Source organism: Ruegeria sp. CDSA089 (assembly GCF_059612205.1).
Genome location: NZ_JBXWQD010000005.1, coordinates 287,804 through 345,474, shown reverse-complemented (window position 1 = coordinate 345,474; position 57,671 = coordinate 287,804). Strand labels below are relative to the sequence as shown.

At 58.2% G+C, this 57,671-nt stretch carries 53 protein-coding genes, 1 pseudogene and 1 riboswitch (2 of these 55 running past the window's edge); of the genes and pseudogenes, 35 read left to right on the top strand and 19 right to left on the bottom strand.

Features of this window, described 5'->3' with window-relative positions:
• Window positions 1-736, top strand: partial view of a LysM peptidoglycan-binding domain-containing protein gene (locus AC2FJ6_RS14315; RefSeq protein ID WP_170773525.1) — the 3' portion only. The gene continues 371 nt to the left of window position 1, outside the view; only the last 736 of its 1,107 coding nucleotides appear in the window; its start codon lies beyond the left edge, outside the window; the stop codon is at window positions 734-736.
• A gap of 177 nt (window positions 737-913) precedes the next feature.
• Here AC2FJ6_RS14315 and AC2FJ6_RS14310 read toward each other — a convergent pair whose 3' ends face one another.
• The 7 genes from AC2FJ6_RS14310 to AC2FJ6_RS14280 form a co-directional block, all read right to left on the bottom strand.
• Complete coding sequence (locus tag AC2FJ6_RS14310) at window positions 914-3,130, bottom strand: NADP-dependent isocitrate dehydrogenase (RefSeq protein WP_170773524.1); 2,217 nt, start codon at window positions 3,128-3,130, stop codon at window positions 914-916.
• Between the two features lie 220 nt (window positions 3,131-3,350).
• Window positions 3,351-4,376: a trans-3-hydroxy-L-proline dehydratase gene (locus AC2FJ6_RS14305; protein WP_170773523.1), complete on the bottom strand. Its 1,026-nt coding sequence runs from the start codon at window positions 4,374-4,376 to the stop codon at window positions 3,351-3,353.
• Window positions 4,377-4,385: 9 nt separating this feature from the next.
• A complete protein-coding gene (locus AC2FJ6_RS14300; RefSeq protein WP_170773522.1) occupies window positions 4,386-5,624 on the bottom strand; it encodes an NAD(P)/FAD-dependent oxidoreductase in 1,239 nt (412 codons plus the stop codon).
• Window positions 5,621-6,553 (bottom strand): 4-hydroxyproline epimerase, encoded by a 933-nt coding sequence (locus tag AC2FJ6_RS14295; protein ID WP_170773521.1) that lies wholly within the window; start codon window positions 6,551-6,553, stop codon window positions 5,621-5,623. The genes AC2FJ6_RS14300 and AC2FJ6_RS14295 overlap by 4 nt, the downstream gene beginning before the upstream one ends.
• Window positions 6,544-7,503 (bottom strand): dihydrodipicolinate synthase family protein, encoded by a 960-nt coding sequence (locus tag AC2FJ6_RS14290; RefSeq protein ID WP_170773520.1) that lies wholly within the window; start codon window positions 7,501-7,503, stop codon window positions 6,544-6,546. The genes AC2FJ6_RS14295 and AC2FJ6_RS14290 overlap by 10 nt, the downstream gene beginning before the upstream one ends.
• Before the next feature lie 155 nt (window positions 7,504-7,658).
• Window positions 7,659-8,717, bottom strand: a complete 1,059-nt coding sequence (locus AC2FJ6_RS14285) for an ABC transporter ATP-binding protein (protein WP_496669379.1) — start codon at window positions 8,715-8,717, stop codon at window positions 7,659-7,661.
• Window positions 8,714-9,520 (bottom strand): IclR family transcriptional regulator, encoded by an 807-nt coding sequence (locus AC2FJ6_RS14280; protein WP_170773516.1) that lies wholly within the window; start codon window positions 9,518-9,520, stop codon window positions 8,714-8,716. Before AC2FJ6_RS14280 ends, AC2FJ6_RS14285 begins: the two co-directional genes overlap by 4 nt.
• A 153-nt stretch (window positions 9,521-9,673) precedes the next feature.
• Between AC2FJ6_RS14280 and AC2FJ6_RS14275 the strand changes: the two genes are divergently transcribed.
• The 9 genes from AC2FJ6_RS14275 (at window position 9,674) to AC2FJ6_RS14235 (ending at window position 19,272) form a co-directional block, all read left to right on the top strand.
• Complete coding sequence (locus tag AC2FJ6_RS14275; RefSeq protein WP_170773513.1) at window positions 9,674-10,933, top strand: ABC transporter substrate-binding protein; 1,260 nt, start codon at window positions 9,674-9,676, stop codon at window positions 10,931-10,933.
• A 95-nt stretch (window positions 10,934-11,028) separates the two neighbouring features.
• The gene (locus tag AC2FJ6_RS14270) at window positions 11,029-11,955 is read left to right on the top strand and encodes a carbohydrate ABC transporter permease (protein ID WP_170773511.1); all 927 of its coding nucleotides are present in this window, start codon (window positions 11,029-11,031) and stop codon (window positions 11,953-11,955) included.
• Between the two features lies 1 nt (window position 11,956).
• Window positions 11,957-12,805, top strand: a complete 849-nt coding sequence (locus AC2FJ6_RS14265) for a carbohydrate ABC transporter permease (RefSeq protein ID WP_170773509.1) — start codon at window positions 11,957-11,959, stop codon at window positions 12,803-12,805.
• 22 nt (window positions 12,806-12,827) lie between these two features.
• Window positions 12,828-14,168, top strand: a complete 1,341-nt coding sequence (locus AC2FJ6_RS14260) for an alpha-glucosidase/alpha-galactosidase (RefSeq protein WP_496669376.1) — start codon at window positions 12,828-12,830, stop codon at window positions 14,166-14,168.
• A 66-nt stretch (window positions 14,169-14,234) separates the two neighbouring features.
• Window positions 14,235-14,999 (top strand): SDR family NAD(P)-dependent oxidoreductase, encoded by a 765-nt coding sequence (locus AC2FJ6_RS14255; RefSeq protein ID WP_170773505.1) that lies wholly within the window; start codon window positions 14,235-14,237, stop codon window positions 14,997-14,999.
• 4 nt (window positions 15,000-15,003) lie between these two features.
• Window positions 15,004-15,897 carry a 2-dehydro-3-deoxygalactonokinase gene (locus tag AC2FJ6_RS14250; protein WP_170773503.1) on the top strand — a complete coding sequence of 298 codons (894 nt, stop codon included), beginning with the start codon at window positions 15,004-15,006 and terminating at the stop codon, window positions 15,895-15,897.
• Complete coding sequence (locus AC2FJ6_RS14245) at window positions 15,894-16,499, top strand: 2-dehydro-3-deoxy-6-phosphogalactonate aldolase (protein ID WP_496669374.1); 606 nt, start codon at window positions 15,894-15,896, stop codon at window positions 16,497-16,499. The genes AC2FJ6_RS14250 and AC2FJ6_RS14245 overlap by 4 nt, the downstream gene beginning before the upstream one ends.
• Window positions 16,496-17,356 (top strand): SMP-30/gluconolactonase/LRE family protein, encoded by an 861-nt coding sequence (locus AC2FJ6_RS14240; protein ID WP_170773500.1) that lies wholly within the window; start codon window positions 16,496-16,498, stop codon window positions 17,354-17,356. The genes AC2FJ6_RS14245 and AC2FJ6_RS14240 overlap by 4 nt, the downstream gene beginning before the upstream one ends.
• Window positions 17,353-19,272 (top strand): beta-galactosidase, encoded by a 1,920-nt coding sequence (locus AC2FJ6_RS14235; protein ID WP_170773499.1) that lies wholly within the window; start codon window positions 17,353-17,355, stop codon window positions 19,270-19,272. Before AC2FJ6_RS14240 ends, AC2FJ6_RS14235 begins: the two co-directional genes overlap by 4 nt.
• A gap of 21 nt (window positions 19,273-19,293) precedes the next feature.
• Here the strand turns inward: AC2FJ6_RS14235 and AC2FJ6_RS14230 are convergent, their stop codons facing one another.
• The 9 genes from AC2FJ6_RS14230 to AC2FJ6_RS14190 form a co-directional block, all read right to left on the bottom strand.
• Complete coding sequence (locus AC2FJ6_RS14230) at window positions 19,294-20,550, bottom strand: ABC transporter permease (RefSeq protein WP_170773498.1); 1,257 nt, start codon at window positions 20,548-20,550, stop codon at window positions 19,294-19,296.
• Window positions 20,547-21,467 carry an ABC transporter permease gene (locus tag AC2FJ6_RS14225; protein ID WP_170773497.1) on the bottom strand — a complete coding sequence of 307 codons (921 nt, stop codon included), beginning with the start codon at window positions 21,465-21,467 and terminating at the stop codon, window positions 20,547-20,549. Before AC2FJ6_RS14225 ends, AC2FJ6_RS14230 begins: the two co-directional genes overlap by 4 nt.
• A gap of 11 nt (window positions 21,468-21,478) precedes the next feature.
• Window positions 21,479-22,591, bottom strand: a complete 1,113-nt coding sequence (locus AC2FJ6_RS14220) for an ABC transporter ATP-binding protein (RefSeq protein ID WP_170773496.1) — start codon at window positions 22,589-22,591, stop codon at window positions 21,479-21,481.
• Window positions 22,592-22,707: 116 nt separating this feature from the next.
• On the bottom strand, window positions 22,708-23,832 hold the full coding sequence (locus AC2FJ6_RS14215) for an extracellular solute-binding protein (RefSeq protein WP_170773495.1): 1,125 nt from the start codon (window positions 23,830-23,832) through the stop codon (window positions 22,708-22,710).
• 317 nt (window positions 23,833-24,149) lie between these two features.
• The gene (locus tag AC2FJ6_RS14210) at window positions 24,150-25,238 is read right to left on the bottom strand and encodes an ABC transporter ATP-binding protein (protein WP_170773494.1); all 1,089 of its coding nucleotides are present in this window, start codon (window positions 25,236-25,238) and stop codon (window positions 24,150-24,152) included.
• 3 nt (window positions 25,239-25,241) lie between these two features.
• Window positions 25,242-26,897 (bottom strand): alpha-amylase family glycosyl hydrolase, encoded by a 1,656-nt coding sequence (locus AC2FJ6_RS14205; RefSeq protein WP_170773492.1) that lies wholly within the window; start codon window positions 26,895-26,897, stop codon window positions 25,242-25,244.
• 9 nt (window positions 26,898-26,906) lie between these two features.
• Entirely contained in the window at window positions 26,907-28,055 is a 1,149-nt protein-coding gene (locus AC2FJ6_RS14200) for a carbohydrate ABC transporter permease (RefSeq protein ID WP_170773490.1), read from the bottom strand.
• A 4-nt stretch (window positions 28,056-28,059) separates the two neighbouring features.
• Complete coding sequence (locus AC2FJ6_RS14195; RefSeq protein WP_170773488.1) at window positions 28,060-29,067, bottom strand: carbohydrate ABC transporter permease; 1,008 nt, start codon at window positions 29,065-29,067, stop codon at window positions 28,060-28,062.
• A 63-nt stretch (window positions 29,068-29,130) separates the two neighbouring features.
• Window positions 29,131-30,399: an ABC transporter substrate-binding protein gene (locus AC2FJ6_RS14190; RefSeq protein ID WP_170773486.1), complete on the bottom strand. Its 1,269-nt coding sequence runs from the start codon at window positions 30,397-30,399 to the stop codon at window positions 29,131-29,133.
• 215 nt (window positions 30,400-30,614) lie between these two features.
• Here AC2FJ6_RS14190 and AC2FJ6_RS14185 point away from each other — a divergent pair, with 215 nt between their 5' ends.
• The 5 genes and pseudogenes from AC2FJ6_RS14185 to AC2FJ6_RS14165 all read left to right on the top strand — a co-directional run bounded on the left by AC2FJ6_RS14185 (window position 30,615) and on the right by AC2FJ6_RS14165 (window position 35,618).
• Window positions 30,615-31,646 (top strand): LacI family DNA-binding transcriptional regulator, encoded by a 1,032-nt coding sequence (locus AC2FJ6_RS14185; RefSeq protein WP_496669372.1) that lies wholly within the window; start codon window positions 30,615-30,617, stop codon window positions 31,644-31,646.
• Between the two features lie 2 nt (window positions 31,647-31,648).
• A pseudogene (locus AC2FJ6_RS14180) lies at window positions 31,649-32,947 on the top strand (GH1 family beta-glucosidase); the annotation flags it as partial.
• A gap of 45 nt (window positions 32,948-32,992) precedes the next feature.
• Window positions 32,993-33,982 (top strand): glucokinase, encoded by a 990-nt coding sequence (locus AC2FJ6_RS14175; protein ID WP_237215877.1) that lies wholly within the window; start codon window positions 32,993-32,995, stop codon window positions 33,980-33,982.
• A 26-nt stretch (window positions 33,983-34,008) separates the two neighbouring features.
• On the top strand, window positions 34,009-34,935 hold the full coding sequence (locus AC2FJ6_RS14170) for a carbohydrate kinase family protein (RefSeq protein ID WP_496669370.1): 927 nt from the start codon (window positions 34,009-34,011) through the stop codon (window positions 34,933-34,935).
• Window positions 34,936-34,952: 17 nt separating this feature from the next.
• Entirely contained in the window at window positions 34,953-35,618 is a 666-nt protein-coding gene (locus AC2FJ6_RS14165) for a D-lyxose/D-mannose family sugar isomerase (RefSeq protein WP_170773477.1), read from the top strand.
• Window positions 35,619-35,623: 5 nt separating this feature from the next.
• Here AC2FJ6_RS14165 and AC2FJ6_RS14160 read toward each other — a convergent pair whose 3' ends face one another.
• The gene (locus AC2FJ6_RS14160) at window positions 35,624-36,637 is read right to left on the bottom strand and encodes a LacI family DNA-binding transcriptional regulator (RefSeq protein ID WP_170773475.1); all 1,014 of its coding nucleotides are present in this window, start codon (window positions 36,635-36,637) and stop codon (window positions 35,624-35,626) included.
• Between the two features lie 219 nt (window positions 36,638-36,856).
• Between AC2FJ6_RS14160 and AC2FJ6_RS14155 the strand changes: the two genes are divergently transcribed.
• The 7 genes from AC2FJ6_RS14155 (at window position 36,857) to AC2FJ6_RS14125 (ending at window position 42,888) form a co-directional block, all read left to right on the top strand.
• Window positions 36,857-38,161: an extracellular solute-binding protein gene (locus AC2FJ6_RS14155; protein ID WP_170773473.1), complete on the top strand. Its 1,305-nt coding sequence runs from the start codon at window positions 36,857-36,859 to the stop codon at window positions 38,159-38,161.
• A gap of 72 nt (window positions 38,162-38,233) precedes the next feature.
• Window positions 38,234-39,115 (top strand): ABC transporter permease subunit, encoded by an 882-nt coding sequence (locus AC2FJ6_RS14150; RefSeq protein WP_170773471.1) that lies wholly within the window; start codon window positions 38,234-38,236, stop codon window positions 39,113-39,115.
• A gap of 11 nt (window positions 39,116-39,126) precedes the next feature.
• Window positions 39,127-40,020 carry an ABC transporter permease subunit gene (locus tag AC2FJ6_RS14145; protein ID WP_170773469.1) on the top strand — a complete coding sequence of 298 codons (894 nt, stop codon included), beginning with the start codon at window positions 39,127-39,129 and terminating at the stop codon, window positions 40,018-40,020.
• Window positions 40,021-40,031: 11 nt separating this feature from the next.
• Window positions 40,032-41,078, top strand: a complete 1,047-nt coding sequence (locus AC2FJ6_RS14140) for an ABC transporter ATP-binding protein (RefSeq protein WP_170773458.1) — start codon at window positions 40,032-40,034, stop codon at window positions 41,076-41,078.
• Window positions 41,075-42,073: an endonuclease/exonuclease/phosphatase family protein gene (locus tag AC2FJ6_RS14135; protein WP_496669368.1), complete on the top strand. Its 999-nt coding sequence runs from the start codon at window positions 41,075-41,077 to the stop codon at window positions 42,071-42,073. The genes AC2FJ6_RS14140 and AC2FJ6_RS14135 overlap by 4 nt, the downstream gene beginning before the upstream one ends.
• A gap of 92 nt (window positions 42,074-42,165) precedes the next feature.
• On the top strand, window positions 42,166-42,408 hold the full coding sequence (locus AC2FJ6_RS14130; RefSeq protein WP_170773454.1) for a hypothetical protein: 243 nt from the start codon (window positions 42,166-42,168) through the stop codon (window positions 42,406-42,408).
• Window positions 42,409-42,417: 9 nt separating this feature from the next.
• Window positions 42,418-42,888: a phage holin family protein gene (locus AC2FJ6_RS14125; protein WP_170773452.1), complete on the top strand. Its 471-nt coding sequence runs from the start codon at window positions 42,418-42,420 to the stop codon at window positions 42,886-42,888.
• Between the two features lies 1 nt (window position 42,889).
• Here AC2FJ6_RS14125 and AC2FJ6_RS14120 read toward each other — a convergent pair whose 3' ends face one another.
• Both AC2FJ6_RS14120 and AC2FJ6_RS14115 read right to left on the bottom strand, forming a co-directional pair.
• Window positions 42,890-44,062 carry an acetate/propionate family kinase gene (locus tag AC2FJ6_RS14120; RefSeq protein ID WP_170773450.1) on the bottom strand — a complete coding sequence of 391 codons (1,173 nt, stop codon included), beginning with the start codon at window positions 44,060-44,062 and terminating at the stop codon, window positions 42,890-42,892.
• A complete protein-coding gene (locus AC2FJ6_RS14115; protein WP_170773448.1) occupies window positions 44,055-45,449 on the bottom strand; it encodes a bifunctional enoyl-CoA hydratase/phosphate acetyltransferase in 1,395 nt (464 codons plus the stop codon). The genes AC2FJ6_RS14120 and AC2FJ6_RS14115 overlap by 8 nt, the downstream gene beginning before the upstream one ends.
• A 237-nt stretch (window positions 45,450-45,686) precedes the next feature.
• Window positions 45,687-45,886: riboswitch (cobalamin riboswitch) on the top strand.
• 102 nt (window positions 45,887-45,988) lie between these two features.
• Between AC2FJ6_RS14115 and AC2FJ6_RS14110 the strand changes: the two genes are divergently transcribed.
• The 13 genes from AC2FJ6_RS14110 to AC2FJ6_RS14050 form a co-directional block, all read left to right on the top strand.
• Window positions 45,989-46,333, top strand: coding sequence for a DUF1636 family protein (locus tag AC2FJ6_RS14110; protein ID WP_170773446.1), 345 nt, complete (start codon window positions 45,989-45,991; stop codon window positions 46,331-46,333).
• Window positions 46,330-47,136, top strand: coding sequence for an ABC transporter ATP-binding protein (locus AC2FJ6_RS14105; protein ID WP_170773444.1), 807 nt, complete (start codon window positions 46,330-46,332; stop codon window positions 47,134-47,136). Before AC2FJ6_RS14110 ends, AC2FJ6_RS14105 begins: the two co-directional genes overlap by 4 nt.
• Complete coding sequence (locus tag AC2FJ6_RS14100) at window positions 47,133-48,080, top strand: ABC transporter substrate-binding protein (RefSeq protein WP_170773442.1); 948 nt, start codon at window positions 47,133-47,135, stop codon at window positions 48,078-48,080. Before AC2FJ6_RS14105 ends, AC2FJ6_RS14100 begins: the two co-directional genes overlap by 4 nt.
• Window position 48,081: 1 nt before the next feature.
• Window positions 48,082-49,095: a FecCD family ABC transporter permease gene (locus tag AC2FJ6_RS14095; protein WP_170773440.1), complete on the top strand. Its 1,014-nt coding sequence runs from the start codon at window positions 48,082-48,084 to the stop codon at window positions 49,093-49,095.
• A gap of 205 nt (window positions 49,096-49,300) precedes the next feature.
• Window positions 49,301-49,816, top strand: coding sequence for a ferredoxin-type protein NapF (locus AC2FJ6_RS14090; protein ID WP_170773438.1), 516 nt, complete (start codon window positions 49,301-49,303; stop codon window positions 49,814-49,816).
• Window positions 49,813-50,106 (top strand): chaperone NapD, encoded by a 294-nt coding sequence (locus AC2FJ6_RS14085; protein ID WP_170773436.1) that lies wholly within the window; start codon window positions 49,813-49,815, stop codon window positions 50,104-50,106. Before AC2FJ6_RS14090 ends, AC2FJ6_RS14085 begins: the two co-directional genes overlap by 4 nt.
• The gene (napA, locus tag AC2FJ6_RS14080) at window positions 50,103-52,595 is read left to right on the top strand and encodes a nitrate reductase catalytic subunit NapA (RefSeq protein WP_170773434.1); all 2,493 of its coding nucleotides are present in this window, start codon (window positions 50,103-50,105) and stop codon (window positions 52,593-52,595) included. Before AC2FJ6_RS14085 ends, napA begins: the two co-directional genes overlap by 4 nt.
• 27 nt (window positions 52,596-52,622) lie before the next feature.
• Window positions 52,623-53,441 (top strand): ferredoxin-type protein NapG, encoded by an 819-nt coding sequence (gene napG / locus AC2FJ6_RS14075; protein WP_170773432.1) that lies wholly within the window; start codon window positions 52,623-52,625, stop codon window positions 53,439-53,441.
• Complete coding sequence (gene napH, locus AC2FJ6_RS14070; protein ID WP_170773430.1) at window positions 53,438-54,355, top strand: quinol dehydrogenase ferredoxin subunit NapH; 918 nt, start codon at window positions 53,438-53,440, stop codon at window positions 54,353-54,355. Before napG ends, napH begins: the two co-directional genes overlap by 4 nt.
• 12 nt (window positions 54,356-54,367) lie before the next feature.
• On the top strand, window positions 54,368-54,805 hold the full coding sequence (locus AC2FJ6_RS14065; RefSeq protein WP_170773428.1) for a nitrate reductase cytochrome c-type subunit: 438 nt from the start codon (window positions 54,368-54,370) through the stop codon (window positions 54,803-54,805).
• 29 nt (window positions 54,806-54,834) lie between these two features.
• Window positions 54,835-55,536 (top strand): NapC/NirT family cytochrome c, encoded by a 702-nt coding sequence (locus tag AC2FJ6_RS14060; protein WP_170773426.1) that lies wholly within the window; start codon window positions 54,835-54,837, stop codon window positions 55,534-55,536.
• A 13-nt stretch (window positions 55,537-55,549) separates the two neighbouring features.
• Entirely contained in the window at window positions 55,550-55,807 is a 258-nt protein-coding gene (locus tag AC2FJ6_RS14055) for a hypothetical protein (protein ID WP_170773424.1), read from the top strand.
• Between the two features lie 501 nt (window positions 55,808-56,308).
• Window positions 56,309-57,671, top strand: the 5' portion of a protein-coding gene (locus AC2FJ6_RS14050; RefSeq protein WP_496669365.1) for a beta strand repeat-containing protein. Its footprint extends 2,660 nt past the window's final position; the window shows 1,363 of its 4,023 coding nt (coding positions 1-1,363); it begins with the start codon at window positions 56,309-56,311; its stop codon lies off the right edge, out of view.

Here is a 57,671-nt window from a genome sequence, read left to right as displayed (position 1 = left end):
GGAACCTTTCACCAGCGAAGGTCTGGGCGGCGGCGGTATCATGACCCGTCTGGCGACCACCAGCCTCCAGCGTGCAGGAAACCAGCGTGAATATTCGGTCAGCTTTGTGGATGATTGGGCATCGCACCTGGATACGCTGCTGCCGCTTGGCGCGTTCGATATCTCGATCGCCTGGACAGTTCCGGATTGCACCAACCGCACCTATGAATGGTCCGAAGAAACCGAAGCACGCTGCTCGCAATTTGTGGCTTCGGTTCCGGTCTATGACGTCGTAGGCGGCTTTTTCACCCTGCCCGAGAGCGAATATGTCGACGCAACCTCCTTCTCGGATTTCGAAGGCGCAACCATCTGCCGGATGGCCGGTTGGAGCATGGTCGTTCTGGAAGAGGTTGGCCTGAACCGCAGCAACACCACCGTGGTTCAACCCAACTCGGCCCGCGAATGCTTGGATGCGGTTCTGACTGGTACCGCCGATGTCGCAGCGTTCGAAGTTGAATTGTTTGCGGCCACGAAGAAAGACATGGGCCTTACGTCGGCTGACATCGTGGAAAACCCCTATGTTTCGACCCTGTCGTCAATGAGTTTCCTGGCGCACCGCACCAACCCGTTCGCACGCGAATACATCGCCATGATGAACAAGGGCCTGAACGAGATGCGCGAAAGTGGCGAATGGTATGCGATCATTTCGGACACGCTGCGCGAGCAGAATGAAAAGCTGAACGCAGCATCGAACTAATAGATTGGGGCTGGTCACACGATCGGCCCCTTTTTTGCGACGCCGCCGCATAGCAGGCGTTGCAGACCAAGAACCTCGATCGGAAAGGCGCAGTTCTTTCCTACTCACTCTAATAAAGGGCCGACTTTGGGGGTCGGCCCTTTTTCTATTTTTGATAATGTGCGCGTTCGCGGTGTTTTATGCGTCTATCAACGCATTCAGCGTGGCGCTGGGGCGCATAATCTTGGCGGTCTTGGCCGGATCGGTGTGGTAATAGCCGCCCAGATCAGCCGCCCCACCCTGCGCCGAGGCCAGCTCGGACAGGATCGCTTCTTCGTTATCGGCCAGCGCTTTGGCCAAAGGCGCGAACTCGGCGGCCAGGTCGGCATCGTCCGATTGCGCCGCCAAAGCCTCGGCCCAGTAGCGCGCAAACCAGTAGTGGCTGTCGCGGTTATCGGGCTGGCCGACCTTGCGGCTGGGCGAGCGGTTGTTGTCCAGAATGCCCTGCGTCGCGGCTTCGGCTGCCGCGCCCAGAACGCCCGCCTTGGCATTACCTTTGCTGTCGGCCAGGAAGTTCAGCGACTCGCCCAACGCGCAGAATTCACCCATCGAATCCCATCGCAGATGGCTTTCCTCGACCAGCTGCTGCACGTGCTTCGGGGCGGAACCACCCGCGCCGGTTTCGAACAGGCCACCGCCATTCATCAGCTTGACGATGGACAGCATCTTGGCCGAGGTGCCCAGTTCGAGGATCGGGAACAGGTCGGTCAGATAATCGCGCAGCACGTTGCCGGTGATTGCAATCGAGTCGTTGCCCGCTGTAATAGTCTCCAGCGACTGGCGGGTCGCTTCGCGCGGTGCCAAGATCATGAACTTGTCAGCCACGCCTGCGGCCTCAAGCGCCGGTTTGACGTATTTGATCAACTCAGCGTCATGTGCGCGGTTTGCGTCCAGCCAGAAGATCGCCTCGGACCCGGTCAGGCGCTGACGGTCCATAGCCAGCTGAATCCAGTTCTCGATCGGGGCTTTCTTGACGGTGCAGGACCGCCAGATGTCACCCTTTTCGACGTCGTGCGAATGTAGCACGTCACCATTGGCCAGAACGATGCGAATGGTGCCGTCGGCGGGTGCCTGGAACGTCGTCGGGTGGCTGCCGTATTCTTCGGCCTTCTGCGCCATCAGGCCCACATTGGCGACCGCGCCGGCGGTGGCCGGGTTCAGCGCGCCATTGTCTTTGAAGAAGTTAATCGCTTCGTCATAGACGGACGCATAGCAACGGTCGGGGATCACGCAGTTGGTGTCACCCTTGGCGCCTGCCTCATCCCAGCCTTTGCCACCCGCGCGGATCACGGCGGGCATCGAGGCGTCGATGATCACGTCCGAGGGCACGTGCAGGTTGGTGATGCCTTTATCGCTGTCGACCATATACATGGACGGGCGGTCGCCCTTTATCGCGTCGATGGCGGCCATGATATCGGCATTGGCCTGGACACGCTCCAACAGGTCGCCAAGGCCCGAGTTCGGGTTCACACCCAGCGCATCCAGTTCCGCGCCGAATTTGTCAAACACCGGGGCCAGCCACGTCTTTACCGCATAGCCAAAAATGATTGGGTCCGAGACCTTCATCATGGTGGCTTTCATGTGCAGCGAGAACATCGTGCCGTCTGCTTTGGTGTCCTCGATGGCCTCGGCCAGAAACGCGGACAGAGCTTTGACCGACATGAATGTCGCGTCGGCCACGGTGCCTTCCGCCAACGGCCAGCCGTCTTTCAAAACGGTGGTGCTGCCATCTTTGCCGACGAATTCAATCCTTGCGTCGCCTGCTTGGTCTGTGGAGATGGTGGCCGATTTCTCATTTGCGTAGAAATCGTTGCCGGGCATGGACGACACTTTGGTTTTGCTGTCCGAGACCCATTCGCCCATCGAATGCGGGTTCTTCTGGGCGTAGTTCTTCACGGCCTTTGCCGCGCGACGGTCGCTGTTGCCTTCGCGCAGAACCGGGTTCACGGCCGAGCCCTTGATGGCGTCATAGCGCGCGCGAATAGCCTTTTCTTCGTCACTCGAGGGTTCTTCGGGATAGTTCGGAATGTTGTAACCCTGCGATTGCAGCTCGTCGACGGCGGCCACCAATTGCGGGACCGAGGCCGAGATGTTGGGCAGCTTGATCACATTCGCTTCGGGTGTCTTCACCAGTTCACCCAGGGCGGCCAGATCATCGGTGATGCGCTGCGCGTCAGTCAGGTTCTCGGGGAAGGTCGCCAGAATACGTCCGGCCAGCGAGATATCCTTGGTCCCAACGCTTACGCCTGCGGCGGATGCGAACTTGCGGATGATGGGCAGGAACGAGGCGCTGGCCAGCTCGGGCGCTTCGTCTACAATGGTATACAATATGTCGAAGTCTGATTTATCTGCCATATTCTTTTACCTTTTTTAAAGCCTTTCGGGGCGTGCGTTCCAAGAGTTGGCCACTTTCGAGTGGCATAGGCGGGGCACGGCTATCCTGGTGCCCCAACGGTGACTCTGATTTGACAGGGCCTCCCTTAAATCACGTTTGGCTTGGGATCAATCACATCTGACCGCGCATTTTGACACGGTTTGCGGAAAATCGCGTCAATCACCCTGTCGCGCTCAATTTTCAGACGCCCCAGGTGTCGCTCAGCTTGTAGCCGCCCGGCCAGGGATCGCTGGGGTCCAGCATGTGTTGATGAGTGCCGGTGATCCAGCCGCGACCGCTGATTTCGGGGATGATGGCGGGGTGCGACCCGACTGTTGCGGTGTCCAGAATTTTGCCGGTAAAGCGCGAGCCGATGATCGAGACGGCCTCGAACGTCTGCCCAACGGCCAGTTCACCCTTGGCGGCCATCAGGGCCATGCGCGCCGATACAGCAGTTCCTGTGGGCGAGCGGTCGATCTTGCCCGGTTGAATAGCGACGGCGGATTTGCCCCGCAGCCCGGTTTCTGTCTTCTCAACCGGGCCACAGAATGCGCAAAACGAGATATGGGTCCAGTCTGGGTTTTCGGGGTGCCGGAAACCGAGTTGTTCATTCGCAGCATTGGTGATTGCAACGCCAACACGCGCCAGCTCACGTGCCTCAGATTCGACGATGTCAAAGCCAAGCTGCGTCGCGTCGACCACGACGAAACTATCGCCGCCATAGGCGGTGTCCACTGTCAGGTGCCCGAGCCCCGGAACCTCCAACGATGCCGCAAGCCGGTCGGCGAAGCTGTGTAGGTTCTGCACATAGATGCGCTCGGCCGTGCCATTGCGACAGTCGGCCCGCACGCGGACCAGCCCGCCGGGGGCCTCGAGCGTCAGATGCGTGACGGGTTCCTCCATGGGGATCATCCCGCTATCCAGCAGCACGGTCGCTACGCAGATGGAATTCGACCCGGACATAGGCGGCGTATCCTCGGGCTCCATGATGATAAACGCTGCATCCGCCTCGGGGTGTTTGGGCGGCACCAGAAGGTTCACATGCCGAAACACGCCGCCGCGCGGCTCATTGAGCACGAAGTTGCGCAGCGTCTGGTCCCGCGCGATGAAGGACCGCTGATCCCAGAGGGTCTCACCGGGCGGAGGCAAAACGCCCCCGACGATGACATCGCCCACCTCGCCTTCTGCGTGGGCGGAGATGATGTGGATGGTTTTCACGCTGCGCATCTGACCTCCCTAAAACCGAGTGGCGGAATAGGGGTTCATCGAGATGGGCGGCTGCGTCCCGTCCAGCAACGCACCAACCAATTCGGCGGTGCCTGCGGATTGCGTCAGCCCCAGATGGCCATGTCCGAACGAATAGATCACATCGGGCGCGTTGGGGGACGGCCCGATGACCGGGATACTATCTGGCAGCGATGGTCGAAAGCCCATCCACTGTGTGCCCCCTTGCGTGTTCAGTCCAGGCATGAACTGCGCGGCCTTGTTCAGCAGAGTCTCGGCGCGTTTGAAATTGGGTGGCAGGGAGAGCCCTCCCAATTCGACCGCACCACCGATGCGCACGCCGCCGTTGATCCGACTGGCTACAAAGCCGTGGCCGGAAAACGTCAGATGCATCCGCAGATCGAAGGCGCCCGGCGGCAGGGTCGTATTGTAGCCGCGCTCGGTCTCAAGGGGGATGTGATCGCCCAGCGTTTGTGCCAGATGGTGCGACCACGCGCCCGCCGCGACGACGACCTTTGCCGCATCCAACGTTCCATCCTCAAGGGTGATGCGTGTCCCATGTTCCAGTGGGGTCAGGGCCCGGACGCCGCGCGTCTCGATCCGCCCTTGCCGGTCGCTGAATGCTTTGGCCAGATGTTGGACCCACGTCTTTGGATCGATTGTATTCATCCAGTTCGGCGTAAACCCTGCATGGGTGAAGCGGGGGCTGAGGCCCGGTTGTTTCTCGGCTATCGCTTCGCGCGTTTCAAGCAGTTCGAATTCAATCCCATGCGCGCGCCGCTGGTCCCAAGCGGGCAAACTGATGCGGAACTCAGCTTCGGATTCGTAAAGTTGCATCTGTCCATCGCGCTGCATCATCGTCTCGCCCTCGACGGCCGGTATCAAACGCTCTAACGCAGAGCTTGAGACCTGCATCAGTCGGGCCTGCGCGTCCAGCAGATCCGCATAGCGCGAAGGCCGACTTGCCCGCCAAAAGCGGTACATCCACGGTGCGATCTTCGGCGCGTATGAGGGCGGGATAGACAAAGGACCCAGCGGGTCCAGCAGCCATTTTGGCGCTTTGCGCATGATACCGGGCGTAGCCAGCGGCTCGACCTCGGGGAAAGCAAATGCCCCTGCATTCCCCGCCGAGGTTTGAGAGGCGACCCCGTCCCTGTCCAGCACCAGAACCGAATGCCCTCGGCGCTGCAGTTCCAGCGCGGTCGTGATGCCAATTACCCCAGCCCCGATGATGACGACCTGCTCGCTCAAACTTGTATCCCTGTTCTGAACGGGTCAGATTCCGGGAAGATCAGCGTGGTTTCCGCCATGACATAAGCCTGCCCGGTGATGGAGGGGATCACGCCGCCATCCAGGCCGGGCTGATAAGACAGGCGATAGGTGCTGCCGATAACGCTCTGCTGCGTGATCTCATCGCCGGGGGCCAGCGCGCCATCGGCGGCCAAACAGGCCAACCGGGCCGAACAGCCGGTGCCGCAGGGCGAGCGGTCATAGTTATCGTCCGGGCATAGCACAAAATTGCGGCTGTGAATGGCTGGATCATCCGACGCGCCCTGAAAGATCACATGGTCTATCGGCTCACCCTGTTCGCCGCCTATCCCCTGCGCAATCGAGGCCTCGCGAATAGCGACCGTCATATCGGTGAGTTTGCGAATATTGGCAGATTCAACGGCAATCGGGCTGGGATCTACGATAAAGAACCAGTTTCCGCCATATGCAACATCGCCGGTCACCTGGCCATGACCCGGCACGTCCAGCGTCACGTCGCGATGCACCCGGCGGCTTTCGATATTCTGGACGGTCACTGTGTTTGCGTCGTGCAAAGTGACTGTCACCACACCAGCGGGGGTTTCGATGCGATGTTCTCCGATGCCGATACGTCCCAGATGCGCCAGCGTCACCGCCAGCCCGATGGTTCCGTGGCCACACATACCCAGCACTGCGTCAACGTCGAAATAGATTACGCCGGTTACGCATGTTGCGTCGACCGGTTCAACCAGCAACGCCCCGACCATGGCGGGTTGACCGCGTGGCTCCAGCATGATCGAGCGGTAGAATTCTTCGTGATCGGTAGCCAGCCTGCGAGCGCGGTCGGCCAGCAACCCAGTACCCAGATCGGGTGCACCATCCAGAATAACCCGCGTGGGCTCGCCTCCGGTATGGCTGTCGATCACATGCATTCAGCGATCACTCCGCCCTGTTTCGTCCAATTGGCGAACCACGCGCCGAACAAGGCATATTGCTGTTCGCAATAGTTACGCTGCGCGTCAGTCAGCTCGTCCGTTTCGTTGAAGTGCAACCGGTATTCCTCGTCCCCGTCCAGCACCAGAAGATGCTTGTAGTAAAGCACCAGATCCGGCCCTTCGTCAAAGCTGGACAGAACGTGAATCGCCTCGGTTAGTTCCTGCGCGCGCTGGCGGGCTTCGGCATCACCTTTGGCTGCCCTCTTGGACAGTTCGGCCAGCAACAGCGCCTCGCGCGGCAATGCGGTGCCGATGCCTGTAATCGAGCCGGTTGCGCCGCAATTGACGAACCCATGATAAACCTCGGTATCAACGCCAACCATCAGCGTGACCTGATCGTCCTGGCTGGTGATATTTTCCGCTGCATAGCGCAGGTCTTCTTTGCCGCCGAACTCTTTGAAGCCGATCAGGTTGGGATGCTCGGCTCGCAGTGCAAAAAACAAATCGGCCCGCGTGGCGAACCCGTAGTAGGGGCTGTTATAGATGATCGCAGGCACATCCGGTGCTGCGGTCAGGATTGCCTTGAAGTGGTTCTTCTGCGCGGTCGGCGAGCTGCCACGCGACAGAACACGTGGGATCACCATCAACCCAACGGCACCCACCTTTTGCGCATGCGCCGCATGGGCCACAGCGGATTTGGTATTGATCGCCCCGGTGCCCACGACAACGGGCAGCCCCGCGGCCACCAGACGTTCAACCCCTTCCATACGCTGGGCATCGGTCAGCAAAGGCCAATCCCCCATCGACCCGCAATAGACAACCGCAGACATGCCTGCGTCGATCATCTGTCGCCCCTTGCGCACCAACGCGTCGAAATCTGGTTGACGGTCCGCTGTGCAGGGGGTCATGAGCGCTGGCATTGTGCCAGTGAAAACATTGGTCGTCATACGGCGATCCTTCGACAAATCTGAGGTTGCGGCGCAGGAGATGCGCCGTTTCAATTGCGATATCGGATATTGGATACAAAATCCACAACAAAATTGCGCTACAAAAGGCGCCGTGTCTCGTGACCGGCGCCCTTCTGCGATGGACTGGTTTGCGTTTACCGCAACCGTTCACCCGTTTCGGCGTCGAACATCATTGCACGGTTGGGCGAGAAGGTGACGCCAATACGTGCGCCTTGCTTGCTGCGTTCATCGTCCCGCTCTTCCACGATCAGCTTGTCGCCATTCGCGGTCAGCAGATGCGAGTAACTGACACCCCCCAAAGCTTCGGTCAGGTCCACGGTGCAACTGTCGCCAGAACGGTCCACCTGAAGGTGTTCGGGGCGAACGCCCAGCGTCACTTTCGTTGCGTTAGCAGGAACCGAAGACGTCACCGGCACTGGCTGGCTGAACGCGGGATGCGTCACATGGCCATCTGTCACGTCGCACTCCAAAAAGTTCATCGCAGGCGAACCGATGAAGCCCGCGACGAACCGGTTGTCCGGGTCGCGATAGAGGTCCATCGGCGCGCCCACTTGTTCGATCCGGCCATCGCGCAGAACCACGATCTTGTCCGCCATGGTCATCGCTTCGACCTGATCATGGGTCACATAGATCATGGTCGCGCCGATTTCATTGTGCAGGCGCGCGATCTCGACCCGCATTTCGACGCGCAACTCGGCATCCAAGTTGGACAGAGGCTCATCGAACAGAAACACCTCGGGGCCGCGCACGATGGCTCGACCGATAGCAACACGTTGCCGCTGGCCACCGGACAAAGCTTTGGGCTTGCGCTTCAGATACTGATCGAGTTTCAGAATGCTCGACGCTTCTTGTACCTTCTTGTCGATTTCGGTCTTGGCGACGCCGTTCATACGAAGACCAAAACCCATATTCTCGGCCACTGTCATATGCGGGTAGAGCGCGTAGGTCTGGAACACCATTGCAACCCCCCGTTTGGCCGGGTCCAAATGGGTCACATCGCGCGACCCGATCCGGATCTCACCCTCTGTCGTTTCCTCAAGCCCCGCGATCATCCGAAGCAAAGTGGATTTGCCGCACCCAGATGGACCCACAAAGACGCAAAACTCGCCATCCTCGATCTGTAAATCGATTCCGTGAATAACCTGCGTCTCACCATATCGCTTGATCGCACTGTTCAGAGTGACGCCTGTCATGTCGCTTGCATCCTGTCCTTAGATCCGTTTGGACGGCTTTCGGGAAACCGCCACGCTTGCGCTTCAATTCCAATTTGATCAGCCACGCGGCGTACACGAGGCACCCATGCCTGCAACTGATCAAAGCTCATTCGTTCCGTCGATCCGGTGATCGAAATCGCACCCAAAATCCGCCCCCCTTCGGTCAGGACGGGACAGGCTACGCAGATAATGCCCGGTTCGTGTTCTTCATCATCCACGGCGTATCCCCGCGCACGGATGACATCGAGATCCGCCCGCAAGAGTTGTTCCGACGCCAAGGTCTTGTCGGTAAACCGATGAAAGCTTTGCTGCGACAGAGCTTTATCCAGCGCGTCAGCGTCCAGATATGCCATCATGGCCTTTCCCACGCCTGTGCAATAAGCGGGGCCAACTTTACCCGCTTGCGAATACATTTCTACCGGTTGGGTTGCGTTGCGCTTGTCGACATACAGAACCTGACCTGAATCCAGTTGGGCAAGGTGTACAGTCTCGCCCGTTTCGCGGCTGAGCGCGTCCAGAAAAGGTCGTGCGATCGGGGCAAGCGAACTTTGGGTCCACGCCGCGTGCGCCAAACGGACAAGGCGCAGCCCGGGCGCGTATGTCTGCCGGTCCGGGTCATATGACAGCATGCCCTGGTTTGTCAGGCTTTGAAGAAAGCGATACAGGGTCGCCTTTGGAAAATCGCTGCTTTCCAAAAGTTCCGCGAATCGGACCGGGCGAGCAAACGCTGCCACCTGTTCCAGTACGTCGCACGCTTTTCCTATAGTACCGTCGCCAGCCACGAGCGCCTTCCATCCTCCCATTGATCCACCGTCTTCGTCACGAGGGTCTTGACAAGATTAACCGATTCGATGTGTAGTTTTCAATATGTAAAACAAGGTTTCATTATTTGGAACCAAAATAACCAAAAAAAATGGAATCTAAGGGAGGACACCATGAATTCCATCTTCAAGCGCACTGCGGCAGCTTTGGCGGCGAGTGTGGCACTTGCAGCGCCTGTAGCAGCTGAACTGACCGGCGAGCTGCGCATTTTCCTGGACACATCGAACCCGGCGCCTCGCGCAACGATGGAAGCGATGATCGACCGGTTTGCGGCGCAACACCCTGGTCTGGAGATCGAGACCACTGTGATCGACCGTGAGGCCTACAAGACTCAGATCCGCAACTTTCTGACTGCTGATACTCCGGATGTTGCCACCTGGTATGCTGCCAACCGGATGAAGCCCTATGTGGAGGCTGGCCTGTTCGAAGACGTGTCGGACCTTTGGGCCGAAGCCGAGATTGGCGACAATCTGGCTTCGACCAAAGGCGCGATGACCATCGACGGAAAGCAATGGGGCGTGCCCTATACTTATTACCAGTGGGGTGTTTACTATCGCAAAGACATCTTCGATGAGTTGGGTCTGACCGAGCCGACCACATGGGAAGAAGAGCTGGCCAACTGTCAGAAGATCGTCGATTCCGGCCGCGCCTGCTATACGATCGGCACCAAATTCTTGTGGACCGCAGGCGGCTGGTTTGACTATCTGAACATGCGTACCAACGGCTTCGACTTCCACCAGCAGTTGGCCAATGGCGAAGTGAGCTGGGAAGACGACCGCGTCAAGCAGACCTTCGCTAATTGGAAACAGCTGATCGACATGGGCGCGTTCATCGACAACCACCAGACCTATAGCTGGCAAGAAGCCCTGCCCTTCATGGTCAATGGCGAAGCTGCAGCCTATCTGATGGGCAACTTCGCCGTGGCCCCGCTGCGCGAAGCCGGTCTGAGCGATGATCAGCTGGATTTCTATCAGTTTGTGTCGATCAACCCCGATGTCGAACTTGCCGAGGACGCGCCAACGGATACGTTCCACATCCCGTCGAACGCCTCGAACAAGGAAGCTGCGCGTGAATTCCTGCGCTTTGTTGTCTCGCCTGACGAACAGACCGAAATTAATAACGGCAAAAACCTGGGCCAGCTTCCTGTCAACGCAAAATCGGCCGTGGATGACGACAAATTCCTGAACCAGGGCTTCGAGATGCTGTCGTCCAACAGCCCCGGCGGTGTCGCCCAGTTCTGGGACCGCGACGCACCGGCAGAAATGGCCAAAGTGTCGATGGAAGGCTTCCAGGAATTCATGGTCAAGCCTGACAATGCCGACCGCATCCTGGCCAAGCTGGAGCGCGCGCGTCAGCGCATCTACGACAACTGATCCGCTCAGACCGGGCCTCTGGCCCGGTTTGTACCAAGACCTGCGCAAGGCGGGTAAAGCCCGCCTTGCTCCTTTGATCCAATCCGAGTGTCCCCATGACCATTGCCGCCGAAGCTCCTGAACAGGAAAGCTGGTTTCACCGCAACCAGCAGCGCATCGCCCCGTGGCTGTTCCTTGCCCCTGGCCTGCTGTTCTTCATGGTCTACGTCATCATTCCAGTTTTTCAGTCCTTTAACCTCTCTCTTTATGAGTGGGATGGGCTGGGTGCTGCGGAATATGTAGGCTTTCGCAACTATGAGGACCTCTATTGGGAGTGGGTCGACCGGGATGCCTTTTTCATCTCACTCAAGAATAACCTGATCTGGCTTATACTGTATCTGGCCGCGATCCCTGCAGGACTTTTCATCGCGCTGTTCCTGAACCAGACCGTTTGGGGTATTCGCCTCTACAAGTCGCTGTTTTTCTTTCCGTTCGTGATCTCACAGGTTGTTGTGGGCCTTGTTTTCACATGGTTTTACGACCCGACCTTTGGATTGCTGAACGAATTCCTCGCCTTCTTCGGTCTTGGCCCGCTCAACGTACTGGGCGACGAGCGTTTCGTGACCTATGGCATCATCGTTGCCGGTCTCTGGCCGCAAACCGCTTATTGTATGATCCTGTATCTGACAGGTTTGAACGCCGTGGACCCGGAACAGATTGAAGCCGGCCGCTTGGATGGCGCAAAGGGCTGGCGGATGCTGTGGCACATCATCCTGCCGCAACTGCGCCCTGCCACATTCATTGCTTTCGTCGTTACAATCATCGGCGCCTTGCGCAGCTTTGACTTGATTTCGATCATGACCCAGGGCGGTCCTTTCGGTTCGTCTCGCGTGCTGGCCTACTACATGTTCGAAGTTGCCCTGTCCGAGTATGGATTCCGCATGGGCTACGGTGCCGCCATTGCGGTCATTCTGTTCCTCATCATGCTGTGCTTCATCGCCTACTTCCTGTGGTCGATGTACCGCGAAGAAAGGGGACACTGAGATGTTTCCCAAACCTATAGAAAAACAGCCCCGCGCGGCGCAGATCACCTATCAGGCCATGCTACCCGTTGCCCTGCTGCTGTGGTTGGGACCATTGCTGGCGGTGGCGCTGTTCTCGGTCAAACCCGCGGCGGATTTCACCAACGCCAACTACTGGGGTATGCCGTCCAGTTTTGAAGGAGCATTCAACTATGGGCAGGTGTTCTTCAACTCGGACATGCCGCGATATCTGTTGAACTCGTTCCTAATCACCATTCCTACTGTGATTGGTGCCGTTGCGCTCAGCTGCATGACTGGATTTGCCCTTGGTATCTACAAGTTCAGGTCGAACCTGTGGATTTTCTTCCTCTTCGTGGCCGGCAACTTCGTGCCTTTCCAAATCCTGATGGTGCCGGTGCGCGATCTCACGCTGGAATTGGGCCTCTACAACACCAAAACCGGGCTGGTGTTGTTTCACATTGCCTTCCAGACTGGGTTCTGCACCCTCTTCATGCGCAACTTCATCCGGGCGCTTCCGTTTGAGCTGATCGAGGCCGCGCGGGTAGAAGGTATTAGCGAGGTGCGTATCTTTTGGTACGTCGTTCTGCCGCTGATGAAGCCGGCCATCGCTGCGTTGAGCGTGCTGATCTTTACCTTCATCTGGAACGACTATTTCTGGGCGGTGGTGTTGACCCAAGGGGCTGAAAGCCAGCCTGTTACCGCCGGGATCACCAGCTTTAACGCCCAATTCCGCGCCGCTTATCAACTGATGAGCGCTGGTTCCATCGTCGCGGCGCTACCGCCCGTGGCGATGTTCTTCCTGATGCAGAAACACTTCATCGCGGGTCTGACCCTCGGTGCCGTAAAATAACGTCAAACCAAAGGTTTGCAAAATGACAAAGATTGCCTTCGTCGGAGCGGGCTCCACGATCTTCATGCAGAATATCGTCGGCGATGCCCTGCTGACCCCTGCACTTGCAGACAGCCATTTTGCGTTGATGGATATCGACGCGAACCGCTTGGCAGAAAGTGAAACCGTTGCCCGCGCCATGATCCGCTCGGTCGGGACCGGCGCAACCGTCACGACCCATTCAGACCGCCGCGCGGTGCTTGAGGGGGCGGATTTCGTGGTAACAGCGTTTCAGGTGGGGGGCTACAAACCCTGCACGGTCACGGATTTCGATATTCCCAAGCAATACGGGCTGCGCCAGACCATCGCCGATACATTGGGCGTCGGCGGCATCATGCGGGGCCTGCGCACGGTTCCGGTTCTTTGGGATATCGCGCATGAAATGCTGCAGCTTTGTCCAAATGCAACGATGTTGCAATACGTCAACCCCATGGCGATCAACACCTGGGCTCTGGCCGAACGTTTCCCGACGCTCAAACATGTCGGGCTGTGTCACTCGGTCCAGAACACCGTCGAAGAACTGGCCCATGATCTGGACCTTCCAAAAAGCGATATTCGCTACAAAGTAGCGGGCGTAAACCACGTCGCCTTTTTCCTGCGGTTGGAGCATGAAGGACACGATCTTTATCCCGCGCTGCGTCAGGGCTATGCCGGTGGGCGGTTCCCGAAGCCGCCTTTGTTGATGCCCCGCTGTCCCAACAAAGTGCGGTACGAGGTGATGGACCACCTTGGCTATTTTTGCACCGAGAGTTCCGAGCATCTGGCCGAGTATGTTCCATGGTTCATCAAGGACGGTCGTGAGGACCTGATCGAGCAGTTTTCGATTCCGCTGGATGAATATCCCACCCGCTGCGAGGAACAAATCGTCAGTTGGAAAGAACAGGCAAAGACCCTGACGGATGGGCGCGACATCGCAGTGACGCGCAGCCACGAATTTGCGGCCGATCTGATGAATGCTATCGTAACCGACACGCCTTATGTGGCTTATGGCAACTTGCCCAACACCGGCCAAATCCCGCAATTGCCTTTGGGCGCGGCGGTTGAAACGCCCTGTCTGGTGGATAGTAACGGGGTACAGCCCTCGGTCGTGACAGATATCCCTCCGCAACTGATCGCGCTGATGCGCAGCCAGATCAATGTGCAGGAGCTGACCGTGCGTGCGCTTGTCGACCAAAACCCTGAATATATCTATCACGCCGCGATGATGGACCCGCATACAGCTGCGGAACTGGACTTGCGGCAAATTCGCAATCTGGTCACCGATCTCCTGACCGCGCATTCCGAATGGCTGCCCGATTGGTGTCAGCCTGCCAGGGCCGCGTGAGAGGCCCGACAAATTATTTTTCCAAACGGGCCAAACTACGCGCCCCGTAAGCAGAAAGAGCCGCTGATGAGCCAACCCGCCACATTCCACGACCTAAACGGTGCCTCGGTTTATATCACCGGTGGAGGCTCAGGCGTTGGCGCTGCGCTAACCGACGGGTTCATGGCGCAGGGGGCCAATGTCGCGTTCATCGGCCGGTCTGATGCCAGTGCTTTTGTTGAAGAGATGCGCGAAAAACACGGTCGTGCGCCGCTGTTCCTGCAAGGGGATATGACGGATACCGAACTGCTACGCGCCACGATGACCAAAGCTGCCGAGGCGCACGGACCGCTCAACGTGTTGGTCAACAACGCAGCCAATGACAAGCGCCACTCACTCGAAGAAACAACGCCCGAATTCTGGGATTGGATGATCGAGGTGAACCTCAAGGCGTATTTCTTTGCCTCACAGGAAGCCGCACGTCAGATGACTGAAGGCGGCGCGATCATCAATTTCAGTTCGATCAGTTACATGATGGGCAATGCCGGCTATCCGGTCTACACCACTTCGAATGCAGGGATAACCGGCATGACCCGCTCATTAGCACGTGAACTTGGCCCCAGGAATATCCGTGTCAACGCGCTGGCCCCCGGCTGGGTGCTGACGCAGAAACAACTGGACATGTGGGCCACGCCCGAAGATCTGGCCTCGCATCTGGACCGGCAATGCCTGAAAGAACATCTGACCCCAGAAGACATGATTGCGCCTACGCTTTTTCTGGCCTCGCAGGCCAGCCGAGCGATGACTGGTCAGTGCATGGCGGTCGATGGCGGTGTCGTGGTGACGGGATGAGACCATGAGTATCGAATGGATCGCAGCAGATTGGGGAACATCCCATTTACGAGTTTGGGCAATGCAGGGCAGCCATGTTCTGGATCAGGCGGACTCGGACAAGGGTATGGGAAGTCTGACCCGGGGCGCGTTTCAGGATGCATTGCTGGAATTGATCGAGGATTGGCTTGGCGCCGAGCCGGTCGATGTCGTCGCCTGTGGTATGGTAGGCGCGCGTCAGGGCTGGGTCGAGGCCCCCTACTCTGCCGTGCCTTCAGCGCCAGTGCCACGCGCTCCGATCAGGGTGCCGGGCACGGACCCGCGCTTCCGCGCTTTTGTGGTGCCCGGTTTGAAACAGGCCAACCCGCCAGACGTCATGCGGGGTGAGGAAACTCAGATCGCAGGCTATCTGGCAGGATACAAGAATTGGGACGGCGTGATCTGCTTGCCGGGGACCCATACTAAGTGGGTGCAAGTCAGCGCGGGCGAAGTGGTCAGCTTTCGCACCTTCATGACCGGTGAGATGTTCAGCCTGCTCAGCGGGCATTCGGTGCTGCGTCACTCGGTCGGAGAAGGATGGGACGATGCGGCTTTTGCCGAAGCCGCGGCAGATGCTTTGTCCAAACCTGAACAGATGGCGGCGCGCCTGTTTGGATTGCGCGCAGCTGATTTGCTGAATGGGCAGGATGCTTCTGTTGCCCGCGCCCGTCTGTCAGGATTTCTAATCGGGGCAGAACTGGCTGCCACGCGACCCTATTGGCTGGGTCAGCAGATCGCGATCATCGGGGCTGAGGGGCTGTCGGATGTCTATGGTCACGCCCTGAAACAGCAAGGCGCTTTTTTTGAAATCGCCGATAGTAGGAACACCACTCTGGCGGGTCTGCATCAGGCCCGAAACCTGACGAGGCAGACCGCATGAGCCGTCCCATTTTCGCAATCCTCAGAGGTCTTCACCCGACCGAAGCGGCCGATGTTGGCCAGGCTCTGGTTGATGCCGGTATCGACCAGATCGAAGTGCCGCTGAACTCGCCCGAGCCGCTGAAAAGCATCGGCATACTGGCCGAAAAATTTGGTGATACGGCGTTGATTGGCGCGGGCACGGTGTTAACCGCGGATCAGGTGGATGCCGTGGCCGAGGTTGGCGGCAAGCTGATCGTTTCGCCCAATTGCGACACGGATGTCATCCAGCGAACGGTCGCGTTGAACATGCAAAGCTGGCCCGGCGTCTACACCCCGACCGAGGCGTTTGCCGCCCTCAAGGCAGGCGCAACGGGGCTCAAGTTGTTTCCCGGTGTGATGGCGGGACCGACCGGATTGGCCGCTATGCGCCCAGTATTGCCAGAAGGGGCAAAGGTCTACGCCGTTGGTGGTGCTGGGCCCGATAATTTCGATGTGTGGATCAATGCGGGGGCGGACGGTTTCGGCATTGGATCGGCCCTTTTCAAGCCCGGCTTTTCAGTAGCCGAGATCTCGGAACGTGCACGCGGAATCGTCGCGGCCTACAACGAGGCCGCCGGATGAGCACCGTCTTTGACGACCGCCCTTGCGCATTGGGCGAGGGGCCGCTGTGGCATCCCCAACGGAAGCAGCTTTTCTGGTTCGACATTCTTGGCAAACGTTTGATGACGCAGGTCGATAGCGCGCCCGTTGAATGGCAGTTCGACGAACATGTCTCGGCCGCCGGGTGGGTCGACACTGAGACGCTGCTGATCGCGTCCGAAACCGGGTTGTGGCACTTCAATCTTGAAAGCCGCAAAAAGGCGCTGATCACTGCGCTTGAGGCAGAAAACTCTGTCACACGCTCGAATGATGGCCGGGCTGATCCGTGGGGCGGGTTCTGGATCGGAACGATGGGGAAAAATGCTGAGCGTAGAGCAGGCGCGATTTATCGGTTTTGGCGCGGGGAACTGCGCCGTTTGGTGCCTGACGTCACGATCTCGAACGCGATCTGTTTCGCGCCCGACCGATCCTGCGCCTATTTCACCGATACGGCGACCAAGCAGGTGATGCGCTGGACGCTGAACCCGTCGGATGGCTGGCCCGAGGGCGACAGCTCCGTTTTTCTTGATTTACGCGCAGATGATCTGAACCCAGATGGTGCAGTGGTAGATGCCCAAGGCAACATTTGGATTGCCCAATGGGGTGCAAATCGCGTTGCAGCCCATGCGCCGGACGGTCAGTTCCTGCAGTCGGTGGAATTCGATGCGGCACATACCTCATGTCCCTGCTTTGGCGGGGCTGATCTGACAACCTTGTTCTGTACTTCGGCCCGGCAGGGGCTGGATGCGGATATCCTTGCAAAACAGCCTTCAAACGGCATGACCTTTGCGGCACACAGCGCGGGAAAAGGTCAGCCAGAATACAGAGTTATCCTATGAAACCGGAACTTGGCGTCTGCTATTATCCTGAACATTGGCCAGAAGTGATATGGGCCGAAGATGCCGCACGCATGGTCGAAAACGGCCTGTCCTGGGTGCGCATCGGCGAATTCGCTTGGAGCCGGATGGAACCAACTCCGGGTGATCTGCAATTCGACTGGCTTGACCGGGCCATCGACACTTTGGGCGCGGCGGGTTTGAAAGTGGTTCTGGGGACACCAACCGCCACGCCACCGCGCTGGATGCTTGAGAAATACCCGGACATGCTGGCAGTTGACGCGGACGGGAACCCACGCAAATTCGGATCGCGGCGGCATTACTGCTTTAGCCATCAGGGTTATATTGAGGAATGCGCTCGGATCACGCAGATCATGGGTGAGCGATATGGCCGGAATCCCCACATCGCCGCGTGGCAGATCGACAATGAATATGGCTGCCACGATACCACCATCAGCTATAGCCCAGTCGCCCTTGCCGCGTTTCAGAATTGGCTTGAGGATCAATACGGCTCGATTGATGCATTGAATACGGCTTGGGGGAATGTGTTCTGGTCGATGGAATATGATGGTTTCGACCAGATTGACCTGCCCAACCTGACTGTGACTGAACCCAACCCCGCCCATGTTCTGGCTTTCCGCCGGTTCAGCTCGGATCAGGTGGTGGTGTTCAACAAGGCGCAAGTGGATGTGCTGCGCAAGCTGACCGACGCGCCGCTGCTGCACAACTACATGGGCCGGGTATTGGAATTCGACCATTTCAAGGTGGGCGATGACCTGGATATCGCCACGTGGGACAGCTATCCGATTGGCTTCTTGTCTGACCGGCTTGAGGTGGACGAGGCGCATAAAGCCGCCTTTTTGCAACAGGGTGATCCCGACATGCAGGCGTTCCACCACGACCTATACCGCGCCGTGGGGCGGGGCCGCTGGTGGGTGATGGAGCAGCAGCCTGGCCCGGTGAATTGGGCGCCCTACAACCCGGCACCGTTGCCGGGTATGGTCCGGCTCTGGTCGCTTGAGGCTGTCGCCCACGGGGCCGAGGTGGTCAGCTATTTCCGCTGGCGACAAGCTCCCTTCGCGCAAGAGCAGATGCATGCAGGATTACTGACACCAGACAATCGCCCTGCCCCAGCCTTGGCCGAGGCGCGAGAAACAGCGGATACCCTTGCCCAAATCGGTTCTGTTACACAGCGCAAGGCGGATGTAGCCATTCTGTTCGACTACGCCTCAGACTGGGCGTGGGCGACCCAACCTCAGGGGGCAGGGTTTGATTATTTCCGGCTGGTCTTCTCGACCTACCGCGCGTTGCGACGGGCGGGCTTGTCGGTGGACTTCCTGTCGCCCGACAGCATTCCGGCGGATGGCTACAAAATCATACTGGCACCTGGTCTGGCCACGATCGATAAGGACTTGGAGCGGAGTATTTCAAACGGCTGTGATCTGGCCATTCTGGGACCGCGTAGCGGGGCGATTACCCGCGATTTTCAGATTCCTCAAACCGGTCGACCCGGTCTGGTCGGCCTGGACAGCCATGTTGACCTGATCGAAACCCTGCCGCCCACGTACAAACGCGATGTCTCGGGCGGAGGAGCGGCCTGTCACTGGGTCGAGCGTTTGTCTGGGACCGCCACAGCACTGTTGACCCATGCAGACGGAACGCCAGCGCTGACGGGCACCGGATCTATGTGGTATCTGGCCAATTTCCCGAACGACACTCTTTGGGATCGTGTCGTTCGGATGGCCGCTCAGCATACGGGGTTGAGTGTGTATCCCATGTTGAGCGGTCTCAGACGTCGTGAGACAGGCGAACATACATTCCTGATTAACTACAACGCCGCGCCGGTCACGTGGAACGGGAATGTGATTGATGCCTGTGATGCGCTTGTTCTGGAAAAAGGCGCGCCCGCCGAGGGGTAATCCCGGCGGGCGCAGATTGCGCTATTCGTCCGTTTTCAGACTGTTGGGGTCAAACGCTCCGCCGAACCCGCCATTGGTCGAAGGTTGCGGCTCGGCGTTGGATTCATCTTCGTCACCACTCAAAGCATTTGGCGCGAAGACATTGCCAAACCCGCTATTGTTCGACGGTTTCGGTGCGGATTGCGTCTCGCCTTGTTCTGCCTCGTCAGCTTCGCGCTGTTTGCGGCGTTCTTCGCGCTGCTTGCGCAGCTCTTGGATACGCTGGTCGGCTTCAAGCTGCTTTTGCTCTTTCACGTTGGCGATGCATTGGTCCGGGCTGTAGGCGGTTGCCGTGCCCACAACTGTGATCGTAGCGGCCGCGAAGATAACCACAAGCATGGCGGCGACATTGCCTGCAAAGAAACTGGGCAGTTTGATCTTGCCCGCCAGTTCTTCGACCGTGGCATTCTTGCGCGCGGCGGCGACCAGTTCCTGTCGCTTCAACTTCGCCTCGTTCAGCAGGGCAAAAAACACCGTCAGCGCCACGATGATAAAGGCCAGGGCCGAGATCGACGGCGTGATGCCATAGCGTACTTTCTGTGCCAGTTCGATGGTCAGTGTCGGGTATTCGCCAAAGGTGAAGGTGGTCGTGTTGTAGTTTTCGAACGACGCGAGGAACGCCAGCACTGCGGCGCTTGCAATCGCGGGCCGCATAAACGGCAGCAGGATTTTGCGGAACGCCTGCGCATGGGTCGCGCCAAGGTCCAGTGCGGCCTCGGTCAAGGCCACGTCATACCGCTGCAGCCGCGCCACCAGAACCAACATGCAATAGCTGGCGATAAAGGTGGACTGGCCAATCACCGTCAGGAAAATGCCGTTCGACAGGACACTATCCGCGCCCAGCCCCAGCATCCGGTTGATCCGGTCCCAGAACACCAGGGTTGAAATCCCCAGAACAACCCCGGGGATCAGGATAGGCGCGATGATAATTGTGTAATAGGTTGCGCGCAGCTTGGGCCATATCTGGGTCAGCATCAGCGCCCCCGCCAGCCCCATCGCCACCGACAGAACCACCGTACCGGCCCCGATGATCAGCGAGTTCTTGATGCCGTTCAGGATACGCTGATCCTGAAACAGCTCTCCGAACCACTGGAAGGTTAGGCATTCCCACGGAGTCATCCGTGGGAAGGCAGACGAGTTGAAGGCCGTGACCGACATGATCACCAGCGGGCCCAACAGATACAGGAAGAAGATTGCCAGATAGACCCAGATACTTACACGAAGGAAGGACAGGTTCATTTGCCGATATCCCCCATATTCACCTTGAACAGACGCATTACGGCCAACACAAACAGGATACAGGTCACCAGCAGCACGATCGCGTAAGCGGCCCCCTGCGGCCAGTCATTGTTGTCGTTGAATTGCTGATAGATCAGCTGCGTGAACCACAAGCTGGACGGCCCACCCAGAATTTGCGGCGCAGCCAGCGCTCCTGCCGACAGCATGAAAACCATCGTACAGCCCGAACTGATCCCCGGCTTGGCATAGGGGATGACGACCCGCCAGTGAATCCGCCACCAAGGGGCACCCAGATCCCGTGCGGCCTCGATCTGGTTGCCGTCGAGGCTTTCGATCACGTTATACATTGGGAAAATCATCAGCAGGATGTAGGCGTAGCCAAGCCCTGCATAGAGCGCGATGTCGTTGCGGATGAAGTCGAACGGCGTGTCAAAGACGCCAAGGCCGACGAACAGGGTATTCAGCACGCCTGTCTCACCAAAGATGATGCGCAAGGCAAAGGCGCGCAGGATTTCGTTGATCCAGTAAGGGATGATCAACATGATCGCAAAGATGCGAATATGGCTGCCCTTGGACTGGCCCAGATAGTATGCGATTGGGTAGCAGAGGATCAGGTTGAAGATCGTCACACAGACCGCCGCAACCAGAGTACGGAAGAACACGCGCAGATCGACCGCGTTGTAATCCTGACTGCCGCCCTCGGGGCCGTAGATCAAATATTTGTAATTCTCCAGCGTGTAGACATCCTTGGGCCCGCCAATCTCAGGCGGAGGCAGGTTAGGCCGGAATGAGAAATCCAGCATCGACAGCTGCGGCAGGATGATCAGGCCGATGGTCCAGAAGATCACCAGACCCAGAATCGCTAGCCCCATACCGGTGCCGTTGCGGTTAAAGAACTCTTTCAGGAAGCGGGGCATTTTAGTTCCCCCTATTCCGCGGCCAGTTCACCCGCCGGAACCAGAACCGCATTCTGCGCCTCATATTCCAGCGTGATGTTCTGTCCGGTGTGATCCTGGAAGGATTGACCATGGTTCGGGATCGAGACCTTGATCTCCTTCCCGCCCTCACCCTCAGTGAAGATGTTGAAGACGTTCCCCTCGAATTCCTCGTGGTTGACGCGGGCGGTGACGAAATGGTCGCCCGTCGCCCCATCGGGGGCGATGGCAAACGCCTCGGGGCGGATGAACATCATGGCGTCATCCCCCTCTTTCAACTTGCCTTGGTTGGCGGTGGAAATTCGCGCCACTAGATCACCAGAGCGATTGGTCGCGATCATCGCCTCATTGCCCATGACCTGCTTGATCTTGCCCCGGAACACATTGTTTTCCCCAACGAATGAGGCCGCGAAGGCTGTGTTGGGATCATTGTAGATGGTCTTGCCATCGGCAATCTGGTCGATCACGCCCGCACGCATCACGGCGATGTTGTCGGACATGGTCAACGCCTCGCCCTGGTCGTGGGTGATGTAGATGAAGGTGATGCCCACGCGCTGCTGAATCTCGCGCAACTCGGTGCGCATATGCTGGCGCAGCTTCAGGTCCAGTGCCGACAGTGGTTCATCCAACAACAGCACATCGGGTTCGGCGCAGAGCGCACGCGCAATGGCGACCCGCTGGCGCTGACCACCCGACAGCTCGCTGGGCAGTTTGTCGCCCTGCCCCGGCAGCGCGATCATGTCCAAAAGCTCATCGGCGCGCTTGCGGCGTTCCTTGACGCTGGCGCCCTTGATCTCCATGGAAAAGGTGATGTTCTCCCACACTTTCATCAGTGGAAACAGCGCGAGGTTCTGGAAGATCAGAGCTGTCGGGCGTTTGTTGGGCCCGATCCCGCGCATGTCGTTGCCGCCGATCAGAACCTTGCCCTCGCTGGGGTCCAGAAAGCCCGACACCGCGCGCAGGATCGTGGTCTTGCCACAGCCCGAGGGGCCAAGGAACGAAAAGAAATCGCCCCCGTTTATGTTCACATTCGCGTCCCGCACCGCGACGAAATCGCCGAAACGAATCCACAGGTTCTCAAGATCTACACCGACCCCAGCACTCATGTTTGCTATCTCCGATGGATGCGGGTGTTAGCCGCAGAAAGTTGTGCTCCGTCACGCTAAACCGTGCGGATTAAAGACCCCCCGCAATGTCGCGGGGGGGTAACGTTTCAAAGCGATCAGGCGCTCTTGAACTTGTTGACGAATTCGGTCCGGGTTTCAGCGTACCACGGTGCTTCGGCCGGCCATGGGTTGAGGTTGGCCAACGAGTCGCCCGGATAGGCTTCGGCAAAGTTCTTCTTGTAGGTGTCGCCCGAATACTGATCGGCACCCAGAACCGGTGAGTTATAGCCGTGACTGTCAATCGCCACACCAGCCGGCTTCGCCTGATAAGCGAAGTCGATGAAGGCGTAGATCTGGTCGATATTTGCCGCGCCGGTCGGAATCGACATACCGTCAACCCAGGCCATCGCACCTTCGACAGGAGCTTGGTAGTGCACCGGCTCGCCCGCCGATTTCAGCGCCAGCGGCGGACCATCCCAGGTCTGGCCGACAACAACACCTTCGTTCAGCAGGCCGTTTTTCTGAGTATCCGCGTCGTTCCAGATCAGTTTGATCCGGTTCTTGCGTTCGATGCACCAGTCGGTGATCTGACCCCAAACCTTGCGCATGGTGTCCTCGTCACCATAAGCGGCCCAGACCGAGCCCGGCTCCATCTCACCCGAACGTTCCATGTAAAGACCTGCGCCCAGCATCATCGAATGCGCGCGGCCCATGGTTTTGCCCGCATTCTCCTCGGACCAAACATCGCCATAAGACGGCGCATCGCCTTCGGGCAGCCATAGATCGGTGCGATAGGCAATGCCCTCGGTGCCCCAGATATGCGGCAGCCAGTGCACGCCCGCATCGCCAAAGTTCCACGCATCTGTGCCAATAGCGGCCATCGCCGGGTTCACCAGATCAATCGGCACCTTGTTCATGTCGAAGGGCTGCAGCAACTCAAGCGGTTCCCACTGCAAGGACCGGTTGTTGGTGGGCGAGACGATGTCAAAGCCTTGGCCCTTGGTCGCCTTCATCTTGTTGATGATCTCTTCGTTCGACCCGATGCCGGTATAGTTAACCTTGATTCCGGTCAGAGTTTCAAACTCTTGCAGGAAACTGGGTGGCAGATAATCCGACCACATCAGAATGTTGATCTCACCTGAAGAGGCCAGTGCGCTTTTGCTGTAAAGAGGGGCCGCCAGAGCCGCGGCACCTGCGCTTTTCAGCACCGTCCGCCTGGACAGGTTTGTTAGTTTAGTCATTGTTAGATCTCCCGTTGTAAATCCGTTTTTTTGTTTTTGTGGATACAGGTTAGACCTTTGCGATCCAGCTGTCAGTCCAAAAGTGACAGTTGGCAGTTTCCATAAGTCCAGTTTGAATTGACTTGGCGCCTTTGCGACCGCGTAACACCGCTGGTCGACGGGTCGGAACACTTAACCAACCGGTGCGTTTACAAGCTAAAAAACACGTTCCATTATCCGATTAAGGCACGTTGGAATACCTGGCGGCGTGGCCGACAGGTACAATCGAAATGATCAACGCTGATGATTAAATTGGACTTCACCAATTCGCAGAAAAGTCAGGACCTGCTGCGCATAGATTTTCCGTCGTGAAACAAATGCACCTTTTCAGGACGGGCTGAGACACCAACAGTTTGTCCCCGCATATTGCGTTGGATACCTTGCAACTTGGCAATCACAGATTCAGCCCCGGTGCGGTTTTCAAAGTACAGCAGTGTGACTTCGCCTAGTGCCTCGGTGAAGTCCACCACCCCTTGAAAGGCCGCGTTCGCGTCAGCTGGAACAAAATCTTCTGGCCGGATGCCGACATTCACTTGTTTGCCCATGTCCTCCGCCTGGGTCGCGATAGCGCTCGTGATCGTTCCACCGGCCTCTAGCGTGACAACTGTCGTTTCGCCCGTTTGTGTGATGATACCGGGCAGCAGGTTCATCGAAGGCGAGCCGATGAATTGCGCGACAAATTCGTTATCCGGCGTCTCGTACAATTCCAGCGGAGTCCCAACCTGCGCGATTCCCTTATTGGCAAGAACCACGATGCGACTGGCCAAAGTCATCGCCTCGACCTGATCATGGGTCACATAGATCATGGTGCTGTCAGGCATCGCCTCTTTCAGCCGCGCGATTTCGATCCGGGTGGCAACTCGCAGGGCGGCGTCGAGATTCGAGAGCGGTTCGTCGAACAGATAGACCTTGGGATCGCGGACAATGGCCCGCCCAATGGCAACCCGCTGACGTTGTCCGCCCGAAAGTGCCTTGGGGAGCCGATCCAGAAATGGTTCCAACTGAAGGATACGCGCGGCGCGTTCGACAGCGGCATCCACATCCGCCGCAGGCATCTTTGCGATCTTGAGAGCAAAGGCCATATTCTCGCGCACGGTCATGTGGGGATAAAGCGCATAGCTTTGGAACACCATCGCAATGCCGCGCTGCGCCGGGGGCACATCGTTCATCACCTGCCCCTCGATCTCAAGCGTTCCGCCCGAGATCTTCTCCAGCCCTGCAATCATGCGCAGCAACGTGGACTTACCGCAGCCCGAAGGGCCGACGAAAACGATCAACTCGCCCCGGTCAATGTCCAGATTGATGTTCTTCAGCACATCTACATGACCATATGTCTTGGCCACGTCCGTGAGTTTGAGTTCAGACATAACCTACCCCTTGTCCCGCGCCAGCAGACAGAATTGCGCAGCGTCGAGGGACAGTGCCCCTTCCCCGTCGACGCTGCCCAACTCCTCCCCGATTACGTACCAGTTCCCCTCTGGCAATGTGATTTGGGTCGGATCCGAGCCCAAATTGAAGGCACAGAACACCTGTTCAGTCGGGGCGTCGCGCAGAAAAGTCAGAACAGGGCCAGTTTGGGCCATCTCCATCTGTTCCCCGGACATCAGTGCCGGATGCGCATGTCGCAGCGCAATCGCGCGACGATAGTGATGCAGCATCGAGTTCGGGTCCTGCTCCAACCTGTCTACCGCGCGTTCGGCTTGCGGCGGGCTGACGGGCAGCCAGGGACGACCGGCACTAAAACCCGATTGCTCGTCCTGCGCGGCCCAGACCATCGGTGTGCGGCACCCGTCACGGCCTTTGAATTCGGGCCAGAATTCGATGCCATAGGGATCTTGCAGGTCTTCAAATGCCACATCCGCCTCGGGCAGGCCCAGTTCCTCACCCTGATACAGGCAGGCCGACCCCCGCAGGCACATCATCAGAACCGCGTGTTGTCGAACGGCCTCGTCGCTTAATCCCCAACGTGTCGCGTGTCGCGATACGTCATGGTTCGAGAAGGCCCAGCAAGGCCACGCGTCACCGGCCTTGTCCTCGAGCTGGTCAAAAACCTGTTTGGCGTAAGTCGCCGTCAATGCGCGTTTTTCCAGAAACTCGAAGGCATAGCACATGTGCATCCGCTTATCGCCGGTGGTGTATTCGCCCATGATCTCAAGCCCGCGCTGCGCATCGCCGACTTCTCCCAGACAGGCGCGGCCTTCATATTCGTCGGTCAGCGCGCGCAGCCGTTCGAGGAAGGCGATATTCTCGGGCTGGCTTTTGGAGAAAAGGTGATCCTGATGATTATACGGATTCACCATCGGCGCGATCGAGGCGTTGCGCTGATCCATCGGCAGGCCGGGATTGTCGCGCAGCTGCTTGTCGTGGAAGTAAAAGTTGATCGTGTCCAGCCGGAACCCATCGACGCCCAAATCCAGCCAGAACCTAGCCACATCCAGCAAGGCGTCCTGAACCGCCGGGCAATGGAAATTCAAGTCGGGCTGTGAGGTCAGGAAGTTGTGCAGATAATACTGCAACCGCCGCGAATCCCACTGCCAGGCCGAGCCTCCGAAGATCGACAACCAGTTGTTTGGCGGCGTTCCGTCCGATTTCGGGTCCGCCCAGACATACCAATCGGACTTTTCGTTTTCGCGGTTGGACCTGCTCTCGCTAAACCACGGGTGCTGATCCGAGGTATGCGACAACACAAGGTCGATCATCACTTTCAGCCCAAGCCCATGTGCCTGATCCAGAAGCTCTTTGAAATCCGCCATCGTTCCGAACATCGGGTCGACATCGCGGTAATCGCTGACATCATATCCGAAGTCCTTCATCGGAGATTTGAAGAACGGCGATATCCAGATCGCATCGACCCCAAGCGAGGCGATATAGCCCAGACGCTGAGTAATCCCTTTCAGGTCGCCAATTCCGTCGCCGTTGCTGTCCTGAAAGCTGCGGGGATAGATCTGATAGATCACACCGCCACGCCACCAATCGGACGCTGCTTGGGTTGCCTTCGTTGTGTCCACAGTGTTCTGCACGTTCATCAGAAGCCTCTATTTGACGGATCCGGCCAGCAGGCCCCGGACCAGATATTTTTGCATTGCGAAGAAAACGATCAGCGGCACGGCGATCGAGACAAAGGCCGCCGTGGCCAGAATCTCCCAGTTGCCGCCCCGCGTGCCCAACAGCTCGACGATCTGGTTGGTCATGACGGTGGTCTGACCAGAGGCGTCGATCAAAAAGACCTTGGCGACCAGCAGATCATTCCAAGTCCACAGGAACTGGAAGATCGCGAAAGAGGCCAGCGCCGGGAAACTCAGCGGCAGGATCAGTTTGGTGAAGATCTGAAACTCCGTCGCGCCATCGACCCGCGCGTTTTCGATCAGGTCTCGGGGAAGGCCAGCCATGTAGTTGCGCAGCAGGTAGATTGCCAGCGGCATCCCGAAGCCGGTATGGGCCATCCAAACCCCAAGATATCCTTTCCCGATCCCGATATTGAGGTGGAATTTCAAAAGTGGGATCAGCGCCAATTGCAACGGCACCACCAACAATCCAACTACGGCAGCAATCAGCAGGGCGCGGCCGGGGAAATCCATCCACGCCAACGCATAGGCCGCAAAGGCGGCCACCAAGATCGGAATGATTGTCGCAGGGATGGTCACAGTCAAAGTATTGAAGAACGCCCGCCCCATGCTGTCCGAGGAATCTTCGGCCAACAAAACCTTGTGGTAGTTGGCCAGCGTGAACTCGGGCGGCAATTCTGCGGTCACGAACACACGGGCGCCCCGGCTGCCGGTAAATTCTTCCGAATTCTCCATCCGGTAGTTGCCTTGCGCGTCCACGGTGATCGTACCCCCCCGACGCAGCTCAGCAGTGTCACCCGGAACAAACGCATCCACGGCTCGAGAGCTGACACCCCATTGTGAGATCGTAGCCGTCGTTCCCGCGTCGAACAGGTTGCCTTCGATGACGTAAGTCCCGTTTTCCAGCACCTGTGTGTCCGGCGCGGCGGACCGCAAAGTCAGGTTCTGTTCAGACGGGAAGAGAGATTTCCACCAGCCGCTTGTGGCAATCTGATCGGCCGTGCGAAAAGACGAGATCAACAGCCCCAGTGTTGGCACCACCCAAAGCACGACCAGAAATATGACCGAGGCATGGACGACCCAGCGCAGCGCCGGTTTGGTTCCTGCAATATCACTCATGGCCTCACTCCATCTCTTTGCGCGCGTTGCGCACATTCCAGATCAGGATCGGAGTGACCAGCAGCATGATCACCATGGCCGAGGCCGACCCCACCCCCCAGTCATTGGCACGGAACAGCTTGTCATACATGTAGTTGGCGAGAACCTGTGTCTCCCACTGGCCGTTGGTCATGGCAAAGACGATATCAAAGACCTTGAGCACGGTGATGGTGATCGTGGTCCATACGACCAGAATGGTGGTTTTGATCTGCGGCACTTTGATACGGAAGAAAATCTGGAACGGGTTGGCGCCGTCCAGAATGGCGGCCTCGACGGTTTCTTCGGGAATGCCACGCAGGGCCGCGGACAGGATCACCATTGCAAAACCGGTCTGAATCCAGATCAGGACGACCATCAGGAAGAAACTGTTCCAGAACGGGATGGTCAGCCAAGTTTGCGGCTCGGTCCCGCCAAAGAAGATATAAAGCGCGTTCAGCATCCCGATCTGATCCTGTTCGGCCGGGCGAGTGTCATAGACCAGCTTCCAGATCACCGATGCACCCACAAAAGAAATCGCCATCGGCATGAAGATCAGCGACTTGGCGATATTGCCCCAACGAATGCGGTCGGTCAGTTGCGCAACCAAAAGACCCAAAGCAGTGGACATCGCCGGCACAATGATTAACCAGAACATGTTATTGCGCATGGCTTCCCAGAACTTGGGCTCATTCGCCATCTGGATGTAGTTTTCCAGGCCCACCCATTCATAACCACCACCGGGTACCCGATTCGTAAGGGACAAGCGCAGCGTTTCGACCACCGGATAGGCCAGATACAGGCCCAAAGCCGCCAACGCCGGGAACAGAAACAACCACGGACGGATCATGTTAGCGCGGTTGATATTGCGCCCTGCATTCGGGCCGCGCGCCGGGAACAGCACTTTGTCCAGAAATTGGTTGGAGAGGTAGAAATAGCCCACACACCCTGACACGCCGATGGCGATGGTCAGCAGGCCCTGTAATGCCGGATGCATGCCGCGTCTCCCTTGCGACGGTGGCAGGCAACCCGAACTGGCGGGTTGCCCGATCAGGAACGCTTAGTCCAGCGCGTCCCAGGAGGATTGGATTTCGTTGGCAACCTCTTCCGCCGAGGCCCCGCCAGCATAGTCGACCATGCCGGTCCAGAACGTCCCTGCGCCAACACCGCCGGGCATTAGGTCAGACCCGTCAAACCGGAAGGTGGTCGCACCTAGAAGGATGTCGTTCATCTTCTTCAACGTCGGGTCCGAGAAAAGCGAGGTATCAACGCCCTTATGCGGTGTCAGGAACCCGGTCAATTGCATCCAGGTCTCGTGCGCTTCGGGGGTCTGTAGATACTCGATCAAAGCATGAGCGCCGGGGCTGTCATTGGTGATCGCCCAAAGCGTGCCCGCACCCAGAACCGGGCTGCCCAAGTCCTTGCTTTCATAGGCCGGGAAGTAGAAGAAATCCGCATCTTCACCCACGACCGTACCTTCCGGGAAAAATGCCGGAATGAACGAGGCCTGACGGTGCAGATAGCATTGCGGCGGAGAGCTGAACATGCCTTTGGGACTGTCGCGGAAATCGGTCGTGGCCACGGCCCCTGCCCCACCAGCGACATAGTCGTCGTTGCGGGCGAAGGCTCCGAATTCTTCGATGGCCGCGACGACCTTTGGGTCATTGAATTTCATTTCATTTGCGACCCAGGCGTCATAATCCGCGGGCGATTGCGTGCGCAGCATCATGTCCTCGACCCAGTCGGTCGCGGGCCAGCCGGTCGCTCCGCCAGACCCCAGACCGATACACCAAGGCGTCTCGCCGTCCGCCACGATCTGGTCCGTCAGAGCTTTGAGTTCTTCCATCGTGGTCGGCACTTCGTACCCGGCGTCCTCGAAGTTCTCGGGAACATACCAGACCAGCGATTTCACATCGACCTTGTAGAAAAATCCGTAAAGATTGTCTGCGCCGTCCGGGCCTGCGTAAGTCCCCAGATCGACCCAGGATTGACCCGCAGCGTAGTTGTCGCGAATCCAATCGGATGTGCCATCTGCCAAAGGCGTCAGAAAGCCGGATTTGGCCATGTCCGCCGCCAGACCGGGCTGCGGGAACACCGCAACGTTAGGGGCAGATCCTGCTTCCGCGTCGATGCGGATCTGCTGTTCGAAACTATCCGAGCCGACATAGGCGTACTCATGCCCGGTCGCAACAGCAAAGCCGTCCAGCACCTTTTCGACATTTTCCTGATCCGGCCCCAACCAGGGACCAAACACCGTGACCTTGTCGGCATGCGCCGCGCCCGCCATCAGGGCGAACGTTGCCGCGCCTGCGTAAAGCGAGTGTTTCATGAATTCTCCTCCCAACTCTGTCGCGCCCATGAGACTCAGTTTTCAAAGCGCTTTGAATGACGGGTTTTATCCGCTAACATTCAAGTTCTGTCAATATTAGGTTTGAAATTCGCCTAAAAATTAATAAAACACCCGGTGAGTAGAAACAGGTTGACCCAATAGGGAAACCCACTCACAACAGTTTTGCCACCAATTTGAAGGCGCTTTGAAGCTAAATGAACCTAAAGCAGCTCTCAGAAATCCTTGGTCTTTCGCAGACAACGGTCAGCCGCGCGCTGAACGGATACCCCGAGGTGAACGAGGCCACGCGAGAGCGGGTTCAGGCTGCGGCGACCAGACACGGCTATCGCCCGAACAGCCGCGCCAAAGGGCTGGCCACGGGGCGTTCTATGGTGATCGGGCACGTGATCCCCAGTTCCTCGCAACATGAAATGGTCAACCCGATCTTCGGGGATTTTGTCGCCGGAGCCGCTCGGACCTATGGCGCGCATGGCTATGACATGATGTTCACCAATGCCGACGATACCTCGATCGAACGAACCTATCGGGACCTCTTCCAACGTGGCGCTGTCGACGGGGTCGTTCTGCAAGGCCCCAAGGTCAACGAACACCGGATCGAGGTTTTGACCCGCATGGCGGTTCCGTTCATCGTACATGGCCGCTCGACCGGGATCGAGGTGCCGTATGACTGGGTCGATGTGAACAACAAAAGCTCATTCCTGAGGGCAACCCGGTTTCTGATTGATCTGGGGCACAAACGTATCGCGCTGATCAATGGGTTAGAGGATATGGATTTCGCCCAACGTCGCCGTGAAGGATATTTGCAAGCGTTGCAAGAAGCCAATCTGACGCCCAAACCCGCCCTAATGCGCAGCGCCGAGATGACCGAGGTTTACGGCCATCACGAAGCCCGCGACATGCTGCAATTGGACACCCCTCCGACGGCCATACTGGTCTCGTCAATGATTTCTGCCATCGGGGTGCGGCGCGCTTTGAATGAGGCTGGGCTGAAAATGGGGCGCGATGTATCGGTTATCGCCCATGATGACGACCTGTCCTATCTCAAGAATGGACAAGACGTGCCGATCTTTACAGCAACGCGATCCTCGGTCCGGCAGGCTGGGGAAATCGCCGCCGAAATGTTGATCGACCGGATCAAATCACCGGACGACCCGGTTAAAACTAGATTGCTGGAGGCCGAACTGGTAGTTGGCGGCTCGACCGGCCCCGCTCCTGACAGGTTCTGAACATGAAATATACCCGTACTGATTTCCCCAAAGATTTCCTCTTTGGTGTCGCAACCTCTGCCTATCAGATCGAAGGCCACGCGCAGGGTGGCGCAGGTCAGACCCATTGGGACACCTTTGCCCGCACTCCCGGCAATGTGGTGCGGGGCGAAAACGGAGATCTCGCTTGCGATCACCTCAACCGTTTCGATCAGGACTTTGATCTGGTGCGCGAAGCGGGGTTTGATTGCTATCGCTTTTCAACCAGCTGGGCCCGGGTTCTGCCCGAAGGACGAGGGGCCGTGAACCAAGCCGGATTGGACTATTACGACCGACTGGCCGATGCGCTGCTGGAACGCGGCATTCGCCCCTGTGCGACGCTCTATCATTGGGAACTGCCCTCGCCGCTGGCGGATTTAGGCGGGTGGCGCAACCGGGATATTGCCGGATGGTTCGCCGATTTCACCGAGATCATTATGGGCCGCATCGGCGACAGGATGTTCAATGTTGCCCCCATCAACGAACCCTGGTGCGTCAGCTGGTTGAGCCATTTCGACGGCCACCACGCCCCCGGCCTGCGCGATATCCGCGCGACGGCTCGCGCGATGCATCATGTTCTGCTGGCGCATGGCCGTGCGATCGAGGCGATGCGTGGTCTGGGCATGTCCAATTTGGGAGCGGTGTTCAATCTGGAATGGGCCGAACCCGCCGATGACAGCGCTGAGGCGCGCAAGGCCGCTGACCTCTATGACGGTATCTACAACCGGTTCTTTCTGGGCGGTGTGTTTAACAAAGCCTATCCGCAAAATGTTCTGGACGGGTTGGAGCCCTATCTACCCGCTGGCTGGCAGGATGATTTCGACACGATCGGCGCGCCCGTGGACTGGTGCGGGCTGAACTACTACACCCGCAAACTGATCGCGCCCGCCGACACCGCCTGGCCCGGCCTGCAAGAGGTCCCTGGCCCCCTGCCCAAAACGCAAATGGGGTGGGAAATTGAGCCTTCCGCCCTGACACGTTTCCTGACCCGGACCGCTCGTGAATATACCGGCGATCTGCCGATCTATGTGACCGAAAATGGCATGGCCAGCTCTGAGCGCCAGCAAGATGAGGACCGGATCGACTACCTCAACCAGCATTGGGCCGCTGTGAAAGACGCGTTGGATCAGGATGTGCCCGTCAAAGGCTATTTTATCTGGTCGCTGCTGGACAACTACGAATGGGCCTTGGGCTACGAGAAGCGCTTTGGTTTGGTTGATGTGGATTTCGACACGATGGAGCGGACACCCAAAGCGTCCTTTGAGGCGGTGAAAACTGCCCTCGTCGGTGCACAAGTCTCTGTCCCCCTGGCACAACCCGCCGGAGCCATGCATGAACACTGGAATCTGGTGGCTGATATCGGCGGGACCAACACCCGTTTGGGGGTTATCTCAAACGGGAGACTAACCGATCTGCGCAAATACCCAACGGGACAGCTGCCGCAACTGCTCGAGGCGTTTCACAGCCTGCGCGACGAGGTTGGCACCGACCCCCGCGCGGTTGTCGCCGCCGGGGCGGGCCCTGTGCGGGATGGTACGATCCGACTGACCAACGCGCAGCTTGATTTGTCCGAGGACGACATCGGACGCGCGACCGGCGCGCAACATACTTTTGTGATCAATGACTTCACCGCAGCCGCGTGGTCTGTGGCTGAAATCAGGGCCGGTGACGTCGAGGTTTTGCAAGGTGCGGAAACCCCGCCGGTCGGCACTCGCTTGGTCGTTGGGCCGGGCACCGGGCTTGGGGTTGGGTCGCTGCTCTATTCCGAGGGGCACTACCATACGGCATCGGGTGAAGGCGGCCATGTAGGCCTGTCCCCGCGCCACGCTGACGAGGTTGAAGTATTTCGCGCCGCCCGCGAGGTCGCGACCGAGTGTTTCTTTGACGACTCGCTGACCCTTGAGGCCGAGATGTTCCTGAGCGGCACCGGCCTGCCCATCCTCTACCAAGCCATCCAACTCGCAGCCGGTCAAACCAACGCGGAAACCCGTCCCGCAAAGGATATCCTGCAAGACGCGCTGGCCCAAACCGACCCTCATGCGGTACGCGCGGCCCATATGTTCACCACTCATCTGGGGGCTGTCATGGGCGATATGGCTGTGACCATGATGCCAGCGGGCGGTGTTTTTCTGGTGGGCGGCGTGGCCGAAAAGAACCGTTGGCTGTTCAAGGACACCTTCCGCGACGCTTTCAACGCCGGGGGTCGGTTCAGTGAGCTACGCCGGTCGATGAACCTCTATGTCTCGGAACAGGATGAATTTGGCATTGTTGGCGCTAACAATTTCTGCAAAAGTGCGCTCGCGCGTCGGATGGCCTGACGCGGCCAAACTGGAAAGGTCCCGGCATGATCCTGTGCTGCGGTGAAGCGCTGATCGACATGATCCCCACCCCAACCACCGACGGGGCACAGGGCTTTGTCCCCCATTCAGGCGGAGCGATCTTCAACACCGCCATAGCGCTTGGTCGTCTGGGCGCGTCGGTTGGGATGCTGACTGGCTTGTCCAGCGACATGTTCGGGGCACAACTGTCCGACGCGCTGACCGACAGCCACGTGGATCAGACTCATGTCATCCGCTCGGACCGTCCATCGACACTGGCCTTTGTGCAGTTGAAGGACGGACAGGCCAGCTACAGCTTTCTAGATGAAAACTCGGCCGGGCGGATGCTGCGGCCCGAGGATATGCCCGCGCAGTTGCCCGGCACCACAGCGCTCTATTTCGGTGGTATCAGCCTGGCCTGCGAACCTTGTGCGGATGCGTATGCGGCCTTGTTGGACCAACATGCCGACGCGTGCGCTGTGATGCTCGACCCCAATATCCGCCCCGGCTTTATCGCGGATGAGACCCGGTACCGCACCCGCCTGAACCGCATGATCGAACAGGCCGACATCGTAAAAGTATCTGACGAAGACTTGAATTGGATCGTCCCCGGACCTGAATCCCTGACCGAGAAAGTCCCTGCCCTGCTGGAAGCCGGACCGTCTGTTGTCATTATTACCAAGGGCAGCGAGGGCGCTTCGGCCTATCTAAACGACGGGTCCGAGACCTCGGTGCCGGTCAAACAGGTGCAGGTGGTCGACACAGTCGGAGCGGGCGACACGTTCAATGCGGGCGTTCTGGCCCAGCTTGACGCGGACGGCTTGTTGACCAAATCCGGTCTACGCTCGGTGGACGTCAGTGCCATACGATCCGCTCTAAGCAAAGGGGCCGAGGTTGCCGCCGTCACCGTATCCCGCGCCGGGGCGAATCCGCCCTGGGCACACGAACTCTGACCACGAAGGCCAAACCGATGAAACGTTCCGAAATCAACGAGATCAAATCCGCAGCCGAGGCGTTCATTCATTCCTTTGGCGCGGTTCTGCCCCCTTTCGCCACATGGTCGCCTGAACAGATGCGCAGCGCCAAGGCCGAGGGCATTCGCGCGCGGGGATTGGGCTGGGATATCACCGATTACGGTCAGGGCCGATTTGATGAGCTTGGATTGTTCTTGTTTACACTGCGCAACGGCGATGTCACTGACCTGAGCAAAGGGCGCGGTATGCTTTATGCGGAAAAACTGCTGGTCTCGCGGGACAAACAACTCTCACCCATGCACCGCCATATCGTGAAGGCCGAAGACATCATCAACCGGGGCGGCGGTGATCTGGTGATGGAGATCTATGCCTCGGACACGGATGGCGGCATCAACCGCGACAACCCGGTCATTGTGCCAAGCGACAACTGCCCGGTCACAATCCAACCCGGTGAACTGTTGCGCCTGAAGCCCGGTGAAAGCGTGACATTGATGCCGGGTATCTGGCATGCCTTTTGGGCGGAGAAAGGCGATTGCCTGATAGGCGAAGTCTCAACCGTCAACGATGACCGAACCGACAATGTGTTCGAGGACCCAATTCCGCGCTTTGCCACGATCGAGGAAGATGCCGCGCCCGATTTCCTGCTGGTGGCCGATTACTGAAAATCTCAATGCGTGCCGCGGGGCACGAAGTGAGGTTTAATCAGAATTGTTTCGATGGCTTTCAAAGGGTTCTTCAGCCGTTTCTCCAAAAGTTGGATGACGTGCTCGACAGCTTCGTCGATCGGGTTGCAAACCGTTGACAGATCGAATGTTGGCCAGCCAGCCATCTCGATATCATCGAACCCCACAACTGACAGGGTTTCTGGAACTGATACTCTCAAGTCTCGGGCCGCTGTCAAAGCCCCAATCGCGGTTGCATCATTGGCACAAATCAATGCATCCAGCGAATGCGCGGTCAGCAGGTGGGTGGCCGCCCTGTGGCCGGCTTCGACAGTGAAGTCGCCGTCGGTTTCGGCAACCAGCGAAAGCCCAGCCTCAGCCAAACTGTCCAGTACCCCAGCCCGGCGACCGCTAGAAGAGGAGAAAGCCTCGGGGCCACCGATATAGCCGAATTTCTTTCTTCCCTTTTCGATCAGAACCCGAGTGGCAATCCGGGTGCCCTCGGCGTTTCGACAACAAACATTGTCAACACCCTGGGCCTCGACGACGCGCCCAGCGGAAATCATTGGAACCCCGATCTTGCTGCATTGCGTGACGACTTCGGCCTGCATACTTCCACCACGCAGGATCAACGCGTCCAACGGGTAGCGCAAGACTTGCTGAATTGCCTTTTCCGCAGACTGATCGCCGCCGTCGATCAGGATCGGCCATTTGTTCAGCGCGTTCAATTGCCCAACCAAAGCCATTACGAACTCGGTGTCATAAGCACTGCGCATATTTCCGACAAAAACAGCGACAAGATGCGAGCGGCCATCTTTCAGCCCTGCCGCCAGCGCATTGGGCTGATACCCCATCTGCGCCGCGACCTCATGTATTTTTTTCCGCTTATCCGCATCCAGATAGGCGCCAGGTGTGAACGCACGTGACACAGACGACCGCGATACACCTGCCGCTTCGGCCACAATCTGGGCAGTCACCCGCCGGGGTCGCGGGGTGTTATATTCATTGTCACTGCTCACGCACTAGCTGTCCTCTGTTTCTGAATAATTTGTCAATAATGCAAAAAATCTTTCACCGAACTGTCACATGCAAAGCGTATGTGACCACGTGTGCACAAGAAGTGCATCACGAATGGGATTCGCCCTATTTGTGCAGATTTTTGACGCTGCCTGGGGCTTCGGCCCCGCAACCTGGTGCGCTGACCAAAACCTTGGTCCGCGGCCAAACCGGAGAGAGACATGACCAAGCTGACCTTCAGCGCTACCGCCGCCGCGCTCGCCTTTACTGCGACCGCAACTTTTGCCGAAACCGAGATCACATGGTGGCACGCAATGGGCGGCCAACTGGGTGAAACCGTCAACAAGATTGCCGAAGATTTCAATGCCTCGCAGGACGATTACAAGATCACTCCGGTCTACAAGGGCAGCTATGAAGAAACACTGACCGCAGGTATCGCCGCCTTCCGTGCGGGCGAGCAGCCCAACGTCATGCAGGTCTTCGACGCCGGTGCCGCCACCGTGATCGGAGCCAAGGGAGCAACTATCCCCGTTCAGGATCTGCTGGCCGATAATGGCGTGAATTTCGACATCAACGACTACATCGCCGGCGTGCGGTATTTCTATGCAGACAGCGACGGCAAGATGATCGGCATGCCCTTCAACTCGTCTACGCCAATCCTGTATTTCAACGTGGACGCGCTGGAAGCTGCAGGTGTCACTCCGCCGAAAACCTGGGAAGAGTTCCAGACAACCACTGCTCCTGCGCTGAAAGACGCGGGCTACATCGCGCTCAGCCAGTCGCACCTGCCCTGGATTTTCACCGAAAACTTCATGTCGCGCCACAACTTGCCGTTTGCCACCAACAACAATGGCTATGACGGCATCGACACGCAGATCCTGGTGAACAATGACGCCATCAAGGCCCACTTCACCGCCGTGACCGATTGGAAAGACGAAGGTCTGTTCGAATGGTATGGTACCGGCTGGGGCGACAACGCCAAGCCGTTCGAAGAAGGCAAAGTCGCCATGTGGCTGGGTTCGTCGGGCTCTTTTGGTGGCCTCCTGCAAAAAGACCTGCCGTTCGAATTCAGTGCGACCGAGCTGCCCTATTGGGAAGCCGTGACCGCCGAGCCTACCCAAACCTTCATCGGTGGCGCCGCTTTGTTCGCAATGTCCGGCAAATCGGACGACGAGAACAAGGCCACGGCTGAGTTCTTCCGCTTCCTGACCGCGCCTGAAACCCAGTACTTCTGGCACCAGGAAACCGGATACGTACCGATCACCGAAGCCGCATATGAGGTTGCCAAGAAAGACGGCCATTATGACCGCTTCCCGGCCGCCGAAGTTGGTGTGAACCAGTTGCAGGCTAAGGCGGGCGACAACACCAAGGGCTACCGCATGGGCTTTTACGTCCAGATCCGCGACATCATGAACCGCGAATATGGACGTATCCTGACTGGTGAAACCGACGTCGAGACCGCCTTCAAGACAATCGAAAAAGAAGCCAACGAACTGCTGGCACGCTTTGGCAAAACCCAGGGTTAATCCCCGTTATCACCCCCTGGATGGTCGTGCCTCCGGGTGCGACCATCGCTCATTATTCGCACGGAACCATTCATGAAACGCGCGGGCTTTGACACGATCTGGCTTCCTGTGGCGCTGCTGATGCCGCAACTGCTGATCATTGCCATCTTCTTCTACTGGCCTGCGGGCTGGGCTTTGCAATCCTCGTTCTACTTGCAGGACCCGTTTGGGTTCGGCTCGACCTTTGTAGGGGGGGAAAACTATACCTCGCTGCTGGGCAATGATCAGTACAAGCGCGTGGCAGGGTTCACGATCCTTTATTCGGTGCTTGTGACGTTCTTTTCGCTCGCCATCGCGCTGCTGCTAGCGGTCAAGGCGGACAAGGTAATCCGAGGGGCAAAGACCTATCGCACGCTGCTGATGTGGGTCTATGCCATCGCACCACCTGTGGCCGGGTTTCTGGGCATCCTATTCTTTGATCAAAGCACTGGGCCGCTGACCAAGTTTTTTCAGATGTTCGGCTGGGATTTCAAACTGGGCGTGGACTATAACGCCACGGCCACCGCTATGGTCATCGTGGCCGTGTGGAAGCAGATCCCGGTTAATTTCATCTTTTTCCTCTCGGGCCTGCAATCCATTCCGCGATCCGTGCGCGAGGCGGCGATGATCGACAACCGCTCGGCCACCGGACGGTTCTGGCAGGTGACTTTCCCGCTGCTGGCCCCCACCGCGTTCTTCCTGCTAATCATCAACATCACCTACGCGCTGTTCGACACCTTTGGCGTGATCGACGCGCTGATGAAGGGTGAGCCGGGCAACAACCCGATGACGCTGGTCTACAAGGTCTATCTGGACGGGTTCCGGGGCAATGACCTTGGCGGCTCATCCGCGCAATCGGTGATCCTGATGGTGCTGGTGCTGATCCTGACCGTGTTTCAGTTCCGCCTGGTGGAACGCCGGATTCACTATACGTAAGGGCTTTGGACATGGCTGAGACAACACTCGAAACTCCCGTTGAAACCCATCGTCCCCGCCGCATCAAATGGGGCGCGATCGGCGATCACACCGTCCTGATCCTAGGCGCTTTGCTGATGATGATACCACCGCTGCTGGCGCTGACCACGGCCAGCCATGACGCTGTGACGATCCACCGCGAGGGGTTGCAGCTGACGCTGGGCGACAATCTGGGCAAGAACTTCCATGCCGCCATGTTCGAAAAGGGTGGGTTCACCCAGACGGTGGATGGCACGCTGATGCTGATGAATTCCTTCATCCTTGGCATCGGCTTTGCGGTGGGCAAGATTATCATCTCGATGATGGCGGCCTATGCCATCGTCTATTTTCGCCTGCGCTTTGCCACGCTGGCCTTCTGGGTGATCTTCACCACCCTGTTGCTGCCGCTGGAGGTGCGCATCCTGCCCTCATACGAGGCGATCCAGAAACTGGGCCTGACAAACACCTATACCGGTCTGATCGTACCGCTGATCGCATCCGCAACCGGCACGTTCTTTTTCCGTCAGTTCTTCATGTCCGTCCCTGAGGAGCTGGCCGAGGCCGCCCGGATCGACGGCGCAGGCCCATGGAAGTTCTTTGTCGATATCCTTGTACCGCTTAGCCAGACGATGATCGCTGCGATCTTCATCATCATGTTTGTCTTTGGCTGGAACCAATATCTGTGGCCGACACTGATCACGACGGATGAGAGCTTTTTCACCCTGGTCCGGGGCATCAAACAGATCGTGCTGTCCTACACAGATAGTCAGATCCCAGAACACGGGCAGGCATTGGCGCTGGCCATTGTCGCGATGATCCCACCCGTGGCGATCGTCGTCTTTTTCCAAAACTGGTTCGTTAAGGGCCTTACAGAATCCGACAAATAAGGAATACGCGCATGGCTCAGGTTTCATTAGAGGGCATCCGCAAGGTCTATCCCAACGGCTTTCAGGCGGTTCAGACCACCAGCTTCACCATTCAGGACGGCGAGTTTGTCGTGCTGGTCGGCCCCTCGGGCTGTGGCAAATCCACCCTGCTGCGGATGATCGCGGGGTTGGAGGAGATCACCGAAGGTACACTGAAGATCGGCGACCGGGTGGTCAATGACGTGGATCCGGCGGACCGGGACATCGCGATGGTGTTCCAGAACTATGCGCTCTACCCGCATATGACCGTCCGAAAAAATATCGGCTATGGCCTCAAGAATCGCGGCAACCCGGCCTCCGAGATCGCGGCCAAGGTCGAAGACGCCGCCAAGATGCTGAACCTGACCGAATATCTGGACCGCAAACCAGCGCAGCTGTCGGGTGGTCAACGTCAGCGCGTCGCCATGGGCCGCGCCGTAGTGCGTGATCCGGCGCTGTTCTTGTTTGATGAACCGTTGTCGAACCTCGACGCCAAGCTGCGCAACCAGATGCGGATCGAGATTAAGGCCCTGCAACGCCGTCTTGGCACCACAGCCGTCTACGTGACCCATGATCAGGTCGAGGCGATGACGATGGCCGACCGGATCATCGTCCTGAACGCTGGCCGGATCGAACAGATCGGCACGCCGTCGGAAATCTACCACAACCCAGCCTCGACCTTTGTGGCCTCATTCATGGGGGCACCGCCGATGAACCTGATCCGAGCTCAGGTCGAGCAAGGAGAAGTGCGCATCAATGGCTATGACGGTCTGATGCCAGCACCTGCTTCGCAAAACGGGCCGGTGACTTTGGGCATTCGCCCCGAGGATGTGGTACTGGACGATCACGGCAACATCCCGTTCCGTGTGGACATTCTGGAAGAGCTCGGCGCCCATCGCCTGTTGCATGGCGTGGTTGGGGAACAACCTTTTTCGGTGATGATCGGCAAGGATGATGCAGCCTCCACCGGGACCGCGACTTTGAATTTGAAGCCCGAGGCCCTGCGGCTGTTTGATCCTGAAACGGGGCGCAAACTGTGACGGGGCAAACGTTTGAGACATTGCCCGCCGTGACGCTGGAACAGCGTAACGCGATCTTGGCTGCGCCGCGCACGGCTAAAGCGCATCGCGATTTGCTGTCCAGCCTGCCTGCCATGAATGCCGTGCAAGTTGGAGGCCGTGCTACGTCCACTCATTTGCAAAGCGATTTTACAGTGGCTGCCTGGAATGTGGAACGGTGTCTTTTCCCCGAAGAAACCGCCGCACATCTTGGCAAGGTCTGCCCCGATATCGTCTTGTTGTCCGAGGTCGATCACGGCATGGCCCGCACTGCACAGCGGCATACCACTGAAGTGATGGCCGACGCGCTTGGCATGACCTACGCCTTCGGTGTCGAGTTTCACGAACTTGATCTCGGCGGCGCGACCGAGCGGGGCTTTTGCACGGATGACTTCAACAGTCTTGGCTGGCATGGGAACGCAATCCTGTCCTCGGTGCCGTTTGAACGCACGTCACTGATCCGACTGGACGATCACGGCCATTGGTTTGCCTCGGACACTGGCGCGACGGACCCGGATCAACCGCGGGTCGGCGGTCGCAATGCCATCGCCGCCATTATCCCGGCCACGCAGGGTTCGCTTTGCGTTGTGTCCACTCATCTGGAAAGCAACGCAGATGCAGCGCACCGCCATCAACAGTTCCAACGGTTGTTAGATGAAATCAACGCGTTTGCGCCCGGACTGCCCGTTCTGATCGGTGGGGACCTGAACACCGGCAACCATCTGCCCCCCGATTTTGACTGGCGACGTGAAACCTTGTTTGGGTTGGCCGAACGCGAAGGCTACTCATGGTCTTTCACCGCAGAAGGTCCTACAACCCGACCCAGCCTGATCACTCCGCATCCTGAGCGGGTCATGAAACTGGATTGGCTGGCCGGACGGGGTCTGAAGTGTCTAGACAAAGGCATTCTGACTTCAATCTCGGACGAAGGTACGCCGCTTTCGGATCATGATTGCGTCTGGTGTCGCACAGGCTAAGCACTGGCCCGCTCAACTATCTGGATAAGTCCCTTTTACCTAAACAGAAAAACCGTCTAACATGCGGTTCATCGCGGTAAAGGGACGCAACCATGGTAACAAAAGCAGAATTGGAAGCAGAGGTCGCCGAACTGCGCCGCCAGTTGGCCGAACACGCCAACCCCGAGCCACCCAAGGCCCCGGAACCAGCCGATGCATTCGTCGACAACCTCGGCCATTGGACTGCCCAAATTGATGAAGTTCTGACAGAATTCGAGGATTTGCCGCATAAAAAGCCCATCCTATTCGCCCTTGGCGTCTTTGCGCTTGGGTACATGATCGGTCGATCCCGGTAGGAGCCTGACATGAGCCGCATTTCCCGAAATATCTCGATCATTTTGCGCGCTGAACGGCTGATTGCACAGCGTCAAGTCGCAGTTGCCGCAAAGCGCACAGGCATCTATGCCGCAGCAGGTCTTGCCGTGGGTCTTGCCGCCGTGATGCTGAACGTGGCCGGGTTTTTCTGGCTGTCAGAGACTCTGTCGACGACCTCGGCCGCGCTGATTGTGGCCGGGATTGATCTGGTGGTGGCCGTTCTGCTTGCGGTAGTTGCGAATTCCATGACGGCACGGACAGACACGTCGGATGCCGTCGAACTGCGCGACATGGCTTTGCAAGATATTGAAACCGAAATCCGAGAAAACTTCGCGGATGCGCGCAACGCCGTAACTGGCATTAGACGCGATCCGCTTGGCACGCTGACACCTGAAATTGTCAGTGCACTTCTTGGGGTCCTGCTGAAATACGCCAAGACCCGTAAAAAGCCGCAGGACTAGGTCACTCCATTAGGTTCGCAGCCGCGCGGGCGATCACCATTTCCTCATTCGTCGGAATCGACAGAATCCGCACGCGGCTGAAATCAGTTGAAAGAACCGTGCCGCCATCGGCATTCCGGGCGTGATCCATCTCGATCCCGATCCAGCGCATACCGTCACACACCATCTGCCGGATTGCGGCCGAGTTCTCGCCAACACCACCCGTAAAGACCAGCGCGTCGATCCCTTCCAGTGCGGCTGACAATGCGCCCAATTCGCGGCGTATGCGGAAGACGTAATAGTCAATGGCCTTACGCGCCTCGGACGTGTCAGCAGACAGAAGGGTGCGCATGTCCGACGATATCCCCGACAGACCCAGCAGACCGGATTTGCGATACAGAATCTCGGCAATCTCATCCGCCGACAGGCCTTCCTGCTGCATCATGTAAAGCACAACACCAGGGTCAAGCTGCCCGCTACGCGTTCCCATTGGCAACCCGTCCAGCGCCGAGAACCCCATGGTCGAGGCCACCGCCCGACCACCCGAAACCGCACACATCGAGGCCCCGTTACCCAGATGCGCAATAACCACGCGCCCGTTGTACAAGCCCGGCGCGATCTCTTTCAGCTTTTGCGTTATGTAGTCGTAGCTGAGCCCGTGAAACCCGTACCGTCGTACGCCTTTGTTATAGTAGCTCTGCGGCAAGGCGAAGGTGTCGTTGACCCAAGGGTGTGTCCGATGGAACGCCGTGTCAAAGCAGGCGATCTGCGCTGTATCCGGGAAGGCCGCGCTGGCTGCGCGTATCCCTGCAAGACTATAGGGCTGATGCAGCGGCGCGAAAGGTATGAACCCAGACAACGTCTCGACAACCGAGGCGTCAATGCGCACCGGCTCGGAATAAACAGTACCCCCGTGGACGACGCGGTGCCCGATGGCACGTACATGGATGTCCGGCAGGTATTCCCGCGCCATTTCCAGAAAGGCGTGGATCGCCTCGTCATGGCTTTTGGTGTTGGTCAAAGGACGGTCGATCGAGCGTCCTCCAGCGGATTGGGCCAGCAAACGTGGTGCGTCGCCCAAACGTTCGATCTGGCCACGCCAGCGCATACTGGGGCGATTGCCCTCAACCAGCTCATAAAGCGCGAATTTCAGGGAAGAAGACCCGGCGTTCAGCGCCACAACATGATCAGCCATGGATTTTATCCTTGTTTGCATGCGCATGAAGCGCGGCTACAGCACAGGATGCCAATCGCGAGGCATCATCATCGGATCGTGACGTCAAAATGATGGGAACGGCCGCACCGATCACGACCCCTGCCGCCTCGGCATGAGAGATGAAGGTCAACTGTTTTGCCACCATATTCCCGGCCTCAATATTAGGCGCGACCAGAATATCGGCAGCACCGGCAACCTCTGACGTGATCCCTTTGGTACGGGCGGCGTTCAGATCAACCGCATTGTCCATCGCCAGCGGCCCATCGACCAACCCGCCGGTGATCTGACCGCGCTCCGCCATTTTCGACAGCAAGGCCGCATCGACCGATGACGGCATATGCGGGTTGATCGTCTCAACCGCCGACAACACGCCGACCTTGGGCTGTTCGATTCCCAAAGAATGTGCCAGGTGAATCGCGTTTTGCACGATATCCGCCTTGGTTTCCAAATCAGGCGCAATATTCACCGCCGCATCCGTCACCATGATCGGGCGCGACATGCCCGGAACATCCATTACGAACACATGTGACAGTCGCCGCCCAGTGCGCAGCCCTTTTTCACGACGCAAAACCGCGTGCAGCAACTCATCCGTATGCAGATACCCCTTCATCAGGGTCTGCGCGCGTCCTTCGACTACAAGATCCACGGCACGGTGCGCGGCGATGCCGTGGCTGCGGGCCTCGACAATTTCGATGCCCGACAAGTCGGCCCCCAGCTCAGCGGCAGCAGCGGCGATTTTATCGGGGTCCCCGACGAGGATCGGCGAAATAATATGATTGGCATGCCCCAGCAACGCGCCGCTCAGAGAGTTGGGCTCTTCTGGCGCAACAACGGCGGTTGGCATCGGCTCTAGTGGGCGCGCTTTTGCCAACAGCGCGTCGAAATGGCGGTGCCGCTGCACGATCAGGCCAGGGACCTCGACCGAGTCGAACTCCATATGCGTCGAAGGCGGTGTGACCTGAACGGTGCCGCTGAGAACCAGTGCATTGTCAACGACCCGTCGCACTTCGGCTGAGCAGAGCAGATCACCATCGTCGCGCTTTTCCTCAACAGCGACAAAGGCAGTCAGTTCTTCACCAGCAAGCACCGGGAGGTGGAAGGCCAAATCCGCGCGCCGAGTCTGCGTTCCGGCGCCGGGCATGTAGTTTCCCAGCACGGCTGCGACCAGACCGGCGGGCCACAGCGCGGGTGCGACGGCTTCGGCAAGGCCGTCGCCATCCCCGTCATAGGCTGCCAGATGCAGCGGATTGTGATCGCCCGAGGCCGAGGCAAAAGCATAAAGGTCGTCAACCGTGCACAAGCGGGTTAGTTGTGCCGTGTCGCCAACCTTGAGCTGCTCGAAGGTTTTGTTTTCCTGGATTTTCATAGCGTGCCAACTTTGGTTTTTCGGACGTCTTACCGACTTGGGTCGCGGGTTTAATTGATGCAGGTCAGTTCGGGGTCACAATAGTACGTCCAGCACCCTTGAGCCCACAAAACGGTGCCTCGGCTTTCAGATTTTGCTGCGTCGCAGCATAACTGATTGCCCACTGAGCAGCAATATCCTTTGCGCTGTCTTCACCGGAACGTTGCGGAATCCGTATTGACCCATGCTCTGATCTGAGGCAGTGACGCTACGATGGTTCCCGATGCTGCACGCGCGGGATGAAAAGGGAATACGGTAAGGTGCAGACCAAATCCGTAACTGCCCCCGCAACTGTAGGCGGTGAGCGACGCCAATATCCCACTGGCCGGATCAGGTCGGGAAGGGTGGCCAAGCACAGACCCGCGAGTCAGGAGACCTGCCATCTCAAACGCAACCAAACCGGGGCGGGGTGTCCTGGAAAGAGGCTCAATGTCACATCGACCCGATGTCTTCAGAACCGTTCCTTTACCTGCCCGTCCGGCATGCAGGTGGGGCGGAGCATGACGGATCATGTGGTGCTGATCTGCACGACCTGCCAAGGGGCTGAGGCGGCGCAATCGATTGCCGAGGCCCTGCGAGAGCGCCTGCCCGAGGGCTACGGCACACGGATGATTGAGTGTATGGCCGGTTGCGATCACCCACTGACCGTTGGATTTCAGGCGGGTGCGAAGGCACAATATCTGTTTGGCGAAATTCAAACCTCGGCCGATATCGACGCTTTGGCCGCTTTCGCGCGGCAATACCAAAACAGTTCCACAGGTTGGACCAAGGCAACGGATCGCCCCGAGGCGCTGTTGCACAAGACCTTGTCGCGGATGCCGCCCTTGGCGACGGGGGCCACATGACCGAACATGCGTTCCTTCAGGTCAACGGCGTCGGTTATCACGCCTATCACGGCGAAGTTCTGCTTCAGGACATCACCTTTGCGCTTCACGAAGGCGCGGTTCTGGCCATCGCTGGGCCCAATGGCGCGGGCAAGACAACGCTGATGAACCTTCTATGCGGGTCCGAGCATCCTTCGGACGGCAATGTATTGTTCAAGGGGCGAAATTTGCGCAGCATGTCGGCGACCGAGCGTGCGCGGATGATCGCTGTTGTCAGCCAGCAGGAATATCCCGACGGGCGGCTCTCCTTGCGCGAGTATGTAGCGCTGGGACAGATCCCGATCCGGGCTGACCGCTCGGCCGAGGCCCATGCCGCCGATCTTGCGCGAATTTTGGACCTGACCAGCCTGAACGATCTGGCCGACAAGCGCATGGCGGTTCTGTCGGGCGGGGAACGGCAGCGCGCCCATATCGCGCGGGCATTGGCGCAAAACCCGGCACTGCTGTTTCTGGACGAGCCCACCAACCATCTGGACCCGGACGCCAAGGGGCGGATGTTGTCACTGGTGGCCGGGCTGGGAATCACAGTGGTGATGATCGTCCACGATCTGGTCATGATCCCGGAATTTGCGACGCATGTCGCGCTGATGAAATCCACCCGTCTTACCGGGTTCGGACCTGTGGCCGACGTGCTGACCACCGACCGCGTGCGTGACACGTTCGGTGTCGATTACCTGTTTTTCCAGCACGAGGGCCGCTTGATCCCGGCGCTGGACATCCGAAAAACCTCAGTTTCCAACCCTGTTAGGAGCATTTCCGAATGAAACACATCTTGTCCGTGGCGCTGGTTACAGCCATGGCGGGCGGTGCCGCCGCGCATGAAATTACCGTCGACAATTGCGGCGAACCGCTGGTGTTTGAAACCCAGCCCGAGCGTCTGGTCGTGCATGACATGAACATGACCGACATGGCCTTTGCACTGGGTCTACAAGACAAGATCGTCGGCCTGACCGGGATTACCGGCTGGTACAAAACCAGCCCCGAGTTCGACTCGCTGCGCGGCGGTATCCCGGAACTGGCCCCGAAATATCCGACGGTCGAGAATCTGGTGGCCGTTGAACCCGACCTGTTCTTTGCCGGTTGGTACTACGGAATGCGGCCCGGCGGTGATGTGACACCGGAAACGCTGGCGCCCTTCGGGATCAAGACTATGATCCTGTCGGAAAGCTGCGTTCACCTGCATAAGGACCGCCCAAAGGCCAGCATGGACCTGCTGTTTGACGATGTCCTGCGTCTGGGCAAGGTCATGCATGTTGAAGACAAGGCCGAAGCGTTGGTTTCAGGCTGGAAAGACGAGCTGGCCGCGATTGAGGCGAAAACCGCCGATCTGCCGAAACCGCGCGTGTTCCTGCTGGACGGGCCCGCTGATGCGCCCTTCACCGCCGGAAAATACGCCATCCCTGATGCGATGATTGCCGCTGCGGGCGGTCAGAACGTGACCCATGACATGGATACAAGCTGGGGCCGTAGCTCTTGGGAGGCCGTCGCCGCCGCGAACCCCGAGTTCCTGGTGCTGTTGGACTATCAAACCGGAAATGGCGCGGCGGATACGTTCAAATTCCTGCAAGAGCACCCGGTGATGTCGCAAACCGATGCGGTCAAAAACGAGCGCTGGATCGGTCTGCGGTACGAAGAACTAACGCCGGGACCCGCGAACATTCAGGCGATCTCGAAAATGGCACAGGCCATGCATAAGGGCCTGAACTAATTTGGGCCGTCTGGGGCTGACACTTTTGGTGGGGGCGGTCATTCTGGCCGCCCTTCTTCTGGTTTCAACAATCTACGGAACCACATCCATCCCTCTGTCCGATACATTCAAGGCCATATTGCTGGGCACAGGCCTTGTGGATGGAGACGTGTCGCCCCTGCACCGTATCGTCTTTGACCTGCGCCTGCCCCGCGCGCTGTTTGCGGCCGTGATCGGCGCTGGTTTGGGGATTGTCGGCGTTGTCTTGCAGACAACCACTCGGAACGATCTGGCCGACCCGTTTCTGTTCGGGCTGTCTTCGGGCGCTGCAGCGGGTGCTGTGTTCGTCATCACCGTAACCGGGGACATTCTGGGGTTCTGGACCTTGCCGCTGGCGGCGTTTTGCGGAGGGCTGGTGGCCTCTGGCATCGTGCTGGCTTTGGTACACGGATTGCGGACGAGCGCGCCTGAGAAATTGATCCTAGCCGGGCTTGCGGTGTCCTTCCTGTTCTCAGCCCTAACCAACTACCTGATTTTCGCAGGCGATAACCGTGCTGCCCATTCCGTCATCTTCTGGATGCTTGGCGGTTTGGGTCTGGCGCGATGGGAAACCTTCCCGCTAGTCTGCGCCGGGCTGGCGCTTATTCTGGCCTATGCCCTCTATCGTAGCCGCTGGCTGGATGCGCTGCTGACCGGAGATGTCACGGCAACAACACTGGGCGTTCCGGTTCAGTCGCTACGGTTCAAAATGTTCTTTGTTGCAGCGCTCGCGACCGCCGTTTTTGTGTCGGTCGCCGGAGTGATCGGCTTTGTTGGCCTGATGGTTCCACATATTGCGCGCGGCATCGCTGGTCCTTTGCACAATCACCTTGTCCCGACGGCAGCCGTGGTTGGCGCGGTGCTGTTGACCGGGTCCGATATCCTCAGCCGCCTGATGCTTGCCCCGCAAGAACTGCCGGTCGGAATTGTGACGACCTCACTGGGGTCGATTTTCGTTTTCATTCTGCTGCTCAGAACGGCGAAGCCCAAAAGATAAATTGGCTTGTCTTTGTCAGTCCCGACGCTTGCCGGGCTGTCAGCGCACCTGCAACAATTTGACAAAACAGATTTTTTGCATGCATATTTTTTTAAGTTCCATGCAAAAACTGCCAAGAAATTGATCAATATCAAATCCGGCGCTGAACGAAGCCGTTAATCGGGAATAGCGACGAACAGAATCTAGCAAAGCCAGGTCTTTGAGAATGGGCCAAGTGACTACCCGGCGCGCCTTCCTGAGCGCGAGATTTAACGATGAGGACGGTGTGACAGCCAGACCTCCGGGATCGGTCGGGCCTGACTTTCTGAAGCACTGCACGAAATGCGGCGATTGCGCCTCGGCTTGTCCTGAGGACGTGATTGCAATCGCTGCGGACGGCTTTCCTGTTTTTCAACCCTCAGACAATCCCTGCACTTTTTGCGGTGACTGCGCCAATGCCTGCCCAACCCCTGCTTTGGACATCGACCTTGTGTCCAACTGGCCCTGGCGTGCCGCGCTAAAGCTGGACTCCTGCCTGTCGATGAATGGCGTCAGTTGCCGCCTCTGTCAGGACAATTGCGAAGAAAGCGCGATCCGGTTCTCGCTGCAAACCGGTGGTCGGGCCAAACCGACACTGGATGTGGCAGCCTGCACCGGCTGCGGGCTCTGCCCTACCGTTTGCCCGGCGGATGCCATCTCGCTGGACCACACCCCTCAACCCAAAATGGAAGCTGTGCAATGAACATCTGCGGTTGCCTTGCCCATGTCGCGCCCGACTACGCTACGGCTGCGGCGCAATCCATGAGCGATACACCGGGTGTGGAAATCCACGCCCAGACCGAAGACGGCCGTTTCGTCGTCGTGGTCGAAGATACCCCTGAACGCCTTGCGTCCGAGACCATCATGGATCTGCACCAGATCCCCGGGGTCGTGTCTCTGACGTTGACCTATCACCATTTCGAGGACCTTGCAGAGACCCGCCCGCGTCCCGATGCCCTAAGCCAAACCACCAGCCGGAGGCTCACGCTATGACACATTCTGAATCACGCCGGACATTCCTCAAGGCCACTGCTGCCACAGCCACGGCCTCGGCCGCCGGTATTCCGCTGGCCACAGGCGCGGCCGACGCTCAGGCAGCGACACCGGATATCCGCTGGGACAAGGCCGCGTGCCGGTTCTGCGGAACGGGCTGTTCCGTTCTGGTTGGCACCAAGGAAGGCCGCGTTGTGGCCACTCAGGGCGACCCGGACGCGCCGGTGAACCGCGGCCTGAACTGTATCAAGGGCTATTTCCTGTCCAAGATCATGTATGGCAAAGACCGCCTGACCACTCCGTTGCTGCGCAAGACCAATGGCGAATACGACAAGAATGGCGAGTTCGAACCGGTCAGCTGGGACGAAGCCTTTGATGTCATGGCCGCTAAGTGGAAAGAGGCGCTGGCCAAGAAAGGCCCGACCAGCGTGGGCATGTTCGGCTCGGGTCAGTGGACGGTCTGGGAAGGCTATGCCGCCGCCAAGCTGATGAAAGCGGGCTTCCGCTCCAACAACATCGACCCCAACGCGCGCCATTGTATGGCTTCTGCTGTTGTTGGGTTCATGCGGACCTTCGGCATAGATGAGCCGATGGGCTGCTACGACGATTTCGAGCACGCAGACACATTCGTTCTGTGGGGTTCCAATATGGCCGAAATGCACCCCATCCTGTGGTCGCGCCTGACAGACACGCGTCTGACCAAACCGGGCAGCGAAGTTCATGTTCTGTCAACATTTGAACATCGTTCTTTCGAATTGGCGGACAATGGCATCGTGTTCAACCCACAGACCGATTTGGCGATCCTGAACTACATCGCCAACTACATCATTCAGAATGGCGCGGTGAACGAAGACTTCGTCAAAAAGCACGTAAACATCACCAAGACGGCAACCGATATCGGTTACGGCCTGCGCGACGAAAACCAACTTCAGCAAGACGCGGAAAACCCGAACTCGGGCAAAATGGAACCCATCAGCTTCGAAGAATATGCCAAAGCTGTTGAGCCTTACACTTTGGAATATGTATCTGAACTCTCAGGTGTTCCCGCTGACAAGCTTGAGAAACTTGCGAAACAATATGCGGATCCAAACCGGAAAGTCATGAGCCTTTGGACCATGGGTTTCAACCAGCATACGCGCGGTTCGTGGGTGAACTCGCTGATGTACAACGTCCACCTTTTGGTTGGCAAGATTTCCGAACCCGGCAACTCGCCCTTCTCGCTGACCGGCCAACCATCTGCCTGCGGCACCGCCCGAGAGGTTGGCACATTCGCCCACCGCCTGCCCGCGGACATGGTTGTCGCAAATGACGAGCACCGCGAGATTTGTGAAACCGCATGGAAAATTCCCGAAGGTACAATCCCGCCAAAACCGGGCTTCCACGCTGTTTTACAACACCGAATGCTGAAAGACGGTGTGCTGAACGCGTATTGGGTTCAGTGCAACAACAACATGCAAGCCGCCCCGAATATCAATGAGGAAGGGTATCCCGGTTATCGCAATCCTGAAAACTTCATCACAGTTTCAGATCCCTATCCAACCGTCACCGCAGTTTCAGCTGACCTGATCCTACCAACGGCTATGTGGGTCGAGAAAGAAGGCGCATATGGCAACGCCGAGCGCCGCACTCAGTTCTGGCATCAACAGGTTAAAGCGCCGGGCGAGGCTAAATCCGACCTTTGGCAGCTAATGGAATTCTCGAAACGCTTCACCGTAGAAGAAGTCTGGGGCGAAGAGCTGCTGGCCAAGATGCCAGAGCATCGCGGCAAGACGATGTTCGAGGTTCTGTTCCAGAACGGGAATGTGGACAAATACCCGCTTTCTGAAACTGCCGAAGGTTTCGACAATGACGAAGCACAGCATTTTGGGTTTTACGTGCAGAAAGGATTGTTCGAAGAATACGCCGAATTCGGGCGCGGTCATGGGCACGATCTGGCACCGTTCGAAATGTACCATCAGGCACGCGGTATGCGTTGGCCGGTCGTGGACGGCAAAGAAACGCTTTATCGTTTCCGCGAAGGCTATGACCCCTATGTACCCGAAGGGGCCGACGTGAAATTCTATGGCCACAAGGACGGCAAGGCCAAAATTATCTTCGCGCCTTACGAACCTGCTGCTGAAGAGCCGGACAATGAATACGATTTGTGGCTCTGTACTGGTCGGGTTCTGGAACACTGGCATTCGGGTTCGATGACCCGCCGGGTTCCGGAATTGCACCGCGCCTTCCCGTCAGCTGTTGTTTTCATGCACCCCGACGACGCCCGGGATCGCGGTCTGCGGCGCGGTCAGGAAATTGTTTTGTCCACCCGCAGGGGCGAAGTGACCAGCCGGGTCGAAACCCGCGGGCGCAACAAGGTGCCACGTGGGCTGGTCTTCATGCCTTGGTTTGACGAGCACCAGCTGACTAACAAACTGACGCTGGATGCAACCTGCCCGCTGTCGAAGGAAACCGACTACAAGAAATGCGCCTGTAAGGTCGAGCGCGCATAAGAAACTGGCAAGGCAAAGGTAAGACCCATGTCAGGTGTTGGCTCTCCCCTCTCGCCGCAGCGGCGCCGGTTCCTTCAGGACTCGGCGCGCGCCGCTGGCGGCTGCGTTGCGGCCGGGTCGCTGTTGGCCTGGCTAGCACGCGACGCGCGGGCTTTGCCAGCCGAGGCCTTGCGTCCCCCCGGTGCCTTGCCGGAACAAGACTTCCTGTCCGCCTGTATCCGTTGCGGTCTGTGCGTGCGGGATTGCCCCTATAACACGCTAAAGCTGGCCGAGCTTGGCGTCGATGCCGTCGCCACCGGCACACCCTATTTCACCGCTCGTGACGTGCCATGCGAGATGTGTGACGACATTCCCTGTGTCGCCGCCTGCCCCACCGGGGCGCTGGACCCGTCGCTGGATAACATCGATGACGCCGATATGGGCGTGGCCGTGCTGGTCGATCAGGAAAACTGCTTGAACTTCCTAGGGCTGCGGTGCGACGTCTGCTACCGCGTCTGCCCCGTAATTGACGAGGCGATCACGCTTGAGACCGCGCATAACACCCGTTCGGGACACCATGCGCTGTTCCTCCCTACCGTACACGGCGACCGCTGCACCGGTTGCGGAATGTGCGAGAAAAGCTGCGTTCTACCGGAAGCCGCGATCAAGGTTCTGCCTACCCGGCTGGCACGCGGTAGCAGTGCCGACCACTATCGCAAAGGCTGGGAAGAAAAAGCCGCCAAAGGCGCGCCCGTGGTCGAAGGTATCATCGACCTACCCGACCGCCTGCCCGGACCGGGTACCGATAATCTGGTCACGCCGGGCGGCTTTGCGCCGGGATACAATTTGCCGGGGGCTGGACAATGAGTGCACGCACACATCTCCCCGTCGGCCAAGAGGCAATCGAAGCCAAAGGCTGGTTAGGTGCGCACAAATACCTGTTGCTGCGCCGAGCCTCACAGTTGTTCTTTCTGGTCCTGTTCTTGCTGGGCCCATGGTTCGGCATCTGGATCGTTCAAGGCACGCTGGCCGGGTCGCTGACCCTTGGCGTGTTGCCGCTGACCGACCCATTTGTTCTGCTGCAAAGCGTGGTTGCCGGGCACTGGCCCGAACTGACCGCCCTGATCGGAGGCCTGATTGTTCTGGTCGCCTACGCGCTGATCGGCGGGCGCGTCTATTGCTCCTGGGTCTGCCCGATCAACCCGGTAACCGATGCCGCCCACTGGCTGCACCGCAAGCTGGACCTGCCCAAAGGCTGGCAACCCAAGCGCGGTACGCGGCTGTGGATCTTGGCCACCGTACTGATCGTCTCGGGTCTGACCGGCGTCATCGCATGGGAGTTGATCAACCCGATCACCATGCTGCATCGCGGGCTGATCTTTGGCGCGGGCTTTGTCTGGGCGATGATCGTTGCAATCTTCTTCTTCGACCTGTTCGTGTCTCGCCACGGATGGTGCGGGCACCTGTGCCCGGTCGGAGCATTCTATGGCCTAATCGGCACCAAAGCGATGTTGCGTGTCAGCGCGCCCAATCGCGCAGCCTGTGACGACTGCATGGATTGCTTTGCCGTCTGCCCGGAAAACCACGTCATCTCACCCGCGTTGCGCGGCAAAACCGGCACCACACCGCTGATCCTGTCGCCCGACTGCACGAATTGCGGCCGCTGTATCGATGTTTGCGCGGTTGATGTTTTCAAGTTTACTCACCGGTTCGACGACCACGTCGCCGCACCTTCCGATCCCGTTCCCGCGCCCATTCAGCGCGCAGCCAGACCCACCTAAGGGAGTGCCAAGATGAACAAGCCAATCCTGACCGGCGTCACAGCCCTGATCCCCGTCATACTCCTGAGCGGTTTCGCCCTTGCCCAATCCGCGCAAGTCGAAGCCCTGCGCGGGGCCGAGGTTGATGAACCCGTTCCACTCGATCAGGTCCACCGCACTATCGAAGGACGTATGCAGAGGAATTACCGGCAGCAACCCCCGCTGATCCCGCATTCAATCGAACAATACCAAATCGATCTGCGGACCAACCAATGCCTGTCCTGCCACGACTGGACAAAGGCGGGTGAGCGCAACGCACCCACTTTATCGATGACGCACTATCTGGACCGCGAAGGACGTGAACTGGATCAAATCGCCGGTACTCGGTACTTCTGCAACCAGTGTCATGTCCCACAGGCAGACACGCCGGCGCTTGTCGATAACGTTTTTGAACCTTCTTCCGGAAACTGATCCAACGCTTGACTGAAAGGAGCACCGAAATGGCAGACTCCCCCGAAAAACGCGGCTGGATCGGCCGCATCTGGAATGCGATCTGGACACCGACCGTTCTGTTCAGCTCGGGCTTTCTGGTGCTGGCAGGGTTCCTCGCCGGTATCCTGTTCTGGGGTGGGTTCCACTGGACCCTGGAACTGACCAACACCGAAGAGTTCTGCACCTCGTGCCACACGATGGAAACGAACCTCGGCGAATACCGCGAGACGATCCACTACAACAACCACTCGGGCGTGCGGGCTATATGTTCGGATTGCCACGTGCCGCATGAGTGGAACCACAAGATCAAAGCCAAGATCATGGCGGTCAAGGATGTCTATCACGAGCTGGCCGGCACCATCGGCACGCCCGAGAAATACGAAGAACATCGACTGAGCATGGCCACCGCTGTGTGGAAAAAGATGAAAGCTTCAGACAGTCGTGAATGCCGCAACTGTCACAACTTCGACTATATGGATTTCACCCTTCAGGAAAATCGTGCGGCGTCCGAGCATCAGCGTGCCATCGACACCGGCATGACCTGCATCGACTGCCACCAGGGGATCGCGCACAGCCTGCCACCTGGACATCTGCAGCGATATCAGGAAATCACCGAAGAGCTGGCTGCTGACGCACCGACACCGCTGGGTCAACAGGTGGCGGACGGAAGTGAAGAAATCCGGTCATTCCTGACCAATCGGTCCGAGTAAAAAGGAGGCAGATATGCTGGAACTTCTGGGAACAATCGGAGCCAACATAATCAGCCTGCCCGGTATATTGGGCCTGGCACTGGGTATGATGACCCGCAACCCCTTGCTTGGCGCGGTGATGGGAGGCGTTGTTGGCGTCGCTGAAACGCTAATCTTTGCGCATTGGTCATTCGCCAATTTCGGAACAGGCGAACTGCTTATCGCAGTGGTCGTCGGGATGTGCGCAGGGGCCTTGGGTTCGGCAATTCGCATCAAGGGCGCTACTGTTTGATGTTTTGACAAACAGGTTTGCCGTAGCAAACTTTGCATTTAACAGTTGAAGGCGGTGCTAAATTGGCGCCGCCTTCTCTTTTCGCGCAAAAGTTGCGCTCGACGAAAACGGCCCACAAACATATAAAACATCAAACAATCTGACTCATTTTAGCGGATTATTGAAACACCAGGGCACATAGATACTTCAAAAATTGGTGTCCATTGGGGTGCAACAAGGTTCGGTTTTTGCACAAACGCGCTGAATTTTTATTTCAACGTTTTCCGACGCTTGTTGACCAGAAGATTCGATGGGCATCTTGAAGTCGCAATACGAAGACCGCTGTTGCAAAATTGCAATCTGACAAAATTTTCCAACTAAACACTTTCCACCATTTACGCCCCCAACTCGCTTTGGCTACTAATGTTAACATATCGTTAACGAGTTCATCTTTGGGGGTATGCAATGAATAGTTGCGCAAAGCAGCACACGCCGGCACGTGTGGCAAGAGGCGGTCGTGTTGTGAAGTGGAAGGGCCGGGTGGCCAGTGTCGCGCCTTCGGTATTCCTGGCCTCGATAGCGGTAAGCGCTTGCGCAACTGTTGCTTCTGCGGATGTTGTCATTTCTGCACCGCAGACGACCCCGGCGGACTTTCTCATCGACGAGGACATAACGATCACCGAAACCGGGGCTGTTAATCTGACCGCGGATTCTGGCCCCGCCGTGCAGATCAACACCGATTACACCAGCGTCTTTACCAATGACGGAACGATCTCGGGCCCCGCCCCCGGAGAACAACTTGGGTTCGGCCTGGAGCTAAACGGAGATCTGGGTGAAACCGGACAGGTTATCAACAACGGGTCGATCGACATTGATATCGACGCCAATGGGTCCGCACTTGGCCTTGGTGTCCTGTTTGACGACGATCTTGCCGGAACATATCAGAACAACGGGACAATCGACGTCAATGTCAGCAGCGACAATGCCGTCGCATTGGCGATTGGAACTGTGGTCGACGGTGTTGCTCAATCAACGGCGACGATCAAAAACAACGGGGACATACTGGTACAGTCCTCGTCGGTTCCGACTGAAAACGTGGCTGCGGCCGGGTTTCTGTTCGTGAACCCCGCCGAAACAGACATCGACAATGCCGGTACGATCCAAGTCACAGCCCAGACGGGCGAACAGGCCTCGGCCTTCGGCTTTCAGTTTGAAGGAAGCCTGAACGGCAATCTGACCAACTCGGGCACGATCAGCGCTACGGCCACGGACGGGGTGGACGATGTCTATGCCATCGGGGTTCAGGTGATCACCGATGTAAACGGCGACATCAACAACACCGGCACTATCTCAGTTCTGGCCAATGGTTCAGCGGATGACGCGATTGCCTGGGGTATCCATGTCGAAGGCGACCAGAACGGTGCCCTGATCAACTCGGGCACCATCGTCGCAACGGCGCAAACGACCTCGGGCAGCGCTGATGGCGCGGCTGTCTATGTTGAGGGCAACACGGTTGGCAACATCACCAACAGCGGGACGATTGATGCACGCGGCACCGGGACGGCATCTGCCAGCGGAGCGGCTTATTATCTAGGCGGCGATTTCGACGGCGATTTCGAAAACTCGGGCACCATTCTGCTGGCCTCTGACTCCACCGCGTCCGAGGCAGAGACTTTTGGCCTGTTTGTCAGCGGACAAATGGACGGTGATTTCACCAATGGTGGCACGATCACCATAAGCGCCACGGGTAGTTCGGCCGAAGCCCGGGCCCTGACGATCAATGGCGGCTTGATCGGGGAAATTCGCAACACTGGCACGCTTATGATCCAGGTCAACGCTTCCTCCGAGGGATCTGGCACCGGCTTTTACATCCGCAACGGGCTGA

Coding starts and splice junctions, on each gene's coding strand:
- AC2FJ6_RS14310 (WP_170773524.1), bottom strand. CDS start 3,130: ATGGCAGATAAATCAGACTTCGACATATTGTATACCATTGTAGACGAA.
- AC2FJ6_RS14305 (WP_170773523.1), bottom strand. CDS start 4,376: ATGCGCAGCGTGAAAACCATCCACATCATCTCCGCCCACGCAGAAGGC.
- AC2FJ6_RS14295 (WP_170773521.1), bottom strand. CDS start 6,553: ATGCATGTGATCGACAGCCATACCGGAGGCGAGCCCACGCGGGTTATT.
- AC2FJ6_RS14290 (WP_170773520.1), bottom strand. CDS start 7,503: ATGACGACCAATGTTTTCACTGGCACAATGCCAGCGCTCATGACCCCC.
- AC2FJ6_RS14285 (WP_496669379.1), bottom strand. CDS start 8,717: ATGACAGGCGTCACTCTGAACAGTGCGATCAAGCGATATGGTGAGACG.
- AC2FJ6_RS14275 (WP_170773513.1), top strand. CDS start 9,674: ATGAATTCCATCTTCAAGCGCACTGCGGCAGCTTTGGCGGCGAGTGTG.
- AC2FJ6_RS14270 (WP_170773511.1), top strand. CDS start 11,029: ATGACCATTGCCGCCGAAGCTCCTGAACAGGAAAGCTGGTTTCACCGC.
- AC2FJ6_RS14265 (WP_170773509.1), top strand. CDS start 11,957: ATGTTTCCCAAACCTATAGAAAAACAGCCCCGCGCGGCGCAGATCACC.
- AC2FJ6_RS14260 (WP_496669376.1), top strand. CDS start 12,828: ATGACAAAGATTGCCTTCGTCGGAGCGGGCTCCACGATCTTCATGCAG.
- AC2FJ6_RS14255 (WP_170773505.1), top strand. CDS start 14,235: ATGAGCCAACCCGCCACATTCCACGACCTAAACGGTGCCTCGGTTTAT.
- AC2FJ6_RS14250 (WP_170773503.1), top strand. CDS start 15,004: ATGAGTATCGAATGGATCGCAGCAGATTGGGGAACATCCCATTTACGA.
- AC2FJ6_RS14245 (WP_496669374.1), top strand. CDS start 15,894: ATGAGCCGTCCCATTTTCGCAATCCTCAGAGGTCTTCACCCGACCGAA.
- AC2FJ6_RS14240 (WP_170773500.1), top strand. CDS start 16,496: ATGAGCACCGTCTTTGACGACCGCCCTTGCGCATTGGGCGAGGGGCCG.
- AC2FJ6_RS14235 (WP_170773499.1), top strand. CDS start 17,353: ATGAAACCGGAACTTGGCGTCTGCTATTATCCTGAACATTGGCCAGAA.
- AC2FJ6_RS14230 (WP_170773498.1), bottom strand. CDS start 20,550: ATGAACCTGTCCTTCCTTCGTGTAAGTATCTGGGTCTATCTGGCAATC.
- AC2FJ6_RS14225 (WP_170773497.1), bottom strand. CDS start 21,467: ATGCCCCGCTTCCTGAAAGAGTTCTTTAACCGCAACGGCACCGGTATG.
- AC2FJ6_RS14220 (WP_170773496.1), bottom strand. CDS start 22,591: ATGAGTGCTGGGGTCGGTGTAGATCTTGAGAACCTGTGGATTCGTTTC.
- AC2FJ6_RS14215 (WP_170773495.1), bottom strand. CDS start 23,832: ATGACTAAACTAACAAACCTGTCCAGGCGGACGGTGCTGAAAAGCGCA.
- AC2FJ6_RS14210 (WP_170773494.1), bottom strand. CDS start 25,238: ATGTCTGAACTCAAACTCACGGACGTGGCCAAGACATATGGTCATGTA.
- AC2FJ6_RS14205 (WP_170773492.1), bottom strand. CDS start 26,897: ATGAACGTGCAGAACACTGTGGACACAACGAAGGCAACCCAAGCAGCG.
- AC2FJ6_RS14200 (WP_170773490.1), bottom strand. CDS start 28,055: ATGAGTGATATTGCAGGAACCAAACCGGCGCTGCGCTGGGTCGTCCAT.
- AC2FJ6_RS14195 (WP_170773488.1), bottom strand. CDS start 29,067: ATGCATCCGGCATTACAGGGCCTGCTGACCATCGCCATCGGCGTGTCA.
- AC2FJ6_RS14190 (WP_170773486.1), bottom strand. CDS start 30,399: ATGAAACACTCGCTTTACGCAGGCGCGGCAACGTTCGCCCTGATGGCG.
- AC2FJ6_RS14185 (WP_496669372.1), top strand. CDS start 30,615: ATGAACCTAAAGCAGCTCTCAGAAATCCTTGGTCTTTCGCAGACAACG.
- AC2FJ6_RS14175 (WP_237215877.1), top strand. CDS start 32,993: ATGCATGAACACTGGAATCTGGTGGCTGATATCGGCGGGACCAACACC.
- AC2FJ6_RS14170 (WP_496669370.1), top strand. CDS start 34,009: ATGATCCTGTGCTGCGGTGAAGCGCTGATCGACATGATCCCCACCCCA.
- AC2FJ6_RS14165 (WP_170773477.1), top strand. CDS start 34,953: ATGAAACGTTCCGAAATCAACGAGATCAAATCCGCAGCCGAGGCGTTC.
- AC2FJ6_RS14155 (WP_170773473.1), top strand. CDS start 36,857: ATGACCAAGCTGACCTTCAGCGCTACCGCCGCCGCGCTCGCCTTTACT.
- AC2FJ6_RS14150 (WP_170773471.1), top strand. CDS start 38,234: ATGAAACGCGCGGGCTTTGACACGATCTGGCTTCCTGTGGCGCTGCTG.
- AC2FJ6_RS14145 (WP_170773469.1), top strand. CDS start 39,127: ATGGCTGAGACAACACTCGAAACTCCCGTTGAAACCCATCGTCCCCGC.
- AC2FJ6_RS14140 (WP_170773458.1), top strand. CDS start 40,032: ATGGCTCAGGTTTCATTAGAGGGCATCCGCAAGGTCTATCCCAACGGC.
- AC2FJ6_RS14130 (WP_170773454.1), top strand. CDS start 42,166: ATGGTAACAAAAGCAGAATTGGAAGCAGAGGTCGCCGAACTGCGCCGC.
- AC2FJ6_RS14125 (WP_170773452.1), top strand. CDS start 42,418: ATGAGCCGCATTTCCCGAAATATCTCGATCATTTTGCGCGCTGAACGG.
- AC2FJ6_RS14120 (WP_170773450.1), bottom strand. CDS start 44,062: ATGGCTGATCATGTTGTGGCGCTGAACGCCGGGTCTTCTTCCCTGAAA.
- AC2FJ6_RS14115 (WP_170773448.1), bottom strand. CDS start 45,449: ATGAAAATCCAGGAAAACAAAACCTTCGAGCAGCTCAAGGTTGGCGAC.
- AC2FJ6_RS14110 (WP_170773446.1), top strand. CDS start 45,989: ATGACGGATCATGTGGTGCTGATCTGCACGACCTGCCAAGGGGCTGAG.
- AC2FJ6_RS14105 (WP_170773444.1), top strand. CDS start 46,330: ATGACCGAACATGCGTTCCTTCAGGTCAACGGCGTCGGTTATCACGCC.
- AC2FJ6_RS14100 (WP_170773442.1), top strand. CDS start 47,133: ATGAAACACATCTTGTCCGTGGCGCTGGTTACAGCCATGGCGGGCGGT.
- AC2FJ6_RS14090 (WP_170773438.1), top strand. CDS start 49,301: ATGGGCCAAGTGACTACCCGGCGCGCCTTCCTGAGCGCGAGATTTAAC.
- AC2FJ6_RS14085 (WP_170773436.1), top strand. CDS start 49,813: ATGAACATCTGCGGTTGCCTTGCCCATGTCGCGCCCGACTACGCTACG.
- napA (WP_170773434.1), top strand. CDS start 50,103: ATGACACATTCTGAATCACGCCGGACATTCCTCAAGGCCACTGCTGCC.
- napG (WP_170773432.1), top strand. CDS start 52,623: ATGTCAGGTGTTGGCTCTCCCCTCTCGCCGCAGCGGCGCCGGTTCCTT.
- napH (WP_170773430.1), top strand. CDS start 53,438: ATGAGTGCACGCACACATCTCCCCGTCGGCCAAGAGGCAATCGAAGCC.
- AC2FJ6_RS14065 (WP_170773428.1), top strand. CDS start 54,368: ATGAACAAGCCAATCCTGACCGGCGTCACAGCCCTGATCCCCGTCATA.
- AC2FJ6_RS14060 (WP_170773426.1), top strand. CDS start 54,835: ATGGCAGACTCCCCCGAAAAACGCGGCTGGATCGGCCGCATCTGGAAT.
- AC2FJ6_RS14055 (WP_170773424.1), top strand. CDS start 55,550: ATGCTGGAACTTCTGGGAACAATCGGAGCCAACATAATCAGCCTGCCC.